Source organism: Aquicella siphonis, assembly GCF_902459485.1.
GTDB classification, from domain to species: Bacteria; Pseudomonadota; Gammaproteobacteria; order DSM-16500; family DSM-16500; genus Aquicella; species Aquicella siphonis.
In genome coordinates this window covers 1,092,926-1,150,596 of sequence record NZ_LR699119.1, presented here as the reverse complement: position 1 = coordinate 1,150,596, position 57,671 = coordinate 1,092,926, and the positions used below count along the sequence as shown (strand labels likewise).

General features: G+C 47.2%; 47 protein-coding genes and 3 tRNA genes (2 of these 50 running past the window's edge). 18 read left to right on the top strand and 32 right to left on the bottom strand.

Annotated elements, in window-relative coordinates; genetic code table 11:
- Positions 1–166 carry the end of a valine--tRNA ligase gene (locus AQULUS_RS05395; RefSeq protein WP_148340286.1) on the top strand. 2,600 nt of this gene lie to the left of the window's left edge, so only the last 166 of its 2,766 coding nucleotides appear in the window; the start codon falls outside the window, past its left edge; the stop codon is at positions 164–166.
- Between the two features lie 45 nt (positions 167–211).
- Here AQULUS_RS05395 and AQULUS_RS05390 read toward each other — a convergent pair whose 3' ends face one another.
- The gene (locus AQULUS_RS05390; RefSeq protein WP_148339068.1) at positions 212–601 is read right to left on the bottom strand and encodes a hypothetical protein; all 390 of its coding nucleotides are present in this window, start codon (positions 599–601) and stop codon (positions 212–214) included.
- A gap of 185 nt (positions 602–786) precedes the next feature.
- Positions 787–1,950, bottom strand: coding sequence for a hypothetical protein (locus AQULUS_RS05385; protein WP_148339067.1), 1,164 nt, complete (start codon positions 1,948–1,950; stop codon positions 787–789).
- Between the two features lie 214 nt (positions 1,951–2,164).
- Here AQULUS_RS05385 and AQULUS_RS05380 point away from each other — a divergent pair, with 214 nt between their 5' ends.
- Positions 2,165–3,364 (top strand): hypothetical protein, encoded by a 1,200-nt coding sequence (locus tag AQULUS_RS05380; RefSeq protein ID WP_148339066.1) that lies wholly within the window; start codon positions 2,165–2,167, stop codon positions 3,362–3,364.
- Positions 3,365–3,430: 66 nt separating this feature from the next.
- Here the strand turns inward: AQULUS_RS05380 and kdsA are convergent, their stop codons facing one another.
- The gene (gene kdsA, locus AQULUS_RS05375) at positions 3,431–4,258 is read right to left on the bottom strand and encodes a 3-deoxy-8-phosphooctulonate synthase (RefSeq protein WP_148339065.1); all 828 of its coding nucleotides are present in this window, start codon (positions 4,256–4,258) and stop codon (positions 3,431–3,433) included.
- Positions 4,255–5,943, bottom strand: coding sequence for a CTP synthase (locus AQULUS_RS05370; RefSeq protein ID WP_148339064.1), 1,689 nt, complete (start codon positions 5,941–5,943; stop codon positions 4,255–4,257). Before AQULUS_RS05370 ends, kdsA begins: the two co-directional genes overlap by 4 nt.
- Before the next feature lie 282 nt (positions 5,944–6,225).
- On the opposite strand from AQULUS_RS05370, the gene AQULUS_RS05365 reads away from it, so the two are divergent.
- Positions 6,226–6,444 carry a hypothetical protein gene (locus tag AQULUS_RS05365; protein WP_148339063.1) on the top strand — a complete coding sequence of 73 codons (219 nt, stop codon included), beginning with the start codon at positions 6,226–6,228 and terminating at the stop codon, positions 6,442–6,444.
- A gap of 73 nt (positions 6,445–6,517) precedes the next feature.
- Here AQULUS_RS05365 and tilS read toward each other — a convergent pair whose 3' ends face one another.
- Positions 6,518–7,837, bottom strand: a complete 1,320-nt coding sequence (gene tilS, locus AQULUS_RS05360; protein WP_148339062.1) for a tRNA lysidine(34) synthetase TilS — start codon at positions 7,835–7,837, stop codon at positions 6,518–6,520.
- On the bottom strand, positions 7,837–8,790 hold the full coding sequence (locus AQULUS_RS05355) for an acetyl-CoA carboxylase carboxyltransferase subunit alpha (protein ID WP_148339061.1): 954 nt from the start codon (positions 8,788–8,790) through the stop codon (positions 7,837–7,839). Before AQULUS_RS05355 ends, tilS begins: the two co-directional genes overlap by 1 nt.
- 723 nt (positions 8,791–9,513) lie before the next feature.
- Between AQULUS_RS05355 and dnaE the strand changes: the two genes are divergently transcribed.
- Genes dnaE through AQULUS_RS05340 form a run of 3 tightly spaced genes read left to right on the top strand, consistent with a single transcriptional unit; the run spans position 9,514 to position 14,253 of the window.
- On the top strand, positions 9,514–12,963 hold the full coding sequence (gene dnaE, locus AQULUS_RS05350) for a DNA polymerase III subunit alpha (protein WP_148339060.1): 3,450 nt from the start codon (positions 9,514–9,516) through the stop codon (positions 12,961–12,963).
- Positions 12,964–12,996: 33 nt separating this feature from the next.
- The gene (locus tag AQULUS_RS05345) at positions 12,997–13,608 is read left to right on the top strand and encodes a hypothetical protein (RefSeq protein WP_148339059.1); all 612 of its coding nucleotides are present in this window, start codon (positions 12,997–12,999) and stop codon (positions 13,606–13,608) included.
- Positions 13,609–13,626: 18 nt separating this feature from the next.
- On the top strand, positions 13,627–14,253 hold the full coding sequence (locus AQULUS_RS05340) for a class I SAM-dependent methyltransferase (RefSeq protein ID WP_148339058.1): 627 nt from the start codon (positions 13,627–13,629) through the stop codon (positions 14,251–14,253).
- Positions 14,254–14,297: 44 nt separating this feature from the next.
- Here AQULUS_RS05340 and AQULUS_RS05335 read toward each other — a convergent pair whose 3' ends face one another.
- The 10 genes from AQULUS_RS05335 to AQULUS_RS05290 all read right to left on the bottom strand — a co-directional run bounded on the left by AQULUS_RS05335 (position 14,298) and on the right by AQULUS_RS05290 (position 24,243).
- Positions 14,298–15,215: an isoaspartyl peptidase/L-asparaginase family protein gene (locus AQULUS_RS05335; RefSeq protein WP_148339057.1), complete on the bottom strand. Its 918-nt coding sequence runs from the start codon at positions 15,213–15,215 to the stop codon at positions 14,298–14,300.
- A gap of 17 nt (positions 15,216–15,232) precedes the next feature.
- Positions 15,233–17,134 (bottom strand): SurA N-terminal domain-containing protein, encoded by a 1,902-nt coding sequence (locus AQULUS_RS05330; protein WP_148339056.1) that lies wholly within the window; start codon positions 17,132–17,134, stop codon positions 15,233–15,235.
- Between the two features lie 235 nt (positions 17,135–17,369).
- A tRNA-Asp gene (locus tag AQULUS_RS05325) sits at positions 17,370–17,443 on the bottom strand.
- A gap of 58 nt (positions 17,444–17,501) precedes the next feature.
- Positions 17,502–17,574: transfer RNA gene (locus tag AQULUS_RS05320), tRNA-Val, on the bottom strand.
- A gap of 17 nt (positions 17,575–17,591) precedes the next feature.
- The gene (locus AQULUS_RS05315; protein ID WP_148339055.1) at positions 17,592–17,867 is read right to left on the bottom strand and encodes an HU family DNA-binding protein; all 276 of its coding nucleotides are present in this window, start codon (positions 17,865–17,867) and stop codon (positions 17,592–17,594) included.
- Positions 17,868–18,193: 326 nt separating this feature from the next.
- Positions 18,194–20,623, bottom strand: a complete 2,430-nt coding sequence (gene lon / locus AQULUS_RS05310) for an endopeptidase La (protein ID WP_148339054.1) — start codon at positions 20,621–20,623, stop codon at positions 18,194–18,196.
- A gap of 62 nt (positions 20,624–20,685) precedes the next feature.
- Positions 20,686–21,972 (bottom strand): ATP-dependent Clp protease ATP-binding subunit ClpX, encoded by a 1,287-nt coding sequence (gene clpX / locus AQULUS_RS05305; protein WP_148339053.1) that lies wholly within the window; start codon positions 21,970–21,972, stop codon positions 20,686–20,688.
- Positions 21,973–22,047: 75 nt separating this feature from the next.
- Complete coding sequence (gene clpP, locus AQULUS_RS05300; RefSeq protein WP_148339052.1) at positions 22,048–22,677, bottom strand: ATP-dependent Clp endopeptidase proteolytic subunit ClpP; 630 nt, start codon at positions 22,675–22,677, stop codon at positions 22,048–22,050.
- 36 nt (positions 22,678–22,713) lie between these two features.
- Positions 22,714–24,012 (bottom strand): trigger factor, encoded by a 1,299-nt coding sequence (gene tig / locus AQULUS_RS05295; RefSeq protein WP_172622748.1) that lies wholly within the window; start codon positions 24,010–24,012, stop codon positions 22,714–22,716.
- Positions 24,013–24,161: 149 nt separating this feature from the next.
- Positions 24,162–24,243 (bottom strand) — tRNA-Leu (locus AQULUS_RS05290).
- A 163-nt stretch (positions 24,244–24,406) separates the two neighbouring features.
- On the opposite strand from AQULUS_RS05290, the gene AQULUS_RS05285 reads away from it, so the two are divergent.
- On the top strand, positions 24,407–25,762 hold the full coding sequence (locus AQULUS_RS05285; protein ID WP_148339050.1) for a PI-PLC domain-containing protein: 1,356 nt from the start codon (positions 24,407–24,409) through the stop codon (positions 25,760–25,762).
- A 61-nt stretch (positions 25,763–25,823) separates the two neighbouring features.
- On the opposite strand, the gene AQULUS_RS05280 is transcribed toward AQULUS_RS05285, so the two are convergent.
- Together AQULUS_RS05280 and AQULUS_RS05275 are read right to left on the bottom strand one after the other, a co-directional pair.
- Positions 25,824–26,387 (bottom strand): peptide deformylase, encoded by a 564-nt coding sequence (locus AQULUS_RS05280; RefSeq protein WP_148339049.1) that lies wholly within the window; start codon positions 26,385–26,387, stop codon positions 25,824–25,826.
- Positions 26,388–26,464: 77 nt separating this feature from the next.
- Complete coding sequence (locus tag AQULUS_RS05275) at positions 26,465–27,409, bottom strand: methyltransferase domain-containing protein (RefSeq protein WP_148339048.1); 945 nt, start codon at positions 27,407–27,409, stop codon at positions 26,465–26,467.
- A 123-nt stretch (positions 27,410–27,532) separates the two neighbouring features.
- Between AQULUS_RS05275 and AQULUS_RS05270 the strand changes: the two genes are divergently transcribed.
- On the top strand, positions 27,533–28,063 hold the full coding sequence (locus tag AQULUS_RS05270; protein ID WP_148339047.1) for a CC0125/CC1285 family lipoprotein: 531 nt from the start codon (positions 27,533–27,535) through the stop codon (positions 28,061–28,063).
- 46 nt (positions 28,064–28,109) lie between these two features.
- Here the strand turns inward: AQULUS_RS05270 and AQULUS_RS05265 are convergent, their stop codons facing one another.
- Positions 28,110–28,478 carry a hypothetical protein gene (locus tag AQULUS_RS05265; protein WP_148339046.1) on the bottom strand — a complete coding sequence of 123 codons (369 nt, stop codon included), beginning with the start codon at positions 28,476–28,478 and terminating at the stop codon, positions 28,110–28,112.
- A gap of 209 nt (positions 28,479–28,687) precedes the next feature.
- On the opposite strand from AQULUS_RS05265, the gene AQULUS_RS05260 reads away from it, so the two are divergent.
- Together AQULUS_RS05260 and AQULUS_RS05255 are read left to right on the top strand one after the other, a co-directional pair.
- The gene (locus tag AQULUS_RS05260) at positions 28,688–29,521 is read left to right on the top strand and encodes an oxidoreductase (protein ID WP_148339045.1); all 834 of its coding nucleotides are present in this window, start codon (positions 28,688–28,690) and stop codon (positions 29,519–29,521) included.
- 140 nt (positions 29,522–29,661) lie between these two features.
- A complete protein-coding gene (locus tag AQULUS_RS05255) occupies positions 29,662–30,231 on the top strand; it encodes an HdeD family acid-resistance protein (protein ID WP_148339044.1) in 570 nt (189 codons plus the stop codon).
- Between the two features lie 75 nt (positions 30,232–30,306).
- Here AQULUS_RS05255 and AQULUS_RS05250 read toward each other — a convergent pair whose 3' ends face one another.
- Positions 30,307–30,744: an FKBP-type peptidyl-prolyl cis-trans isomerase gene (locus AQULUS_RS05250; RefSeq protein WP_408608949.1), complete on the bottom strand. Its 438-nt coding sequence runs from the start codon at positions 30,742–30,744 to the stop codon at positions 30,307–30,309.
- Between the two features lie 351 nt (positions 30,745–31,095).
- Positions 31,096–34,302, bottom strand: a complete 3,207-nt coding sequence (locus AQULUS_RS05245; protein WP_148339042.1) for a pentapeptide repeat-containing protein — start codon at positions 34,300–34,302, stop codon at positions 31,096–31,098.
- A gap of 559 nt (positions 34,303–34,861) precedes the next feature.
- Here AQULUS_RS05245 and AQULUS_RS05240 point away from each other — a divergent pair.
- On the top strand, positions 34,862–35,425 hold the full coding sequence (locus AQULUS_RS05240) for a L,D-transpeptidase (protein WP_148339041.1): 564 nt from the start codon (positions 34,862–34,864) through the stop codon (positions 35,423–35,425).
- A gap of 189 nt (positions 35,426–35,614) precedes the next feature.
- Here the strand turns inward: AQULUS_RS05240 and AQULUS_RS05235 are convergent, their stop codons facing one another.
- The 4 genes from AQULUS_RS05235 to AQULUS_RS05220 all read right to left on the bottom strand — a co-directional run bounded on the left by AQULUS_RS05235 (position 35,615) and on the right by AQULUS_RS05220 (position 41,342).
- Entirely contained in the window at positions 35,615–36,595 is a 981-nt protein-coding gene (locus AQULUS_RS05235; RefSeq protein WP_148339040.1) for a magnesium transporter CorA family protein, read from the bottom strand.
- A gap of 176 nt (positions 36,596–36,771) precedes the next feature.
- Entirely contained in the window at positions 36,772–37,035 is a 264-nt protein-coding gene (locus tag AQULUS_RS05230; RefSeq protein WP_148339039.1) for a hypothetical protein, read from the bottom strand.
- A 17-nt stretch (positions 37,036–37,052) separates the two neighbouring features.
- Positions 37,053–40,178: a hypothetical protein gene (locus AQULUS_RS05225; RefSeq protein ID WP_148339038.1), complete on the bottom strand. Its 3,126-nt coding sequence runs from the start codon at positions 40,176–40,178 to the stop codon at positions 37,053–37,055.
- A gap of 228 nt (positions 40,179–40,406) precedes the next feature.
- Complete coding sequence (locus AQULUS_RS05220; protein WP_197737293.1) at positions 40,407–41,342, bottom strand: M28 family peptidase; 936 nt, start codon at positions 41,340–41,342, stop codon at positions 40,407–40,409.
- 289 nt (positions 41,343–41,631) lie between these two features.
- On the opposite strand from AQULUS_RS05220, the gene AQULUS_RS05215 reads away from it, so the two are divergent.
- Positions 41,632–42,636, top strand: coding sequence for an AI-2E family transporter (locus tag AQULUS_RS05215; RefSeq protein WP_148339036.1), 1,005 nt, complete (start codon positions 41,632–41,634; stop codon positions 42,634–42,636).
- A 147-nt stretch (positions 42,637–42,783) separates the two neighbouring features.
- Here the strand turns inward: AQULUS_RS05215 and AQULUS_RS05210 are convergent, their stop codons facing one another.
- The gene (locus AQULUS_RS05210; RefSeq protein ID WP_148339035.1) at positions 42,784–43,926 is read right to left on the bottom strand and encodes a bactofilin family protein; all 1,143 of its coding nucleotides are present in this window, start codon (positions 43,924–43,926) and stop codon (positions 42,784–42,786) included.
- Between the two features lie 421 nt (positions 43,927–44,347).
- On the opposite strand from AQULUS_RS05210, the gene AQULUS_RS05205 reads away from it, so the two are divergent.
- Genes AQULUS_RS05205 through AQULUS_RS05195 form a run of 3 tightly spaced genes read left to right on the top strand, consistent with a single transcriptional unit; the run spans position 44,348 to position 48,618 of the window.
- The gene (locus AQULUS_RS05205) at positions 44,348–46,153 is read left to right on the top strand and encodes an IucA/IucC family protein (RefSeq protein WP_148339034.1); all 1,806 of its coding nucleotides are present in this window, start codon (positions 44,348–44,350) and stop codon (positions 46,151–46,153) included.
- 3 nt (positions 46,154–46,156) lie between these two features.
- A complete protein-coding gene (locus AQULUS_RS05200; protein WP_148339033.1) occupies positions 46,157–47,404 on the top strand; it encodes an MFS transporter in 1,248 nt (415 codons plus the stop codon).
- On the top strand, positions 47,401–48,618 hold the full coding sequence (locus AQULUS_RS05195) for a multidrug effflux MFS transporter (protein ID WP_148339032.1): 1,218 nt from the start codon (positions 47,401–47,403) through the stop codon (positions 48,616–48,618). The genes AQULUS_RS05200 and AQULUS_RS05195 overlap by 4 nt, the downstream gene beginning before the upstream one ends.
- 18 nt (positions 48,619–48,636) lie before the next feature.
- Here AQULUS_RS05195 and AQULUS_RS05190 read toward each other — a convergent pair whose 3' ends face one another.
- Both AQULUS_RS05190 and AQULUS_RS05185 read right to left on the bottom strand, forming a co-directional pair.
- A complete protein-coding gene (locus AQULUS_RS05190) occupies positions 48,637–49,644 on the bottom strand; it encodes an LbtU family siderophore porin (RefSeq protein WP_232051843.1) in 1,008 nt (335 codons plus the stop codon).
- Between the two features lie 213 nt (positions 49,645–49,857).
- Complete coding sequence (locus AQULUS_RS05185; RefSeq protein WP_148339030.1) at positions 49,858–50,580, bottom strand: GNAT family N-acetyltransferase; 723 nt, start codon at positions 50,578–50,580, stop codon at positions 49,858–49,860.
- Between the two features lie 196 nt (positions 50,581–50,776).
- Here AQULUS_RS05185 and AQULUS_RS05180 point away from each other — a divergent pair, with 196 nt between their 5' ends.
- Complete coding sequence (locus tag AQULUS_RS05180; RefSeq protein WP_148339029.1) at positions 50,777–52,111, top strand: MFS transporter; 1,335 nt, start codon at positions 50,777–50,779, stop codon at positions 52,109–52,111.
- Positions 52,112–52,196: 85 nt separating this feature from the next.
- On the opposite strand, the gene AQULUS_RS05175 is transcribed toward AQULUS_RS05180, so the two are convergent.
- From AQULUS_RS05175 to AQULUS_RS05160, 4 genes are all read right to left on the bottom strand, one after another.
- Positions 52,197–52,532 (bottom strand): DUF805 domain-containing protein, encoded by a 336-nt coding sequence (locus AQULUS_RS05175; protein WP_148339028.1) that lies wholly within the window; start codon positions 52,530–52,532, stop codon positions 52,197–52,199.
- 176 nt (positions 52,533–52,708) lie between these two features.
- Positions 52,709–53,740: an aldo/keto reductase gene (locus AQULUS_RS05170; RefSeq protein WP_148339027.1), complete on the bottom strand. Its 1,032-nt coding sequence runs from the start codon at positions 53,738–53,740 to the stop codon at positions 52,709–52,711.
- A gap of 122 nt (positions 53,741–53,862) precedes the next feature.
- Positions 53,863–55,245 carry an FAD-containing oxidoreductase gene (locus AQULUS_RS05165; RefSeq protein WP_148339026.1) on the bottom strand — a complete coding sequence of 461 codons (1,383 nt, stop codon included), beginning with the start codon at positions 55,243–55,245 and terminating at the stop codon, positions 53,863–53,865.
- 74 nt (positions 55,246–55,319) lie between these two features.
- On the bottom strand, positions 55,320–55,574 hold the full coding sequence (locus tag AQULUS_RS05160; RefSeq protein WP_148339025.1) for a hypothetical protein: 255 nt from the start codon (positions 55,572–55,574) through the stop codon (positions 55,320–55,322).
- 339 nt (positions 55,575–55,913) lie between these two features.
- On the opposite strand from AQULUS_RS05160, the gene AQULUS_RS05155 reads away from it, so the two are divergent.
- Together AQULUS_RS05155 and AQULUS_RS05150 are read left to right on the top strand one after the other, a co-directional pair.
- Positions 55,914–57,176: a cation:proton antiporter gene (locus tag AQULUS_RS05155; protein WP_172622747.1), complete on the top strand. Its 1,263-nt coding sequence runs from the start codon at positions 55,914–55,916 to the stop codon at positions 57,174–57,176.
- Positions 57,177–57,253: 77 nt separating this feature from the next.
- On the top strand, positions 57,254–57,671 hold the start of the coding sequence (locus AQULUS_RS05150) for an FAD-dependent oxidoreductase (RefSeq protein ID WP_148339023.1). The gene runs 1,049 nt beyond the window's last position; the window shows 418 of its 1,467 coding nt (coding positions 1–418); it begins with the start codon at positions 57,254–57,256; the stop codon falls past the right edge of the window.

The following is a 57,671-nucleotide window of genomic DNA, read 5'->3' as shown; positions in this document are numbered from 1 at the left end:
CAGACTGGAAAAAGATTTGTCCCTTATTCAGAATAAACTGCAAAATCCGCAATTTGTAGATAAAGCGCCCGCGGAAGTCGTGACCAAAGAACGAAGCCGTCAGAATGAAATTGAAATAGCGCTGAAAAAACTACGCGGCCAGCTGGAACAAGTCATGGCTTTCTAAACCGCATGCCTGAATCGGGTCATGAGCGGGATGGCGCGGCCAGGCTTATTGCATGCTCATATATTGCGTTAACACCTCATGGATACGCATGCTCAATTCATCGTCCTGCGGCGAGGCAGGCTGCTGCAGAATACCATGAATATGCTCCAGCAAGGCCAGAAACGTGTCTTGCTTCAGGATCTTGCGCGCCTCGGGATCATCGACTACGGGCAGCATCACCACATCGATGGATAACAGGTTATGCTTGGAAATAATACCGTCAACATCCACCGCCACACCCAGATACTGATAAATGTGCTTGCAGATTTTCCTGGCTTTTTCCTGTGAAGTTTCGCTGGCGACGAACGCATCCATATTATCCTTCATATAGGAATTGATGGTGGAAATGACGTGATTTAGCAATCCCTGCTTGAAAGATTCGTGACGGGGATCCATGATACTGCCTCGTCTTGTTGTGGTTATTTTTATTATTATAACACTTCGCTTGAATAATAGATTAACCCTGCCGCCAAATCTTAGTCATAAAATCCAATGGGTTATGCGAGCGACGCCGGCGTCGTGATATCCAGGCCGCAGCAAATCCGCCAGCCAGACGCATCGGCGTATTGCGTTTATTAAGATCAGAAATTTGTCAACTTATGATGAAATGCCTGTTTGGCCAATATGACCTTGGTATACTCAATCGTATCCGTCAGTGCGGCGTCAAAAGCCTTTTCATTTCCATTGTATAAAACAGAAAGCATGTTGATTTGCGCAAACCCATCCATGAATTCAAATGCCTTCTTGACTTCTGGCAGCTGCAGGACAGCGAAGAACTCATTATACACATGACCGCCGCTATTAAATAACAATGCAGAGGTGAGACATTTCAACAATACGATAAACTTGTCCGGCGAACTGAATTGCAACTCACTTTTATCATGCAAGTGTTTCATGAATTGAAATTGACAAAGCAAGGTACCTGAAATCGAACATGAAAAAGGATGCACTAACGCCGCAAAATTTAATTTAGGCCATTCCGCCTCAGGGTTAAAATTATTCTGATCCGAAGGTTTGATGAAAGTAAAACCATTTTGGGTGTATATGATGTCATTACCGGGCACAGGCATATACTGCTTCATCAAGCCAAAATGCCGGGAAGAAAACGGCATCTTCCCAGCGCAAAATGACGACGACAGCTTGCCGCTGTCATCCTTGGGCACGCGCCCTCTATTTATTTCGGCAAAAAATCCTGTCCCGTATATATTGAGGGGCAACTGACGCAACGAGCCATGCAGAATCCCGAGCCAGCAGCATTTCATCAACAAAATCGCCTTGTCTTTTTGTTCGCGTGATAATAACCCATAGGTTTCATTAGTATTGATTTTGGCTATCGCATCAACATACTCAGCCGCGAATTTATCTTCAGAAGGTGAAATGCTGCCAGCAAGATACGCATCGAACTTGTCTCGTTTTTCAGGTATTAGCGAATGATACAAAGAAGCAAAATAGGATTGCAATTCGCTCAGGGGCAAATCATCCAGCGAATGTTTTAATGTTTCAAACGCGAGGTGTGTTTCAAAATATCGTCTGGACACGTCTTCATTTATGATGCGGGGCTCGCAGGAAATTTCATATTGTTCTGACAATCCGCATTGGCTGAATAAGGTATGAATTTCCATGGTATCAGCGGCAGATTGGACCCCCTGCAAATACAATTTCTTCAATTTAGCCGAAAGAACCTTGTCGTCCTTATGGATATCGAATAGCAAAAGTACCGCTTGCCCAAATGACAGAGTACGCATAAAGAGAATCTCGTTTTGTGTTTAGTTATAGTAAATGTTTTTAATTTTACGAATTTTACTCTGATTTGATTAAGTAAAGCTTAAATCACCTCCTGAAACCGCCGCCAGCGGCACGCTCCCTCTTGAATAGCCAGACTAAGCCCCGAATTGATATTTCCATGCAGTCTGTTTAGTATTTATTCTGGTACCTTTACTTGAACATGAGTACAAGTGAATGATTGCTAACAGAAAAGATCCGCTGGAATCCGAGGACCGGAATACCTCGCCTTCCAGCCCCGCTGCACGCTTTGATGCATCCACTTGCTTCATTCACGACTTTTTGCGAAAGAATTCCGTACCGCCGGTTATTACAGCCGCGGCAATTGAAGAGAGCCTGGTCGCCCTCAACAGAAACAATAAACTGTTTGGATCGTTTGGTGAAACACTGGTCATCTTCCATAATGATATGACCCCCTTGGGCGCATTTATTCGCGCCATACAATCCGCCTTGACGGCCTGTTATGGGGTCGCCGTACAAGATTCACAGGCAGGCATATTTCTCGACCAGAGCGGCCGCAAGGCTGGCCCCACCGCATTTGCTCCCATACCCAACCCGCATACCACCATTATCGCCATGCGGGTTATCGATGCCTATGATGAAATCAGTTGGGACAAAAGCCTGATCCAATCGTATTTATATGCCAAGTTTTCCCAATATCAGCCGGGCATTGATGAACAGGATATTGTTTCAGAAGACAAGTCACTGATCCTGAGAGAATTCGAACTGGATACCGTGCTGAACAGGCTGCCTGAGAAACTGGTAAGAAATGTATTGGGAATACCCGATCCCTCAGTGAATCTTCATGAATTCATTTTATTACAAAGCCATCTGCCTCTGATTTATCCCAGGCTGGAAAGCGCCATTATTCATCAGACCCGTGTGGATCATTCAATACAGCTTTCCATAGAGTCCCTCTCCCTGAATGCAAACGGCAGCCTGGGCATCAAATGGAAACGAAATGATGAACTGGTTGCGTTGCGCAAGGCCTTGTCCGGCCTGGGCGGAATAGCAAAACATGGCGATGACATCATTACCACCACCGTTGGATATTTCCCCTATTGCACGGAAACCTGGCGGCTTGAAATCGCGAACACCCTGGAAAGGATTTTGATGGACTTCAAAACCACAAGGAACATGCCGGAAATCAGCTGCACGATCAATCTGCACGAAACGCAACTGGTCAAATTCACCCGTAACGACTTGCATCCGGATTATATCCTTTCACAGCCGTTTATTTCCGGCGAACATTTATCAAATGAAATCAACCGGGTTGATTTTCCTGCTTTACATCCTCATGCGGACACCAGGATGAATACCGCCGCACAGGTTGACAGCGAGCATGATGACACCTCTCTCCGCCCGCTAAAGATATAGAACAAGCCCCTCTCTGTCATTGGATAGACACAGCCGCTTCTATGAGGATGCCGCTTCACGCAACGATCAAATCTCCAGCAACCCAGGTTTTTTGACAATTAAATCCAGCTCTTTAAGGGATGCAAGCAGCGCGCGCATTTTTTGAATAGGCCACATGTTGGGGCCGTCAGAAGGCGCATTATCCGGATCGGGATGGGTTTCCATGAAAATACCGGAGACGCCCGCCGCAACCGCCGCGCGTGCCAGTACAGGTACAAATTGCCGCTGGCCTGTGGTCTTGTTGCCGCCGCCTCCGGGCAATTGAACGGAATGCGTTGCATCAAATACAACAGGGCATCCTGTTTCACGCATCACAGCCACCGACCGCATGTCGGAAACCAGGTTGTTATAGCCAAAAGAAGCTCCGCGCTCACAAACAAGAATTTGCTGATTGCCGGTTTCCAGGGCTTTTTCAACAACATTTTTCATTTCCCATGGCGATAAAAATTGTCCTTTTTTAATATTCACAGGGATACCCTGTTGAGCGACACGCTGAATATAATTGGTTTGCCTGCATAAAAATGCAGGTGTCTGCATGATATCCACCACACTGGCGACTTCACGCACCGGCGTGTCTTCATGCACATCTGTCAATACGGGTACGCCTATCTGTTGCTTGACCGCATCCAGGATACGCAATCCTTCTTCCATACCCGGGCCGCGATAACTATGTACGGACGTTCTGTTTGCCTTGTCAAATGAAGATTTATAAATAAATGGAATCTGAAGGGCATCCGTTACTTCCTTCAATTCACCGGCAGTATCAATGGCAAATTGCTCGCTTTCGATTACACATGGCCCAGCAATCAAAAAAAAGGGTTGATCAAGGCCTGCTTCAAATCCGCATATTTTCATTTACTTTTTACTCCATGCAAATCAGATCCGCTCACAGCGTCTTGCTGCCGCGTGGTCAATTCACTGGGAATTCGCCTTGCGGCCCGTATGAAACCGTCAAACAAGGGGTGACCATCCCTGGGGGTAGAAGTAAATTCCGGATGAAACTGGCAGCCAATAAACCACGGATGATCGGGCAGCTCAATTAATTCCACCAGATTATCCTGTGTGGAGCGGCCGGAAACGATAAGCCCGGCTTTTTCAATTTCCGGTAACAAACGATTATTCACTTCATAACGATGGCGATGGCGCTCCACAATGACATGGCGGCCATAAAGTTTCTGCGCCAGCGAACCTTCAGCCAGCGTGCATGCCTGACCACCCAGCCGCATGGTACCTCCCACATCGGATTTTTCGCTGCGCTGCTCGCGCTCACCCGTCTGAGTGGTCCATTCCGTCACTAGCGCGACAACAGGGTATTCGGTACCGTGATCAAATTCGGTGCTGTTCGCATTTGGCATCTGAGCAACATGCCGCGCATACTCGATGATGGCAATCTGCATCCCAAGGCAGATACCAAGGTAAGGTATGCCTTGTTCTCGCGCATACTGCGCAGCCAGAATCTTGCCTTCCACACCCCGCTTGCCAAAACCGCCTGGTACCAGCACGGCATCTACATTCGAAAGCAGTTTTTTTGCGCCCTTGCGCTCAAGGTCTTCGGAATCAATATATTCGATGTTAACGCGCGTTCGTGTTTGAATCCCTGCATGTTTGAGTGCTTCCGACAGAGACTTATAGGAATCCGCCAGATCAACATACTTTCCTACCATGCCTATGGTAATTTCCGCATCCGGATGGCGATAGGCATCCACCACTTTTTCCCATTCTTGAAGATTGACATTTTTTGCCGTCAAACCCAGTTGCCGCACCACAATCTCATCCAGTCCTTGTTGATGCAATTCAATAGGAAGCTGATAAATGAAATCCACATCCAGCAACGGAATAACTGCCTCTTTTTCCACATTGGTAAAAAGTGCGATCTTTTGCCGCGCGCTGTCGGAAATAGGCCTGTCGCTGCGACACAAGAGAATATCCGGCTGAATACCAATGGAGCGCAATTCCTTGACGGAATGCTGGGTAGGTTTAGTCTTGATTTCACCCGCTGTAGGGATGTATGGCAAAAGTGTCAAATGAATGAATAAGGCATGCTGGCGCCCAAGCTCCATGCGCATTTGCCTTATCGCTTCCAGGAACGGAAGAGATTCGATATCGCCTACCGTACCGCCAATTTCAACCAAGGCCACATCCACCTGTCCTGCGCCATCGACGATACAGTGCTTGATTTCATCGGTGATATGCGGAATGACTTGTACTGTTCCGCCCAGGTATTCACCCTTGCGTTCCTTGCGTATTACATTCGCGTAGACACGCCCTGTAGTGAAGTTATTCGCTTTGGTCATTTTCACGCGTACGAAGCGTTCATAATGACCAAGGTCAAGATCTGTCTCCGCACCGTCTTCTGTTACAAAAACCTCACCGTGCTGGAAAGGATTCATGGTGCCCGGATCAACGTTGATATAAGGATCCAGTTTCATCAGGTTAACTGACAGGCCACGGGCTTCAAGAATTGCTCCCAGAGACGCTGCCGCCACTCCTTTACCCAAAGAAGAAACCACACCACCTGTGATGAAAATATATCGTGTCATAATTATGGATTATATATGGAAAGTTGGATAATGACTTGTTGCGACTTTAGCAAAATCAGCTACTGCCTGCAATGCAAAGTTAGCATAATTACACTCTGATCTAAAGCTTGCGAATTGTACATTCACAACACAGCCATGCCGCCGGGGTTAGAAAAGACCAACCCTTTTTCAGGTACTAACATAATGACTAATTGACAATTTATGCCAATCTTGACTAGCATGATGGTTCCCTTTAGGCTGTATGCTTTTATGGATAGAAGATCCCGAATAGGAGAAGAATAAATGTTTATGAAAATCTTTGTGTCTATTATCGTGCTTGTCGCAATCGGCGTCGGTCTGGGCACACAACTGCCGCGTGATATGCTGATCAAAGTCATTATCTTCCGTGATTTCTTTGACGCAGCCCTCCCTGTGCTTGCTTTTGGCGCGCTCGTTAAATACTTGTGCACCGGTTGTGTTAAGTGTGAGTCATGTCACCCAGCCAAAAGCGAAGACAAGTAACCCGCCAAACCTGTATTAATCATCAATGCGGTTCTTGACCGCGTTGATGATGCTTTGATGAAAAAAGCGATAATCACATCGATGTGCCTTGTCTTTCAAACAACAATTCTCTCCCCGGCTCTCCCGCCCTCGCGGTAAATTCTTCATGCAGGAAATAACCGGCAACAGCCACCAAGTCATTCCCGACATAAATCAGCGGAATGGAATTCCGCTCCCATGGAACCACTTGCCACTCCTGAAACAGATTTTTCAATGCGCGACGCCCGCGCGCGGGCAATTCGATTTTTTCGCCGCCTTGCCGACAGCGTACTGTCACTTGCCTGATGGCTGCGGACAATCCCTGCCCGCATACCGGTTTGGCATGCAGTTTACCGATTCCATGCATGAACAAGGTATCAGACAAATCCCAGGTAAAAATCCGGCTGGCGTCAAATTCGGATGTTGCGGTCAAAAGAAATAAATCATCACGATGTCTGCGCAACGAGACTCGCCCCCAGCGCACACAGGGCGAACGGTCCCATGCCGCATTCAAGACAGAATGTTGAATGGAGTACAGCTTTTTTGTGTCAGGCAGCGGGCAATGATGGAGGTTGATCCAGCTCCTCAGAATCAGGCGCTGTTTTTCAGGACTGAATTGTAGCAACTGAGTAACAGACAAGGTACCCGGCCGGGTACCCTGAACATGACTGACACTATCCAGTAAAAAATCGTCAAGCAGCTTATGCTGTTCTGCGCAATGCGCCGCACTGCGTGCCAGCGACGCGGCGGCCGAGGGCCAGCGGGAAATCAGACGCGGCATGATTTCATGGCGCAGAAAGTTACGCGCGAATTTCCGGTCTTCATTCGACTCATCATTAATCCATTTAAGGCCTAGTTTTTCAGCATATTGACGCATACTAATGCGCGGCACCTGCAGTAACGGCCTGCCATGAAACCCTTTTGCGAACGGCTTGATCACAGGCATGGCGGATAAACCCTTGGGACCCGCTCCACGCAGAAGTTGAAGCAAGACGGTTTCAGCCTGATCATCCTGGTGATGCGCGGTGAGTAATATATCTCCTTCCCGTATGAGTTCCGCAAAAACCGCATAGCGGTGGCGACGCGCGGCATCTTCCGGACTCTCTCCAGGCTGCAAAATCAGATGCAGACTGCGCTCAACCAGGTTTAATCCGTACTGGCGGGCGGCTTCCCGGCAATGATGCGCCCACGAGCCAGCATGAGGGCTGAGGCCGTGATTAACATGAATAACGCGAAGATCCAGTTCTAACTCGTTTCTCAGTGTATTCCACAGTGAAAGCAGAACCAGTGAATCCATACCGCCGCTTAAAGCCACCCAGTAAGTCCCGCCTCGGCCAAACCGGGAGCAGAAATCGCGCGAGACATCCAGCAACATCACGCTTTCGTACCATAAGACATGATGCGCTCGTACCGTGCTTCCAGCAGTGTTGTCAGCGGCAGTGACTGCAGTTCGGCAAGATGTCGCAGTAATTCTTTTTTTATCGACTGCGCAATTGCATCATAATTGCGGTGCGCCCCGCCCAAAGGCTCCGGAATCACATCATCCACCAGTCCCAGCTTAAGGATTCTGTCTGCTGTCAGATTCATGGCATCCGCCGCATCCGGCGCTTTTTCGGCGCTTTTCCACAATATGGATGCACAACCTTCAGGCGAGATCACCGAATAAACGGAATATTGCAACATGAGCACCCGGTCGCCTACGCCCACTGCCAGCGCGCCTCCCGACCCGCCCTCACCTATGACAGTACAAATCACCGGTGTTTTCAGCCTGGACAACACGAAGAGGTTGCGGGCAATCGCTTCGCTCTGGTTTCTCTCTTCCGCCCCTATCCCGGGATAGGCGCCGGGCGTATCGATGAAGGTGAACACGGGCAGCTTGAAGCGTTCCGCCATTTTCATCAAACGCATGGCCTTACGATAATCCTCGGGATTAGGCATGCCAAAGTTGCGCTCTATTTTTTCCTGGGTCTTGCGGCCTTTTTCATGCCCCATGACCATGACGGGTGCGCCCTCCAGCCTGGCAATACCTGCAACAATGGATGGGCCGGCGGATAACATCCTGTCGCCGCTTAATTCATCAAATTCCGTGAAAATGCGATTGATATAATCCAGAGTGTGCGGCCGCTGCGGATGCCGGGCAAGCTGCGTGACCTGCCAAGGACTCAGCTTGCCAAACGTTTCTTTAATCAACTGGTTGCATTTTGTTTCCAACCGCTGAATTTCTTCGCTTAAATTGATATCGGCATCTGTGCCTACCATGCGCAATTCTTGAATCTTAGCCTCAAGCTCTGCAATAGGCTGCTCAAAATCGAGAAAATTGATGTTCATGGATCCCTAACCTTGTTAGCGAAAAGCCGATATGATACCTAAATCTCGCAGATTAACCTACTGGGAACTGAGGGGATCATCATGTCGGAAATTCAATTGCCGCATGATAAAAAAATGCGTAGACGCAGAATGCAGGGCATCAAAGCACGCGGCCTATTGATCGTTAAACTGATAGTATTTGCCGCATGACCAGCAGTTGGAACAGGTATCACCCACACAGCTGCATGCGCCACAGTGATACAAATCCTGTCTGGCCTGCGCCCTAAGATATTGCCGGCAGTTACAATTGTAATATGAGGAATCATAGGGATTGTTGCTGCACCCGCAATTATTGGGCGGCAGATAATCACATTTTCCATCCAGGGCATTACAGGCGGATAACAATCCCATGCAACCTACCAGGAATAAAAATTTTATTTTCACCTAAGCACCTCTCGTATCCATACGTTGTTCCTGCCAAATCAGACATCCGGTGTGCCGAGCACAGCGCGCTAGGGTTACGCGCAATCCATTTGCGAACATGTACAATTATTACATAATTTCCATAACCTTGCGAGTCAGGCATCGCTGCCGGCCCGGAATCTTCCTCAGCACTGGTTTTCTGGCCGCTGACAACGAGTCAACATGCGCTGCAGATACTTGAATGATAGAAAAAAGATGCGGTCACTGTTATGGTATATCTTTTTTAACGGCTTGATTGCCTAGCGCTGGAATGCTTCTCTTATGGAACCCAATTTCATTCATTTACGCATACATACGGAATATTCTTTAAGTGATGGTTTATTGACCATTCCTGCCCTTATGGAAAAAGTTGCGGCTTATGCCATGCCAGCCATCGCTATTACGGATCTCTCTAATCTTTACGGCATGGTAAAATTTTATCAGACAGCGATCAAATCCGGGATCAAGCCATTGATTGGCGTTGATTTGTGGATTGAATCCGCCCATCCTTCAGGCGCCTCCCGCCTTACCCTATTGTGTCAAAACCAGGAGGGTTATAAAAATCTCTTGAAGCTGGTTTCCAAAAGTTATCTTCACGGGCAAACCGATGCCGGCAAACCGGTAGTTCGGAAAGCCTGGCTAACATCGCTGTCAAATGGCTTGATCGCTCTATCCGGCGGCATGGAAGGGGATGCGGGGATGGCCATGCTGTCGCAAGACCGGGAATCGGCCAAAGCTTGTCTTTCCAGCTGGAGCAGCCTTTTTCCTGAACGGTTTTACATTGAAATCAGCCGCATCGGAAAACCACAGGAAAATGAATACATCCAGGAAGCGGTCAGTCTCGCGGAAGCCCTGTCCATCCCGATTGTCGCCACCAATGATGTGCGCTTTCTGGAAAAAGAAGATTACGAGGCTCACGAAGCGCGAGTATGCATACAGGAAGGGATGACACTCAACGATCCGCAGCGGCCTCACTGTTACACTGACCAGCAATATCTGCGCAGCCAGCAGGAAATGCTGGATTTATTTGCTGACTTACCGGAGTCCCTGATCAATTCGGTTGAAATTGCCAAACGCTGCAATGTGACATTTTCCCTGGGAAAGAGCAAACTTCCGCACTTTCCGGTTCCTGAAGGCTATAATGCCGAGACATTTCTAGATGTAAGCGCAAGAAAAGGTCTGGATGAACGCCTGAAAACCCTGGGCGGCAACCGTTCCAAAGACCTGCCCCTGAACCGTGAAGCGTACGACCGCCGACTGGAAAGAGAATTGAAAGTCATCAATGAAATGGGATTCGCGGGATATTTTCTCATTGTCGCTGATTTTACCAAGTGGTCTAAAGAAAATGGCATACCTGTTGGCCCTGGCCGCGGTTCAGGCCCAGGATCGCTGGTGGCGTATGCGCTTAAAATTACAGATCTGGATCCGCTGGCTCTGGAGCTGCTTTTTGAACGTTTTCTTAATCCTGAACGCGTCTCCATGCCGGACTTTGATATTGATTTTTGCATGGAAGGCCGTGACCGTGTCATTGAATACGTCATGAACAAACACGGCCATGACAGCGTATCGCAAATCATCACCTACGGCACCATGGCGGCAAAAGCCGTCGTACGCGACGTCGGGCGTGTACTCGCGCTCGGTTACGGTTATGTGGATAAAATCGCCAAGCTGATTCCGTTTGAAATCGGCATGACACTCGAGAAAGCGCTGGAACAGGAGCCTTTGCTGCGCGAACGGTATGAACAGGAAGAAGAGGTGCGCACACTGATTGATCTCGCACGCAAACTGGAGGGTATTACGCGTAATGTTGGAAAACACGCGGGCGGTATCGTCATTGCTCCAGGCAAGCTGACTGATTTTGTACCGCTATACTGCGAAGCCAATGATGCCGCTCATCCCGTGACGCAGTTTGACAAGGATGATGTTGAATCCATAGGACTAGTCAAATTCGATTTTTTAGGTTTAAAAACACTCACCATTATTGACCGGGCCTTGCGCGTCATCAATCAGTCCCGAAGCAGCCAGAAACAGCCTCCCATCGATATCAGCCTGATTCCGCTGGACGATACCCAGACATTCAAATTATTGAAAGCCTGTAAATCAACCGCCGTGTTTCAACTTGAATCGCATGGCATGCGTGATTTGATCAAACGCCTGCAGCCAGATTGTTTTGAGGATTTGATCGCGCTTGTTGCACTTTTTCGACCCGGCCCTCTGCAATCAGGCATGGTGGATGATTTCATCAACCGTAAACATGGCCGCGCGAAAGTCACGTATCCGCATCCCAGGCTGGAACCGGTTCTGCGTCCTACGTATGGCGTCATCCTGTATCAAGAGCAAGTCATGCAAATCGCCCAGGTCCTCGCCAATTATACCCTGGGTGCCGCGGATATTTTGCGCCGCGCCATGGGGAAGAAAAAGCCAGAAGAAATGGCAAAACAGCGCGAAATTTTCTGCGCCGGCGCTCAAGCTAACGGAATAAGCGCGGAATTGGCCAACCAGATTTTTGATTTGATGGAAAAATTCGCCGGTTATGGATTCAATAAATCTCACTCCGCCTCCTACGCTTTGATCGCCTATCAGACAGCATGGCTGAAAGCCCACCACCCTGCCGCATTCATGGCCGCGGTCTTGTCTTCGGATATGGACAGAACTGAAAAAGTCATTATTCTGCTGGATGAATGCCAAGACATGAAGCTGCATGTCTCGCCGCCCGATATCAATAGCAGTGATTATTTCTTTAATGTCATTGATGATCACCACTTGATGTATGGCCTGGGCGCAATCAAGGGAGTAGGCGCGGCGGCCATCGAAAACCTGATTGCCGCAAGGCGGGAAGCCGGTCCGTTCAGGGATTTATTTGATTTTTGCCAGCGTGTTGACTTGCGAAAAATCAATCGGCGGGTGCTGGAGGCTCTTATCAAGTCTGGCTGCTTTGATGCGTTGGGCACGCATCGCGCTTCCTTGCTCGCCTCACTGAACCAGGCATTGCAGCATGCCGAACAGGCATTACATAATCAAACCTATGGACAACACGATCTGCTTGGAAGCTTATCCAGCGCCAACTCGCCCCAGTATGTTGACACGCCGCCCTGGCCGGATGAAGTCCAGCTACAGGGCGAAAAGGAAACCCTGGGATTCTACCTCACGGGACATCCCCTGCGGCGCTATCTGAATGAACTTTCTCATTTTACGACTTGCCGTATTTCAGAACTGCACCCCGGCGAGCATAAGACTGCCAGGATCGCGGGCATAGTAGCGAACATTCGGACCCGCCAGACCAAGCGCGGTGACCGCATCGGCATTTTCGCGCTGGACGATGGCGCGACGCAAATTGAAGTAATCTGTTTTAGCGAAGCTTATCAGAAATACCGGCCGCTGCTGACAGAAGACCAGATACTGATTGTTGAAGGCGAAGTCAGCATGGACGATTTTAGCAATAGTCCCCGCGTTGTCGCTCGTGACCTTTTCACGCTAGACCAGGCACGAGAGCGCTTTGCCAAACAGTTACGTATCCATCTGCCGCCAGCAAGACAATTGGATGTTCAACACCTGAAGCAACTCTTGTGCAAGTATACTGGCGGAGGATGTTCTGTCATTATTCGCTGTCTGCGCGGTAATATTCAGGCTGATGTACGTTTGGGCAGCGCCTGGCTGGTCAAACCCAATGAAGCACTGCTCGCGGCCATTCGGGATAATCTAACCGTGGAAGATATTGAGTTTATCTATTAGACAATTGCTTAATATTCATAAGAGAAGTTAAACATGAAGAAAAAAATTGCAATCTATCTCGCCGGAAGCATACAGAAAGCACATGAAGAAAATGATTCCCACTGGAGTGAGCAAGATATCGGCAACTTGAAAGAACTGTTAAGCGATTACGAAATTTCCATACTGAACCCTGCCTTACGCTCGGATGACTTATCTGATCAGCGCTCTGTATTTGGGCGCGACATGCTGCAAGTCTATTGTTGCAACTTCGTGTTTGTGGATGCGCGAGGCCGCTGCGGATTGGGCGTAGGCGCGGAAATGATGTGGGCCAAGCTGAATGCTATTCCTGTCATCACTTTATCGCCGAAAAATACCCACTATAACAAATCCGTCACTTCTCTTTTGGGTACGCGTGTTGAAAACTGGATTCATCCATTCATAGAATCACTCAGTGATTGCGTGGCCGAAAACCTGGCTGAAGGCGCCAGCTGGATTAACACAGCAGTCAACAATCGCTCTATGCCCATCAAGAGTATCGAACAAATTCACGAATCCATGCGTTATTATCATGAAAATCAGCTGACGTATGACATTCCCATGCAGGAAGTCTTAATGAGCAACATTGATTTGAGTATCAGGATAAAAAGCATTAATCCCTCATCCTGAAACAAATGGAGTTATTCTATGCAAAATCAGAACTGGGACCATCGCTATCGTGAACATGACACCCCATGGGAGCGCGGCAAGCCGGATATAGAAATGCAGCGTTTATTCACTGCTTATATTCATAAAAATGCGCATGTCCTCGAAATCGGCTGTGGTTACGGAACCAATGCCAGATGGCTGGCGGAAGCAGGGTACCATGTCACCGCCGTGGATATTTCCTCAACTGCCATTGAACAAGCGAAAAAACTGACATCCGCACTGGATTTGACTTTGCAATTCAAAACACTGGACTTCATGCGTGAGTGGCAGTCTCTTCCGCAATTTGATGCTGTATTTGATAGCGCTGTATTCCATTTTATGGAAACATCAGAGGCAAGACACCTCTTTGCTCGCCATATTGCCTCCCTCCTCCATGATAAAGGCTGGTGGATAAACATTGCATGCAGTCAAGATCAGGCAAACGAGATTAGCGCCGAAACCGGAGTCAGACCTCCGCCCAACCTGAAAGCCCGGGACATTGTTGAAGCAGCCGAACCTTATTTTGAAATAATTGACATGCATCGCTGCTTTTTCCAGGTTGACCGAAGAGAGTCGGGAAAAGCGCTTTTTAACGCCTGGGGATCGGCATTCCGAAAACGCGGATAAATGCTAACCGTACGTTGCTAGTAAAGTAAATACGCGGCCGTTGCCTAGTAAATATAGGTATGCGCTTCCTTACCTTGTATCATGCCACGGTACATTCCCTCTGTATTGAAAATCATGGCAGCATGGCCTTGTCTATCCAGGCTAATGATTCCTCCCGTGCCTCCCCATTTCGTAAGACGCTTGATTGCGGCAGTCGAGGCACGTTTCAGGGTATAATGTTTGTATTTCATTTGCGCACAAACATCGTACGCCAGTGACATGCGAATGAAGTATTCGCCCACCCCGGTTACAGATAGGGCACAGGTTTCATTATCCGCGTAAGTACCCGCTCCAATAATGGGAGAATCACCTACTCTGCCTGGCTTCTTGTGCATGATACCTCCCGTCGATGTACCCGCGGCCAGATTGCCAAATTGATCCAAGGCAACGGCGCCCACTGTACCATGTTTTTCATATTCATCGCGTTCGGAATGCGGTTTGGTTTTAAGCTTTTTCCAACGCTGGAATTGCCTGGGTGTAATTAGTGCGTTTTGCGGTATCAGCTTCATTCCTGATGTTCTGGCAAATTGTTCCGCCTGTGGTCCTATCAGCAAGACATGTTCTGATTCCATCAGGATTTTTTCGGCCAGGCATATGGGGTTTTGTATGCGTGACAATCCCGCTGCCGCTCCCGCTTGCAGCGACGAGCCATCCATAATCGCGGCATCGCATTCTATCGTACCTTTCTCAGTCAGGACTGAACCGTATCCCGCATTAAATAAAGACATGTCTTCCAGACAAATGATTGCTTCACGAACCGCTTCGACGCTGGTGCCGTTAGACATGATGACTTCATAGCCGCGCTTTAAAGCCCGGCTTAATCCGGTGTGAAACTGCTTTTCCTTGCGAGGGGACAAATCAGCTTTACGAATTGCCCCGCAACCGCCATGAACCAGAAGCGTTGGTTTGATTCTTTTTTGCATTGAATTATTAATATTTATTAGGCCGCAGGCAAGTTGACATTAATTTTAGCATGATCCATCTGACTGCGTTTATAAAGTTCATATTCAAGCAGCCCTTCGCTATTCTGGATTTGTTCCGTATAAACAGAAAGCTGTTTTTTATCAGCCACGGAACCCGATTTTACTGATTTCAAAGCAACAAGTCCATAACCGTTAGGCAGACGGGCAGCGCCATAAGACACCTTGTTTTGTTGGTCTGCGGGATTTGGCAGCCTGAATGCAAGATCAAGAATAGCTGAATCAACCTTATTGGAATAGCGGCCGATAAATCCAGCCTTGACCCACTTCAACTTATAGGTTTTCGCAATTTGCTCTGGATCGGAACCTGATTGCAGCTTGGCCTGCAAATCTTCAGCAAATTTTGCCGCACGGGCCTCCGCTTCCTGTGACTTCAATTTCTCTTCAATTTGTTTGGATATTTCAGACAACGGCAACAATGAAGAAGCCACATGTGATTTGACCCTGATCACAACCAGTGTTTCAGGATTCAACTGAATTACATCACTGTTGTTTTGCAGGTTCAAAACATCATTGCTAAATGCGGTATCGCGAACTTTTTTGTATTGGGAGATATCCTTGCCTTGCTTGTCTTTAGTGAATAATTCACTGGTATGTATAGGAAGATTCATGGTCTTGGCCGCGAGCTGCAATGATTCGGGATGCTCATAAGTCAAATCAGCCAGCTGATCGCGCAGTTCAGCAAACTTTTCTTCCGCATGTTGATGGATATACGCCTCTTTGACTTTATCCTTCACTGCAGCAAATGAGAGCATTTTGGGTTCCTGGATTTCAACAGCCTTGACTACAACCCAGCCCTTGCTGGTTTTGAATGGTTCGGATACCTCGCCCGCCTTGGTTAATCCCGAGACTGCTTTTTGTTGTTCAGCGGGAACCTGCGACAATGTCATCCAACCTTCATTAGCCAGATTAGCCGAATATTGACTAGCGGAGTTGGCAAGATCCCCGCCTGATTTCAGTGCCTCATATGCCGCGGCCGCATTCTTTGCAGCCAGCTTTGCCTCATCGGCAGAAGCATTTGCAGCAACTGGAAATTCAAGACTGGAAATTTTCCATTGTGTAGGCTGGGTATAAGAATTGATATTTTCATTGTAAAAACTTTTAAGCATGACTTCGGTAGGATTAAATTTTGCCGATATTTCTTTTAATGACAATTGAATATATTCAACATTTACCTGTTCAGGCGTCATGAAATCCGACTTGTTTTGATCATAATAAGACTGAATGCTCTTGGGTGATATGACAATGGGCTGCGAGAGAAAATATTGAATAGGAATGGTGATGTAATCGATGTCACGCTCCTGGTTAACCAGCGATATGGTTTCAGCGCTTTCATCCGGCAAGGCAAATGAGGTAAAGACAAATCCCAGTTTGGGCTGGTCCACCAGAAGACTAGTCCTGATCAATTCAAGAAATTCACTTGTAGAGAGTAATGTGGATGACAGGATTTCCTGGAAACGTTCCAGTGAAAACTGTCCGTTGACTTGAAATTCCGGCATACTTTGCAGGTAATTATCGATTTGACGGTCAGACACGCGGAAGCCCTGATCGGTTGATGCTTGCTTGAGGACTTCTATATCGATCAAAGCCTGCATTGCCCGCTGCTTGAGTGCGGCCTCATCCTGGGATGTAATGGAGCCGCCGCTGCCAAACTGATGTTGTACCTGGCGGCGTAATCGCTCATAGGAAACGGCCAGCTGTTCCTTAGTGATTTCCACTCCGTTGACTTCAGCGACATTGACATTGCCCGCCCCGCCAACGAAATAACTGTGTATCCCCCACAGCGCAAACGAGAGGATGATAATGGTGATAATTGTACCTGCTATCCAACCTTGTGTATGCTCACGAATGGTTTGAAGCATTGCTTTCCGCTCTCTCTCTAATTACAAAAAAGCGCAGTCTGTGCCACCCAGACACGCATTTTTGCAGATCGAATCCCTTTTTCCGTTCAATGCTATCCGTCAGGCTGAGTGTTTGAGCTGATGACATATATCAAACGGGCACATGGCCTAACCGTCCGCCCCGCCCATTGCCTGCGAAACAAGACACCCATATGCAGACCCTGATAGAAGAGGCAAATGATTGAGCAATATTTTTCGGAGTGGACGGGACTCGAACCCGCGACCCCCGGCGTGACAGGCCGGTATTCTAACCAACTGAACTACCACTCCATGGAAACGCTTTTTATAACATTCTTACCGAAAATACAACATCTTGTTACAATTATTTTGGGTGCTGAGGGGATCGAACCCCCGACCTACGCCTTGTAAGGGCGCCGCTCTACCAGCTGAGCTAAGCACCCAGCAGTAATGGATAATCTCAGGCCTTTACCGCCTCTTTCAATGCCTTGCCAGCTTTGAATCCCACTACTTTTGCTGCTTTAATCTTGATTTTTTCACCGGTCGAAGGATTGCGTCCTTCACGAGCCGCACGCTGTTTGACAGTAAACGTACCAAAATTAACTAATACGACTGGATCGCCATTTTGCAGTGATATGGTCACGCCTTCCAGAAGTGCATCAAGTGCACGTGACGCAGACGTCTTGGTTAATTCAGCCTTGTCTGAAATCAGATCGATAAGTTCTGCTCTATTCATACGCTCTTCTCTCTATCCATAGTTAAAAATAATAATGCTAAATGTTCACACTACATGCTCGACAGACATTCCTTGCGTACCGAACAATCACAACGAGATGTGATTTATACCAATAGCATGAAACTTATGTCAAGCAAGTTAACGTTATTTTTAGTGTATTTTTTACTTGTCATTTTAATAAAAATATTATTTGCCATCAGAACAGACTTGCTGTCCGGTTTAAGCAGCCTCACAGCCGTGAGTGTGATATCGAATCATGATGACAGGTGATTCCATTCGACTTGCAAATGAAATCACCCGTCACATCAAAACAATGCTGATGGTTATCAATGAGAACTGATACGATCACTCTTGCGGACTTTCTCTTTCTTTCCAACCCCGACTAACGGCGCTTTAAGTTTTTTATTCTTGCGCGGCAACCGCTGGGGATATCCATTTATAGCCAGCCCCAGCACTTCATCAATCCAGCGCACCGGCTTGATCGATAAATCCTGTTTGATATTGTCAGGAATTTCCTTCAAGTCCTTGACGTTCTCAACCGGGATGATCACATTCTTGATGCCGCTGCGATGAGCAGCAAGTAATTTTTCCTTGACGCCGCCTATAGGCAAGACTTCTCCCCTTAAGGTGATTTCGCCTGTCATCGCATAATCGGCACGCACTGGCAGATTGGTAAGTACTGATACCAGCGCCGTGCACATGCTGATACCTGCACTGGGACCATCCTTGGGTGTCGCGCCTTCAGGCACGTGAATATGAATATCATGTTTATCAAAAAAGTTTTTGGGAACACCCAGCAGCGCAGAGCGGGCTCTGACTACGGATAACGCCGCCTGTATGGATTCTTGCATGACTTCGCCCAGTTGGCCGGTATAAATGGTTTTGCCTTTTCCAGGCAGCACGATGGCTTCTATACTCAACAATTCGCCACCCACTTCCGTCCACGCCAACCCCTTGACTTGTCCGATTTGATCCTGCTGCTCTGCGATATCATAACGGAACCTTCTTACGCCCAGGTAGTGATCAAGGTCATCTGGCTCCACGCGCGCGTTTCTGTCTTTGGTTTTCAGCAAGACTTCTTTTACTACCTTGCGGCAGATTTTGGAAATCTCGCGCTCCAGATTACGCACACCCGCTTCACGGGTATAATAACGAATAATGTTTTGCACAGTTTCAGACGGAATTTCGATTTCATCTTTCTTTAATCCGGCAGCTTCGATCTGCTTGGGTATCAGGTGACGCACTGCGATATTAACTTTTTCATCTTCCGTGTAACCCGGTATGCGAATGACTTCCATGCGGTCTCGCAGTGCGGGTGGAATATCCAGAGTATTTGCGGTCGCCATGAACATGATACTGGAAAGATCATAATCCACTTCCAGGTAATGGTCATTGAATGCGTGATTTTGTTCGGGATCCAGAACCTCCAGTAATGCAGAGGCAGGATCGCCGCGAAAATCCATAGACATCTTGTCTACTTCATCCAAAAGAAAGAGAGGATTGTTCACACCAACCTTAGCAAGTTTCTGGATGATTTTACCCGGCATGGCGCCGATATAGGTACGTCTGTGGCCGCGAATTTCAGCCTCATCGCGTACACCACCCAATGACATGCGTACAAACTTACGTCCGGTTGCATTGGCAATGGATTGACCCAATGAAGTTTTGCCCACGCCGGGCGGCCCCACCAGGCATAAAATCGGACCTTTGAGCTTTTTAACTCGTTTTTGCACCGCGAGATATTCAATGATACGTTCCTTGACTTCTTTCAAACCGTAATGCTCTTCTTCAAGAATTTCTTCCGCGGTTGACAGATCAATACGCGCAGAACTACGCTTGCTCCATGGAAGAGATAACATCGCATCCAGGTAATTGCGCGAAACCGTGGCTTCCGCGGACTGCATGGGCATGGCTTTCAGCTTGTTCAGTTCTGCCTCGCATTTTTCCCGCGCCTCGGGCGACATGCCTGCTTGTTCAATTTTCTTGGCCAGCGCTTCGAACTCGTTGGGTATATTTTCAATTTCATTCAATTCTTTTTGAATAGCCTTGATCTGTTCATTCAGATAATACTCGCGCTGGGTTTTTTCCATTTGCCGCTTGACGCGCCCACGGATTTTTTTCTCCACCTGCAGCAAGTCGATTTCGTTTTCCAGCAACGCCATCAGCTTTTCCAGCCGCTTTGGCAGGCTGGCAATTTCAAGCAGTTTCTGTTTCTCATCCAGCTTGATGCTGAGATGCGCCGCGATTGTGTCACCCAGTCTTCCGCCATCTTCAATAGCCAATATAGATGCCATTATTTCAGCTGGAATTTTACGGTTCAATTTAACATATTGCTCAAACTGGGATTTCAGCGACCGGACAAAAATTTCGACTTCGCGGTCATTAATGTTCTTATCTTCCAGCAGTTCAACATCGGCGAGAAAATATTCCTGATTTTCCACAAACTTGGTGATGGAACCACGTTTGACGCCTTCTACTAATACCTTGACCGTGCCGTCAGGCAGTTTCAGTAATTGCAAGACCGTTGCGAGTGTCCCTACTTGATAAATGGTTTTTTCACTGGGCTGGTCTTCTGTGGCATTCTTTTGTGAAACCAGTAGAATCTGCTTGTCAGCTGCCATAGCCACTTCAAGCGCCTTGATAGAACGCTCTCTGCCGACAAAAAGCGGCACAACCATATAGGGATAAACAACCACATCCCGCAAGGGTAAAACAGGTATACTCAGGTTAGTTGCATCAGTTGGAATGGATGCCATGGGCTGCTCCGTCTGCAAAAGTTATTCTGTTGCTCTTTAATATCTAAAGTATAAGCCGTTATTCACTTTTCTGCTGCTGATTGTTGTTCCGGGCTTTCATAGATGATGATGGGTTTGGTTTCACCATGTATTGCAGCCTCATCAATAATCACTTTGGAGACATGCGTCAAGGAAGGAAGTTCATACATAATATCGAGTAATGCTTTTTCAAGAATGGAGCGCAACCCCCTGGCACCGGTTTTCTTTTCCACACAGCGCTCGGCGATTGCCTGCAGGGCGGCGTCACGAAACTCTAGCGCCACGCCTTCCATTTCAAATAACTTACGATATTGTTTAATCAAAGCATTTTTAGGTTCGGTCAGAATGCTAACCAGCGCATCCTTATCCAGTTCTTCTAACGTCGCCACAACTGGCAACCTGCCTATCAATTCCGGGATCAAGCCATATTTAATCAAGTCTGAAGGCTCTACTTCGCGCAGCACATCACCGATAGTCTTGGCATCTTCTTTACCGTGGATTTCAGCAGAGAATCCGATACCCGACTTTTCAGACCTGTCACGTATCACTTTTTCCAGCCCTGCGAAAGCACCGCCGCAGATAAACAGAATATTTCGCGTATCCACCTGGATGAATTCCTGCTGCGGATGCTTTCTGCCGCCCTGGGGAGGAACAGAGGCAATCGTTCCTTCAATGAGTTTCAATAAAGCCTGCTGCACCCCTTCACCCGACACATCGCGTGTGATGGATGGGTTTTCTGACTTACGGGAAATCTTGTCGATTTCATCGATATAGACAATACCCATTTGTGCCTTGGAAACATCATATTCACAGCGCTGAAGCAGTTTTTGAATAATACTTTCAACGTCTTCACCCACATACCCTGCTTCAGTCAGGGTAGTTGCATCCGCTATGACAAACGGCACGTTCAATAACCGGGCCAGCGTTTCCGCCATCAAGGTTTTGCCGCTGCCTGTGGGACCGATCAGCAAGATATTGCTTTTGTTCAATTCCACTTCGTCTGGAGTGTGGTGAGTACGCAGGCGCTTGTAATGATTGTAAACAGCGACAGAAAGGACTTTTTTAGCCTGAGTCTGCCCGATGACATATTCATCCAGGGTTTTTCTGATTTCGGTTGGTGCCGGAAGTCTTGGCAAGGCATCCGCAGGTGTTACCTGTTTGTCTTCACGGCTCTCTTCATTAATGATGTCGTTACAAAGTGCTACACATTCATCACACACATAAACCGATGGCCCTGCAATGAGTTTCCGCACTTCGTGCTGACTCTTGCCGCAAAATGAACAGTGGAATACTTTATCTTTTCCACTATTGCCACGCTGGTCATTACTCATAAGACAAAGCCTCTTCAGTTATATCCCTATAGGGATGAATTTCGAAATATCAACTGATTGCCCATATTTATATTATTACTTCTTATTTGTGCGGTAATCGAGGATTTTATCTATGATGCCGTATTCCTGAGCCCTATTTGCGCTCATAAAATGATCCCTATCTGTATCTTTAGATATAATATCAACAGGTTGGCCGGTATGCTTAGCCAGAATTTCATTTAATCGGGCACGGATTTTCAGGGTTTCCTCGGCATGTATGGCGATATCCGATGCCTGCCCCTGAACACCGCCCAGCGGCTGATGAATCATGACGCGAGCGTTGGCAAGGCAATATCTTTTTCCAGGTGCGCCTCCGGCGAGCAGCAGCGCTCCCATACTGGCCGCCTGGCCTACACACATGGTACTTACGTCCGGCTTGATAAACTGCATGGTGTCGTAAATTGCCAAGCCAGCGGTAACTACCCCGCCAGGCGAATTGATATAAATAGAAATATCCTTGTCCGGATTTTCTGACTCCAGGAACAGCAGCTGGGCGACGATCAGGTTAGCCACATAATCATCAATCGGGCCGCCCAAGAAAATGACGCGATCCTTAAGCAGTCTTGAGTAAATATCGAATGCACGCTCACCGCGCGCGGTTTGCTCTACCACCATAGGAACCAGATTAGAGGCAAGCGAAAAACGATTCATCATATTCTCAGACATATGCAATCCTTAACTTGATTAAGTGTATGACCCAAATTATGAACGGATACCTTTCAGCTCAGCATAACTGATCGGTTTTTCGGTGACTGTCACCCCATCCATGAGTTTTTCCATCACCTGGTCTTCCATCACCTGTGCTTCTATACCTGGACGGCGTTCATTTGATGATAACCAGTCAATAACTTCCTGGGGACTTTCATATGCAGAGGCAATTTCCCTGATGCGGATATTGACGCGCTCACTATCAGCTGTCAGTTTGTTCTGCTTTGCATATTCAGCAATCAATAAGCCGAGTGCAACACGTTTTTTGGCAATATCATTGAATGCCGTCATTTCATCATCGGAATGCTGATGATGATCATGGTGCTGGTGCTGAGGGTAAATTTCATCATGTATATTCTTGGCCTCACGAGCAATCATCGAGCTGGGAACATCTAGTGGATTTTGCTCCAGCAACTGTCGAAAGATCTGCTCCTTAAGCTTTTCCTTAACCAGCCGGTCACGTTCCTGCTCCAGTGACTGCCTGATTTGTGACTGCAAGTCTTCATCCTTGCCGCTCTTAATTCCCAGATTCTTGATAAACTGTTCGTCCAGCGCCGGTGTTTCCGCTTCCAATACTTTTTTAACCTGGACAACAAAATCCACCGCTTTTCCAGCGCGTTCAGGAACGCCAAAGTCCGCGGGAAAACTCAGATTCAATCTGCGCTCATCGCCTGCTTTCACACCTACCAGCCCGTCTTCAAAACCGGGAAGCATGACGTGACTGCCCAATTCCAGAGGGAAGTTTTGTATTTTGTTTTCCGTATCTTCCTTGCCTTCAAAAATCGCGTAATAGTCAATGACAAGACGGTCTTTAAGGACTGCGGCACGATCCACGGCTTTCCACTTGGTGTACTGTTTGATTAATTGTTCCACCACATGGCTTACATCCTCGGGTGTTACATCCACCTTGAGTTTTTCAACGCCATCCATTGAAAACCGGATGTTTTCAATTTCAGGCAATACTTCAAAAGAAGCGGTAAATTCCAAGGGCTGGTTTGGTGTCATGACCTTGGGTTCCACCCTGGGTGTATTGATAGGTTTGAGATTTTTTTCCGTAATGGCTTCATAAAGCGCACTTTGTATGACATCGCTCAAGGCTTCCTTACGGGCATCATCTCCAAAACGCTGTCTAATATAGGACATGGGAGCTTTGCCTGGACGAAATCCCTTGATATTCGCATTTTTGGCAAAACGATTGATTTGTATTGTATAAGCCTCTTCAACTTTGTCAGCAGGCACGACAATGGTCAGGCGACGTTCGACATTACTTACTTTTTCTACTGATACTTGCATGATATGACCCCAAAGAATCAAAATAAACCGTTCTATTGCCAAAATAATTAAAGGGACTTGCTCCGCGGAAGAGTATCCCATTTTACCGGCGTATTATATTGATAAATTCTATTCCTAACCAGAATTTTTAAAGAATTCAGAAAACCCATTGCGAAAGGAGAGACTCGAACTCTCACGGGTTACCCCACTGGAACCTAAATCCAGCGCGTCTACCAGTTCCGCCACTTTCGCCTGGCTTGGCTAAGCAAGAACTGCCATTTTTACTGTAGTTTTCAATTCCAATCAAGATGATTCTCGTGTTTTTTTACAACAATCAAACGGATAAAGAAGAAATTCTTGCTCGAATGGGTTATGATGGCCGCTACGGTATCCAGCTTTTTACAAGGATTTTAGAATGCCGCCAAGAATGACTCCCGCTGTCTATTTATCTCTCGCAGTTTGCCTGATTTATTCCGCGCCAGTTACGGCCGCACCCGTTCCAGATAACACCCGCCAGGCAAACAGCCCCTCCTGGACCAGCGAAGCCCTGCGGTTGCAGCGCGAAATTGACTTGCATGCGCCGCTGAATGAAGCGACTTTTATCGGCACCCATAATTCATACAATTCCAGGGCTTATGAAATCCCGCTGGTTCGTTATGTTGATCCCAATCATACCCTCTCTATATACGGTCAGCTTGAAGCCGGAATCAGAAGTATCGAGCTGGACGCGCATTGGACACTCACCAAGCGGTTATCAAAAGACATATTATTATGCCATGGGCAAGCGAATCATATTGGCTGCGGGGCGTTTGACAGAAATATCACTGAAGGTCTGGCCGAACTGCGAGATTGGCTAAAAAATAACCCTAACGAAATTGTATTACTTTACATAGAACGTCATCTTGACGGACACGAGCCGCGGCTTGCCGCACGACTCGATCAATTCCTGGGCGACTTCATCTTTAAACCCGCCTCGGTCAGGCCTAAAGACAACGCTGCCAAATCCTGCGTTCCACTGCCTTCCTCTCTGACCAAGGCTGATATTTTGAGCACAGGCAAGCAGCTCATCATCATGGTAAGAGGCTGCGATGGCGACAATCCGCGTTATGAAGAACAGACAACCTATAAACAAATCTGGAACGATCTGGTTTTTGCAGGCGCCGGAACAACGCACGCACATCCATATGATTGGTATGAAAGCAAAATAGGTGATTTCTCCCCCTACCCGGATTGCAGCAAATCAACTCTCTTTGCAACAGATTACAATCACAAGAGTCTGTGGCGCTTTTTTGAAGACAGAACCCGATTATCCAGCGTGCTTGAGCCACAAAAAAAACTGGAAACAAGTGATATGCGTGAACTCATGCGCTGCGGTATCAATTGGCCGACCATGGATATGTTAACAGCCAACGATCCCCGTCTGCGCGCCGCTATTTGGAGCTGGGCACCGGATTATCCTCACGAAGGACAAGGCCAGTGCACGAAATATGAAGCAGGCACAGGCATTAAAAATATCGCTTGCGAAGAACCCCTGCCCGCTTTTGCATGCAGAGACACGACTTCAGGATCATGGACAGTCGTAAACTCAGCCGCAGACTGGTCATCAGGAAATACCTTGTGTCCCTCTCTGGCGGGTAAAACCTGGCGCTTCGCCGCACCGGTAAACGGCAGCCAGATGGAAGCCTTGAAACTTGCCATGAACAACCAGGGAATAACAGAAGTCGGTTTGAACTACAAAGAAGTGAACCCCGGACATTGGATTGCCGGCTGACAAGAAGATTCCGATATTTCGCACTGGAAAAAGTCGAGTGCAGAAAAGCAATCAAAGTCTGTCAGCCTTGTTTGCTTTCGCTCAATCTGATTTTCATCATGTCATCAAAATTGCCGCGGCGACAGTCGGACTGAAATAAATCGACATACAACTCACCATTCAAATGCCCCACTTCATGTTGAATCAGCCTGGCCAAAAAGCCGCGCGCGGTTCCAGTGATAAGCATTCCATCTTCCCGGTAAGCCTGGTACTCTATCTCGGTGTACCGGTACACCTCTCCCATCAGACCCGGCACCGAATAACAACCCTCCCAATCCTTGTTCTTGCTCTCATCCACAGGTGCATAAGATGGATTAATCAATACCGTTGGCGGCAGTGTGTCATAAACATCCTTGCGGATTTGCCTGGCTTCGGGCGGAACCTGAATGATAATAATTCTCAGAGCCTTGCCAACCTGGGTTGCCGCAAGTCCGGCAGGCTTCCCGAACGGGCTCTTCAAATTATCAAAATAATGTTTTAATTCCTGAATGAACTGCATGACATCTGCATTCAGCGGAAAAACAATCTCTCTGGCAGGGTGACGCAACACCTCATGATTCATTTGTTCTATGGTAACAAGCTGCATAACAACTCCTGAAAATCATGGCACAGTTCAATAGACGTTCCTGGCCCTATCACTTTCTGCATTCTTGAAGGAATCGATCAGGATTTATGGGCGATAACCGTGGGAAACAGATGCGCATCATCGTAAATGAATTCAATGCCGCGAAAGCCTGCCGCTTCCAGCTGCGTACGGGTTTGCGCCGAAGAACGATAACAGCGCCATTTAGCCTCAAGAATGTCGACAAAAATAATTTTTTGCAGCAATAAATCCTGTTGATTAATCTGCTCCAGCCGCCATTCACAATCCTCTCCTGACTGCGGGGCAAATGTCAGAAAGCTGGTGACCAGCTTGCCGCCGGGTTTGAGCGCCGTATAAAACTGGCGATATAACTCGGTGACTTTGACTTCATCCTCTTCATAAATATTCAATCCATTACTCGATATCAGATCGAACTCATCCCGCAAATGCAATTGCCATGCATCACCTTGCATCAGCTGCGTAAAATGCGACAGACCCAGTTTCTCCGCCAGTGCATGCGCATCTGAGAGCGCGGCAGCATCATAGTCGATGCCGATTAATTCAATCTGATTAATACCGGCATAATCAAGGTATAAAAGCTCGCCCAGGCTGCCGGAAGGGATGCATGCAAGTCGGGCATGGTTTTTGACCGCTTTCTGATTTTCACTCAAAAAGTGCATGAAACGCTGCTGCGTAGCCAGCATGGTGGGCGCGCGGTCCAGGATAAATTTTTCCAGATCATGCAGCGGCTGGCCGTATTGATTCTTTCCCGTCACCCGGCCGCGCCACGGATGTGTAAGCATATAATGTGTCCAGTATCCATTAATGCCCTGATTCTGGAGCAGAAACTGTCCGAATTCGAATTGGCTGAGCTGTTCCAGCAATTCCAGCTGACGCGCGACACTGACATAGGGCTTGTCACCTTCCCGTCTGATTCTGGCGGCGTGACGTTCGATAGTTTCTGCCAGAGGTTCTGATGAAACTGAATGTGATTTCAATGCGCGTTGGTCAAGACTGCCAGACATGGACTTTCCTCATAGATGACTAATAGGTTGCATATAAATATCGCTAACCCGCATGGCAAGTCAACTATAAAACCCTTCTTTGGTGTTACAATATGTTTATCATCAATGGATAAGGTGATCAGGATGTTAACTTCCAGATTATATGGGCTTTTGTTATTGTCTGCCGTATTGGCTGGATGTGCGACAGGCTATGGGCCGGCGGGAGAAGTAGGCGGGTTTGAGTACGGTGGATACACAGACCAGCGGATTGACGAAAACACTGTTGTCGTCACATTCAGAGGTAACAGCAGCACCAGCGGAAGCACCGCTTACACTTATTTGCTCTATCGCTGCGCACAAGTGACGCTTTCCAATGGATATGATTACTTTATTATCATATCCAGCTCCAATTCTTCCATGAATCTGAATATCAAAACGCGCCCCACCACCTATTCCAGCGGTTTGACCAATCCTCCTAAGTTATACACAACTTACTATTATCCTGAACAATATCAATCCATGTCCATGATGAATACAGCGACACCGGGTTATTACCCCAATCAACACGGAGCCGTAGCCGTGATAAAAATGTTTAGCGGAAAAGCACCAGCCCACAAGCCCAGAGTCTATGTAGCGCGGGATGTCATCGCCCACCTGGGTCCTGCCGCGTTTTAGCAATGGAATAGCGCGCTGACTGGCAACAGCTGCCGCCGGCTGCCAATCAATAATGAAATCCATTACTCATGCGATAATGATTATTGATGATGCCGAGAACCTGGTCGGAATCCTGCTGCGACAGTGAAACACGCACATAACCGTCCAATCCAGTCATGGGCACGTAAACAAAACCTCTGATGGTATTGTCTTGCGGGTTAGCCGCTGCATTTATGGCACGAAAACAGATATGCCAGGTAATCCCCTGTTCCGTTTTAGCACTGTAACGGTTCGCAAGAGGATGCACTTTTTCCGCGCCTGCCAAGGCTGCCTGAAGAGCCTGCGGATATAATGGATTGGCAATGTCCGTAATATCTACCAGCGTCTTGATGTCCAATGAACTCCAGACCGCCGGGTCGTAAAAAAGTCTAAACATGCCTGTACCCCGGTTCATGTTAAGCAGTTATTATCATAGTCATATCTTTTTAGTCATATCTTTTATGCTGATATTTTAATATAAATAAATTATATAAGATTAAGGTTTTATTAATAATTTTTATATTTATAAAGCCAGTTAACCTCATCCCGGCGCCCAGATGCTAAAATTAAAGATATCTGAGAAGAACATCTAAAGGAGGCCGTGTCATGTCCGCTGAAAAAGTCTGGTTTATCACTGGGTGTTCTTCGGGTTTTGGCAGAGAGATTGCCAAGCAGGCGCTTGCAACAGGAGCCAAAGTTGTCATTACAGCCAGGAACATAAACGACATCGCGGGTTTCAGAAATGAATATCCCGACAGAGTATTGCTTTTGAGTCTGGATGTGACCAACCCGGAACAGATCAGGGAAGCGATAGCCGAGACCATTAAAAAATTCAGCCGCATCGATGTTCTCGTGAATAACGCAGGATATGGAATCGTTGGCGCTATCGAAGAAATTCCCGAAGCGGAAGTGCGTAAAATTTTCGACACCAACTTTTATGCCGTTCTCAACCTGACACGCGCCGCCCTGCCTTTCATGCGTAAACAGAAATCCGGGCATATCGTGAATATGTCATGCGCGGGCGGGATCATCTCGACACCGTTTCTGGGAATTTATAACGCGAGTAAATTTGCACTTGAAGGCATGTCGGAAGCGCTGGCACAAGAACTGGACCCGCTGGGAATACATGTCACCCTGATTGAATCAGGCCCATTACGCACCAAATTCCTGGAACATTCCCTGCTGAAATTTGACGGTATTGAAGATTATAATGAACAACGAAACCTGCTGCTCAACGCTCTGGATCATTACAAGGGAAACCAGCCAGGCGATCCTGAGAAAATCGCACAAACCATCATTCAGGTAGTCGCGAATCCAGTGCCGCCATTACATCTGCCGCTGGGCAAGTTCGCCTATGAGCGGATACGGGAAAAAATCTCTACTCTTTCCGATACCATGTCATCATGGGAAGCTGTAGCGATTGACACAGACTACAAATAGACGCCAGCTGCCAGTCTGCTTCGCCTGACAATCAGCCGTAAAGAGACCTGGACTGCCTCACCACAGCCGCGTGAGGAGGATATTTATCATTTAAACGAATATGGTATAGTGTACCAGTACCATTTTAAAAGGATTTAGACATGGGATTATCGTCGCGAATTACTGATCAATACTTGCTGGCGTTTGGCAAAAACTGGGTGTGGTTTTTATTATGGGGCATCGCCATCGCCGTTTTAGGATTGTTTGCTATCAGCGCCACCGCCCTCACGACCCTGATCACCGTTATCACGCTTGGCTTACTGCTAGTACTGGGCGGCGTAGTCGTCATCTTTGACGCTTTCACATTCTGGCGCGGCAAAGGCAGCGGGTTTTATCTACACGTCTTAATGGGCATCCTCTATTTGCTGGCAGGCAGCATACTCATTAAAAATCCGCTGGCCGGCTCCGTTTCGATCACCCTGCTTTTGGGCATAGCCTATATCATTCTGGGCTTGTTTCGCGTTATATATTCTCTGTCCATGCAAATGCTGCGCTGGGGCTGGAGCCTCTTTAACGGCATCATTACCCTGCTGCTAGGTATCTTGATCATGGCAAACTGGCCGGCTTCCAGTTTATTCATTATCGGATTGTTTGTTGGAATCGATCTGGTATTCTGCGGATGGGCTTATATCATGGTCGCAATTGCAGCAAGAAATTTTGTCAGCCGGTAAGCATTATCTGAAATTCAAATCTTCCTGAAAACATGCCCGCCTGGATTGAGCGGGCATTTTATTTCCTGGCTCAGATTATTTTTTCACACTCAGCAATTCAACTTTAAAAATCAGGGTCTCATTCGGTCCAATTACGGGGGGCGCACCGTATTCGCCGTAAGCGAGATTAGCAGGAATATATAACTCCCAGACAGACCCTGTTTTCATTAATTGCAAGGCTTCTGTCCAGCCGGCTATGACACCACTCACCGGAAACGTGGCAGGCTCACCGCGCTTGTAGGAGCTGTCAAATTCAGTTCCGTCAATTAACCTGCCGGCATAGTTAACCGTGACAGTATCGTTGGCGGTAGGTTTGGCGCCTGTGCCTTCCTTGATAATCTTGTATTGCAGGCCGTCCGGAAGTGTCACCACACCTGGCTTGTTTTTATTTTCATTTAGAAATGATGCGCCCGCCGTCGCATTTTTATCAATTGAGGATTGCATTTGCGTTTGACTCCCGTTCGTGGACGGCATGGATTGGCTTTCAGCCGCGTATGAATTCGCACACAGCATAGCAGATGCCGATATTGTCATGGCCAACAGTTTAAATTCGTATCCTTTACTCATGATTCACTCCTGATATGATTCCAGTGTCACAGATCAGCGTTATAAAACAGCCAGCTCAAGACTGATACACCTGCGCCGGCGAAGCAATCATACCTTGAACAGCGCGGATTTCCTAGCTGTTCAAACAGACGCGCTCATGACCTGAGGAATCTCACAACTAACCACAAGAATAAACCGTGTCTGCTGAAAAACGAGACTGTTCATTGAACTGTCTCGAAAAAACACGCCCGGCCTTCTCCTGCCGGACGTGTTTCACACTTATGAAAGCAAGCAAGAACCCGAAGTCCTATCATCAGGGAGGAAAACCGGTTTCGGTCTGCGCGCACCCGGACGGTTTGAGCTTGTCGATCCGCTTTGTTGCGGAGTGCCGGCAAACAGGGTCGGGCCTTGAGTATTTTGCGCTTGAACCGCGGGACGACGGCTTGCTCGCGTTGCTCCCCCCGATTGCTGCGGAGCGGCAGAATTCGCTTGCGCGAATAACCCCTGCCTGCCTTTGGGAGCAGCCAGCATAGCAGAAGCCGGTCTGTTTTCCTTTTCCTTTTCCTTTTCCTTTTCCTTGCCTTTATCGTTTTTCTTTTCTTTATCTACGACTTTCTCCTTCCCTTTTTCACAGGATTGCATTGAATGCTCTTGTTCGTCATCCAGCGGCAAAGCTGAACGTTCCTGTTGCACGCGCTCAGAAAGCACTCTGACTGCGGCAAGAGGAGAAGCCTGACGGCCTTTTTTATTTTTATGAATATCGGCGTAAACATAAGCACAAGCCAGTTCAAGCACTTCTATGGGCAGTGATGCCAAATGACTTTCGCCTTCGTGCGAATGCAATCCCAGCGCGTGCGTAACGGGAATCAATTTTTTAGCGCGATTGATCCTCTCGGAAGCAAACACATGTTCAATTAATTGTTTCTTGAGCGCATAGGCTTCCGCAATACATTTCACATCAGCGGGAGTATATATCCAGCCCGTACAAGTCGCGCTGCCATAATTGACATAAGGATCCAGCGGAACAAATGCTTCAAACGGCGTACTTCCATAACGGCCAAGATCAATATTGCAAACATTTCTACATTCACGCTTTTCGAAATCCAGGATGGCAATTGTGCACGACACACTTCCCTTACCCCCTGGACAATAGGTAATAAACAAATCACCCAGTTTGACTCTCACCTCGGTACGGCCATTACCGTCGAATATCACGAAATCTTCTTCTTCGTATAAATGGCTTTCCAGATCTTGCAATCCGATCTTCTGAAGCTTCCGAATATCAAACATGGCCCCATCAAATACTTCACTGGCATAACGTTTATCTCCATCCGTGTTTTCGGCACCCGCTACCTCAGGAAGGGTATCAACCAGAGAAGGCGGAAATTCCGTAGGAGTAAGCAGAACAGGGCTCAATAGACAGAGCAGATGCCATGTTTCCGCGCTGATGCCTAATGCTTCAGTAATCCTGGCTCTGGAATTTAATGACGGATCCTTATGGATACACTCCAAAAGCAATTTGAATTCTCGCGAAAATTCCCTACCATTGATTCGCGTTTCTTCCGGCCGGGTAACGCGTGCAACTGCATGAGGTCTTCCAGCCTGACGCACCGGCGCTGCTGGTGCCGCGGAGAGGGTCCCATTAAGAATTTTAAAAATACGCTCGAGAATTTCCGCTGCTTCTTTTTTTAATGGATGCTCAATCTTATCTTTCTGATGCGGACTTGGCTGGAGCCGGGACTTCAATTCCTGACATGCGTCATAAAAGGGAAATATCCCGACAATCGCTTTAGCGGGCTTGACAATGGCACATGCGGCCCCTAGTAATGCGATTTTCTCGGATTGATTAAGTTTATCTGATTGTTCAATTTGCGCAGCGATTTCTCGCAGCATTTGTTCCTGCAGTTTTCGCTGGCTGGCAGGCGAATGCTGTGAAATGTTTTTCTGGAATTGACGAAGATAAGCACGCAATGTGCTGACACTGTGCAGCGCCTCAGGATCAAGCAGATTGATTTGATGAATGAATGCCCATTCAAAGTCAGCGCGGCGCAGACTGTTGCCGCAAAGCCTGGAACCGGCAAGATTGGCCCTGCTGAAATTCGCTTCGCCCAGATCCGTAGTAGACAAATCTATTCCGCGCAAGAGAGCGCCGGTCAAATCAGTGTTGGTCAGACAGGCTCCCGACAGGTTCGCGCCCGTCAAATCGGCGTCGCGCAAAATGACACCACCCAGGTTAAGATGAGAAAAATCGATCCCGGCAAGGTTCATATAGCTAAAATCGACTCCCGCCAGCAAATTGACAAACCGCTGTGGATGATGCTCGTTTAGCAGACTGAGAAGACGGTCTTTATTGTCAGCAAACTTGTGCTGGACCATTCCGGAATCGCGATACCGCATGTCAGCCGTCTTGGTTAGAATATAATCAATTTCTTTTGTCGCCAACAAAATCAGTTCCAGATGCTGCCTGGTCGCATCATCCAAATCCAGTGATTCCATGGCCTGGTTTAAATTGTCAGGCAATGCGGCGCAATCCCTGGTCAGCGTGTAGCAAACAGCTTCTTCATTGGTTAACGGTTCTTTCGCCAGAACTTTCCGCTTTAAATCCTGATAACGCCGCGTACGCTGATAGAACGCGGTAAATTGATGGCCGGCAATACCGTCGAGGTGACTCAGATGACGGATGATAAAACCTGGCCGCGTAACAAACTCAATGACAGCATCAACAACACCGGTTTTGGTTTTGGAAATCAGTCTGGAATTCAACAAGTCAGTGAGGGGTAAAGTTTCCAGTATATTCATTAAGACTTCGTCGGGAAGCAGCAAAAATGCGTTTGATTCAGCTGCCGGTTCAGCCATATCATCATCTGTAGCTTCCGTTGCATCGGCCGTTAATGATGCGGCATCACTGTCAGTCTCGCGTGCCTCTTGCTCTACTTCGGGATGCATGCGTTTCATAATGCTGTGAAGTGTCTCTTTGATCAGTCTGATTTCAACGATAATACTTTTATCATGGTATTGTCTTTCCGAATCCCGGTCATTAATGTGATTGACAACATAATCAATTTTTTCCTTGATAAGGCTGATGAGTTTATTCAAATGCGCGAGATCAAACGCCTGGTCAGCATCGGCGGCCACATTGACAATGCCGGCATTTTCCAGCATGCAACGTCCAACGGCATTCAAATCAATATCAGAATCATTTAACTCATCCAGAAAATCTTGCAGCTTAGGCTGCAATTCTATGACCGCATAATGATACCGATCCGCAATCTGGCCGGAAGAAAAAATATCCGTGTTCTTGCCGGTTGGAATAACATGATCTTCAAAAAAATCATTCAAAGCTAAGAGCTGGGCAAACAGTGTTTTGGCTTTTTCCCTCAACCATTGTTCTTTATATTTTCTCTGCTGTTCCATTCTGATCAGTCTTAATTGCTCCTGAGGGTTGAGAGTTGGGGGACTGTTTTCCTGTTGGCTCTTTCTTTGCATGGAGGACCTCGTGTGTTAATTGTAAAGGTTATCAATAACCACCCATGGGGCAGGTTATATAATTAGATATAAGTTACCGCGCAAACGATATTGTGATTATTTTTTGTGCGGCGTAGTGTACTTGTAATAAATTAAGGTAATCTTAAAGCAAATCAGATAATCCTCTTGCCGGAAGAATGGGCGGCAGGCATAGGAATGAGCGCCGTGATGACAGATGTCAAGAATGACAACAGGCTAAAATAGCCTATTATCCAAGCTTTATGCGGATTAATTTTAATTAATTACATTAAATTATCAACCTAATTGCATAATCAATAGAAGATATTTTCAGGCAGGAATATGATAAAACCTTATTATGCGACGTGCCGCAATGATTGCCGCACCCATGATTAACCCTACAGGTCTTCTCACGCTGCGCTTATCTGAATAGATATCTTTCAATTCAATCCTAATTGCCCAGATAAACCATATGCAATATCAATTTAATTACTCCTAATAAACCACACTTCTGATTTTGAGCTACAATGAGAGTGTATAAAAAGAAAAAGGAGTGCTTGATATGCGAAATGCTGGATCCGGTTTTCCGCAATTGGCATTGCTTACCGTCGCAGCTCTCACCCTAAGCGCCTGCTCGTCCATGTCATCCGACATGTCATCAGACGGCGGCTCCATGTATTCATATAATGCACCAGCAGATTATTCATCGCGATTACCCGCTCAAATTGAAACCCGGGAAAAGGTGGTGGTAGTCGATCCACGCGTGCACGCCTGGGGCGCTTATGACAAAGACGGGAGCCTAGTCCGCTCGGGACTCGCCACAGCAGGATCAAGCTGGTGTCCTGACATAGGCCGACCCTGCAAGACCTCCGCCGGCCATTTTCGCGTGAATTCCCTAGGTTCTGCTGATTGCAAGTCCAAGATCTTTCCCATTCCCAAAGGCGGCGCACCCATGCCTTACTGCATGTTCTTTCATGGCGGCCAGGCTTTGCACGGGGTACATGAAGGTGAAGTGGTGGAAGGCAATATAAGCCACGGCTGCGTGCGCTTGCATGTATCTGACGCCGAATGGCTGCGATTCAACTTTGTCAATGTCGGCACCAAGGTAATCGTCAGACCCTATTAGACAGGCGTGTGAAGGCATACTGAAACAGCTGCCTTATCACAATCAGGCGTCCAGCCCGCACCGGACGCCCGGTTTCCGGAATAGCAGAACCGGATACCGACGGATTGATAGTCCGAATTGAAAACATGGATGAAAAACAGATTGCGGATGGAGCATTGATGACCGCAGCCGCAAGACAAGCACGCACGGTCAAAGCCACTTCTTTTTTCTGAAGAGAAAGATCAGGAAGAAACAGCATAAAAACATCAGAAACAACGCCCAGAAATAGCCATATCTCCATTGCAGTTCCGGCATCCAGTGAAAATTCATTCCATATATTCCCGCGATAAGCGTCATGGGCAGAAAAATGGCGGCAAATGCCGTCAACACCTTCATGGATTCATTCATTTGCTGCATCAAGGCGTTATCAATTTGATCCAGCGTGCCATTAAGAATATCGCGAATGGCATCCGCTTCTCCGACAATCATTTGACTGTGGTCAAACAAATTCATGAGTGATACGCGGCATTGCTCGGACACGACCGGAATTTTCCGCCCTGAAATCCGCATTAATATGTCCCTGAGCGCGGTGGAATACCGTTTGATTTTCATTACCTGCTTTTTCATGTACATGACATCATTGTAAGGATTATGCTCTGATTCACGCAGCTTTGTATCCAGCTTTTCTACAAATAATTCAAAATCAAAAAGCACTTCCGAATAATCGTTAATCACATTATCCAGAATCAGAAACAGTATGAAACACGGTGTTTTTGCATATTTCAATGCCTTGGGGTAACTATGGGTGAATTCAGCCATCGCAGGAATAGGCTTGTCTGTTAGCGTCAGGCAATAACGCGAAGTCAGGTGAATGACCAGATTGCCCAGTTGAGCCTGATGCTTCCCATGCGCATTCCATGAAATAAGGGACTGCAGGCGTATAGTCAATGACTCGCCTGAATCCAGTAGCTTAGGCATGACTTCTTCGGTGCCGCATAACTGGATGACATCATCAGGCAAATGCAATTTTTCCGCGATCGACTTGAAATCATTAACTTTGGTCAGATCGCAATGCACCCAGTAAATTTTCGAGGAATCGCGCGACATCTGCTCCAACGAATCCACGCCCACAGGTTGGTATTTGTGGTTAGATATATCAAATTCCACAGCCATGGAATCAAGCAGTGTCATCAGCATCCTCACAACATCGCAGGAATTCCTCTAATCATTATCTTATTATATCACAATAAGACTAGTGCATGATTTTATTATGGATTTTTAATCATGCCGGCTTATTCAGCGCCGCGCATTCACCCGCAACGGCAGAATTGGCATCCACTCTGGCGCTGAAACAGTGATTCATATTTTTAATGACATCTTGCGGCACCAAGCATGGGGATGAACCGCTCTTTTTCGGCATACGCTTCTCGGAATAAATCATAAAACCGCTGGGTAACCGCATCACGCTTTCGCAAACCAAAAAAATCGAAACTATGAGGTTCGCTCGCCGTCAGGCCAATTTCGGCTATGGCATTAAAATGCAAGAGTGTCTGTCCGTCCTGCAATGCACTCGTGCAATGCGTATAAATTTTTGCGACATTGGCAGGCAGATAGACCATTGTCCCCTGCACGTTGACTTCTTCTCCGCCTATCTGACAGCCCAGAATTCTGACTCCGGCTTTCCATCGCGTATTTTTATCAGGGATTTGATATGAATAATAAATTGCCTGGCCACTTCATCGCCAGCCTGGATTCTTGCATCACGTGCGCGTTCATAAACCTCTTTGCGGCAATGAGCTCTCAATTCCTGCTTTGCCGTTTCATATTCAGTTTCCGACTCTCTGATCAACTGATCGTAAATGGGATTGGTTTTTCTGTCCATTCCCTGCGTTTTCGACAAGGCGACCAGTGACAAGCCCTCGTTTCTTTTTGTGGCGAGTTTATAATTGAAATGATCATGCGGAAATTCGGCAAGTCTTTGCTCATACAGCCGTTTTGCCGCATGATCCAAATCGTCATAAATTGTCAGTTTCATCTGACGATAGTGAATTTCATAAGCATGTGTAACCTGGTACTCAAAAAACTCGCGATTGAAACGATTCCTGTCATCTTTGATCGGAATCAATTCTCTTATCCTGGCTGGTATTTCCGCGAGAGGATAGCGGCTTACCAGTGCCGCCATCAATTCCTTCCTGGCCAAGGCCTCAAAATGGTCCACATTTTGCTCGATAAACGTATCGACTTCTTCAGGATTTCTGATTCCTTTCTTATACGCGATACCGGTCAAAATATTTATGCGAGCCTGGTCAATTATCCCTCCCGCTTGTTCGAAATAAAAGCTCAGCCCCATGTAATAACGCGACTTGTCGGCCGAAAGATCTGATTTGTATTCTAAAACCTGGGAAAAGGCACGGAGCTTGTAATACCCAATGATATCGATCTCTGTCGTTTTGAAAAAATTTGAAATCGCAGCACGCATCAGCGATGGCGCAGCATCTTTCAGGCCAAGCCGCCCCAGACTATCAGCCGTTGCGAGAAATCGATTATATTTCGTCTCCAGCACATGCTCATGCTCGGTATCATTCATAGCGTCATCATCATAGGATGATTCAAACAATGCTTGATAAAATCTGGTAAAATTGCGCTGTGCCGGACGCAGCAAGCGCGCGATATGAAATTCACCCACTGTCAGTGTTCTGGCATCTTTTATCCCTTGAGAAAACTCAGAATCCGAATGGTCTGAATGGAATTCTTGCCTGACATATTCAATCAACATTCTGGCAGGGGTAGCAGAAGGATTTCCGCGAATCGCAGACAGCAAATCGACTGGTGTAACATCCGGCGTCAAAAGGTTAAGATCAGGTATCTTGCTGATAACCTCCAGGGGGGCGGCAATATCCAGTAGAGCAGCATCAAATTGCATAGCTGATTTGATGCGAAACAGTCTCTCTATCACCTCATCCACCTGTTGCTCAAGCAATCCATGGTGCACTGATTGCGTATTCAACGATCTCAGCGCCAGCAGGTAATCAACGAAAAGCGCGAGATTTTTAAACAGCAGCCTGGAATACTTCTCCTGGTCTATGCCTGGCAGCCGCATGAGCAAAGGCGCGCAGGAATAAGAATCCACCAGAAATGCGACAGGCTTGTCACATTCAGGAATAAGTTTCGAATCCAGGATTTCGCCCAGATTATCCGCTTGATCGTCAAATACCGACACTTCCAGCTGCGCATCGGAATATCGCGATTTCAATTCCCGAAGTAAATGCGCATACTGGACAACCTTGTTTTTGGGATAGTATTGGTCAGGCGGCGCATGTTGCTGGCTGTCGTCAGACTGGCTTGCCAGCCGCGATTGGATATGTTTGTTATCAGCCTCGATTTCCCTTGTCAATGAAGACAATCCCTGGGGCTGCCGGTCAGGGTGCAGCTTAACTTCCAACCCCATTTCGAATGCCTCTGCCTCGAATGCCTCCATTTGCGCGCCATCGTAATAACACATGGGTTCGCCAAAAAAAGGATCGACAGAGGAAGACACCCCGACAGGATTAATGCCGTGTGCCTGCAAAGCCAATATGACATGACTGGTTGTAATATGCTCGGGCACTGCGGCTTCAGGCGCCAGCATCGCAAGAACAGAATAAATATTCGAGATCTGTAAAAATTTGCTGCGCTGGGTGAACAAGATCACATCGTCATATTCTTTCAGCTTAGCAATCAGATTCAAATTGATACCGCCGGACTTAAGAATCAAGGTTCCATCAATATCCACTAGCGCCACCTTGCGCGCTTTTCGCGGTAACTCCATACCTGATTGATGTATTTCAGGCGTGATTTCAACCTTAATGTCACCGAGCACGTTCCCATCTTGCAGCATATGATTGGCCAGGCGAATAAATGTCTTGTTTTCGCAGCCAACACTTTTACTGATTATTTCCAGCTGCTCAACAATTTCTCCCAGGTCATCCATGCGGCCTTGGCGCTGCCAGCGGCTGACACGCCGTGTGATGGCATCCAGCTGAAGAATCAGCTGCGGATTGTTGAGATTGTTTTTTCTTGCCAGCATCAAGACATTGATCAATCCTGGCAGTACAGCATGGGTATGTTTATAATGGCAGATTATCTCATCAGGGCTGGCTGCCGCCAGCTGCTCCAGCAAGCCAGACAAGTCGCCTCTGAAAATATTGTTCAGGAAAACGATATATTTTTTATTGGCTCCGGTCCCGGATTGCGATAAAGACAACACTTTCGATTGAAGATCAAGCAAATCCTCCATGGCAGGGCGTCCGGATAATTTTATATCGACCAGCCCTGTTTCGATTTTTTCAAGTTCGGCAACAACCCTTGGCTCCTCCCAGCTGTCTGCTTTCGCCGACGCAATAATAGCCAACAGGCCAGCCAGTGTTCCTTGCGCCTGAAAAACATGCAGTGTCTTTTGCTGCAATGCTTGATATAGAACTCTCAACCGCGGGATCACGTCTTGATCTTCCATCTGGTCAGGAGACAAGACTCTGCCAATCAGAAGATGGAGTTTTTGCAGGGTTGCCACATCTTGCTGCGAAACCTCATCTGCAAGGGCAGCTTCAAGATAGCTTTGAAGCAATGTGGAATCTGTGCAGTCCACCGAACAGGCGCCATGAAAATCGTGATTAAATTGCACAAGAAACCGTTGAATTGCCTCATCCAGATTACGCTTGTATGGCTCCAATAAGCTGTCGCGATTTTGCAAATCATAGGTTTCAAACTGTCGTAACAGTATCAGCGATTGTTTCATATCTGACCCTCGTTTGTGTTTTCAGGAGCTAAATCCTTGACACGAATGCCCGTCTTGCCTTATCAGGATTTTTCTTATCTTATCCAATTTAAGCGATCACGGATGAAGAAACAATCATTTTTGATCAGCATTTCGGGGAGGAAGATCAAAGGCGGCCGGCAGGTTTTCATATCAAGTGATTGTTTCTGCAAATCAAGAACAGGGCCAGCACAAAAAAATTGATATTTTTTATTTATCTATCGCACTTCCCGATAATTCTATCATTACATTCGATAATCCGTTGGTCACACGAGCCATGCGCTCGTAATCCAGTGTATCCGGCCTGTCTGTGCCCAGATGATAATGCGGATTTCGGTAAGGTACGGTATCAGTCACCATAACAGCATGGTAGCCATGCTTCCAGAAAGACCAGTGGTCTGACCAGCTGACACCAGGAATAAGACTGAACGCCGCAATGCCTTCAGATGGAAACGATACCTGGCTTCGGAAAATGGAAATGACTTGTTGCACCAATTTGCGTGATGCAAGGTTACCCACAAACCCAATGAAATTTCCTCTGGCCGGATAAACCAATCCCAGCAAAGGAGGATAGGATTGACTATTTTCCTCTTCAGTATAATAGCCTATGCTTTCTATGGAAAACATGGCGACAATGTTTTCATTTTTCTCACGCATCAACCGGGCATAACGCCAGCTTCCCATATCCGAGGTATAAAAAATCGGCGGTTCTTCATTGGCGAAAGCAATGAATCGTATTGTTCGTTCCAAGGTTTTATCTTTCAGCAGCTCAGCCAGCAACATCACTGCCGCCACACCTGAGGCATTGTCATCCGCTCCCGGAGATCCATAAACCGTATCATAATGGGCACCTATGATGATCACTTCTTCCGGCTTTGAATGACCGCGTTTTTCAGCGATGATATTTCTTACCATCACATCATCGGCTATATATTTCTGATCAGTGACATTTAAACCAAAATGGCGAAAAGTATCTTCTATGTACTCCGCCGCGGCTTGATAATTTTTTACATATACGCTATTGCGCTCACCCAGCGTGCCGGCAAGATAAGTGACGTGATTTTTTAATTTCAAGCTTATCGCTTTCTCAGAAGGAGACAAGGGCAAAAACGGCCCGCTATATGAAGTGCCTGGCATGGTTATCATGTACCACCCTCCCGTCAGCATGAGACAGGTGAACAGGATTGCGAATAAGACTTTAACCCGAAATACCCTGGATGATGTGGGCCTCATGATTCCATTTGTCTCTACTGACACGGTTAAACTATAAACGATATCCAGGACGCGTTCAAATTATCAATATAATCAATAAGCAAATCTAATTATTCCGGACAGCTTCCACCCTGACACCGGGCATGCGCCAGCCTGCTTGTCACACGATACAAAAATACATAATAATCATGGTTGACCAATCGCATGCCAGACAAGGAGCAGCATGAAAGCCCTAGCCAATCAATCAACCCTGATTTTTGTCAGTCTAGTGATTATTACACTCCTTTATCTGCTGGCGCCCATTTTGACTCCATTTCTGCTTGGTGCCCTGCTCGCCTATCTGGTTGATCCTTTGGTGAAACGTCTTGAAGCGTGGCATGTCCCGCATCTGCTTAGCGTTGTTCTGATTTTTCTGTCACTCTTTCTTGGTGTGATTCTGCTGATTTCTCTGGCCTTGCCCTTAATCGTCAAGCAGCTGGAAATATTAGCGGCACAAATACCCCACCTGCTGGACTGGGCCCAAAATGTCGGCATGCCGTGGCTGCTGCAATTCGTTAACATTAACACATTGAAAACATCCATTCCCGCAACCTTGTCGAAAACAGGCTGGGTCATCAGCACATTTGTGGAATCCGGTTTTGCCGCCATTCAATCAATCATCAGCATTGTCCTGACGCCAGTAGTGACATTCTATCTCCTGCGCGACTGGAACAAAGTTATTGCCGGCATCAAGAGTCTGCTCCCCAAACAAGTTGCGCCCACTATCATTCAATTGTCGCGCGATTGCGATGAAGTCCTGGGCGCTTTCATACGCGGTCAATTACTTGTCATGCTTTGTCTTGGCGTCATATATGGCGTTGGTTTGTCGCTGGCTGGCTTGAAGCTGGGATTAATGATAGGTTTAATAGGCGGACTGTTAAGCATCGTGCCTTACCTGGGATCCTTGTTCGTCGTCATTGCCGCGATCATTGCAGCCATAGTACAGACAGGAACCAAAGAAGCGGTTATTTCCGTGATTATTGTTTTCATCATAGGCCAATTGATAGAAGGCTATATACTGACACCTTATCTGGTCGGCGGACGCATAGGCTTGCATCCGGTCGCCGTCATATTTTCCATCATGGCAGGCGGCGCGTTATTCGGATTTTTTGGCATCCTTCTGGCTCTTCCGGTCGCAGCTGTCCTGATGGCAATGTTCAGGTTTTTCCGCAAGCGCATGGCTTCGTGACAGCAGACAATCTTACTGCAATCCCATCGGACAAATAAACAAATCAGACGGGGCAGGTTGCAGGAATAAAAAGAGAATGTTCATTACACTGACAGAGTGCAATGAACGCTCTCGATAAAGGCCATCGCGAGATGGCCTTTCAAAAAATCATGACCGGGGATAAAAAATTGGCCAGCCAGATTCCTTGGTCGAAGCCGCAGCCCTGCTGCCGGAATCCGCGCGTTCTTCAGCCGTTCTCGCAGGATGAGCAGCAGCCTCCATGCGTTCCCTATTCTCGACCGTGCCCGATTGATGCTGATCAGTTGCTCTGGAGCCAGTAAAGTTGGCATAGATTTCTTCAATATTTTGCGCTTCCATAATGATACTGCCCATGATCACAGCACCTTTTTCTGTGCTGACGCGTGGTGAATGCAGCTTGCCATTCACATGTCCAGGTTTTTTCAGGATAATTTGGTCGCTGGCGTAAATATCGCCTTTTACTTCTCCATGAGCAACGATAGACTTGACAAAAATATTGGCATGAATCTGGGAGTGAGGCCCCAAACCCAGGCTGTTGTTCTTGAAATAAATCACGCCGTCTATCTGACCTTTTACCACCACGTCTTCTTCCGCTATCAATTCACCTTTGATCATGACTGACTCACCGATGATTGACTGATCAGGATAAAGGTTTTCGGAATCCGACTTGTTATTTACTGATAAAGGAATCAATTCTTCTGATACATTGACGTGCGCATGATCGCCTTGGCCCGCATCATGTTCAGCCTGTTCATGTTCATGTTCCCGTCCCTTTTTAAACAGGAAACCAAAACCCGACGACTTGTTATGGCTTTCATCCTGTATCTCCGGAACAGCATGCTGTTTGAAAACATCTTGTTTTTGCATGTCAATATTGCCTTTGATATGCGCACCGTCTTCTATGCTCACATCAGCAGTATAAATGTCCCCAATCACACTGCCTGTCTTGGTGACGACCACCTGGTCACTGGCGTACACATCACCGAATGCCTTACCGCTGACGACAATGACTTTTGCAAACATATTGGCTTCGATGTGGCCATCAACCCCGATTTCCAGTTTATTGGATTTTAGAGCAATTGACCCTTCAAGCCGGCCATTAATCAAGACATCCTCCCTGGCAGCAATGTCGCCGCGTATGGTAACCGCTTTTCCTATCATTGAGCGCGGAACGGCTCTTTCAACATTTGAATTATCTGTCGGAACCGGATAGTGGCTCTGGCTTGATGGATTCAATCCTTTTGTGTCTTCATTTGTGGACTTGGATGACATAAAATACAACCCTCCATGATCAGTACAAAGTGTGATCCGCTTTCAAACGTTTTATCGACGCAATCTCATGGCTGCCAGCTTAACTTAATGAGATATAAATACGTTTGCATAGAAATTACCCATAGAGCAGTAAACAATATCTTGCAATGTTGAATCCGCGCATTAACCTGAACACTTGGTTACCGCCATTCACTAGCATAGGGCAAGAGTCAACTATTGGTCAAGATTAACAAAATCATTGCAACCGCTGGTGATTTAGCTTCGGTGCGAACTTGATACTGCGGTATTGCCGTATTAATGATTGCGCGTTATTTGAGCAACAGAAAAAGAATCAATTCTATGGTTGCTGTTTTAAATGATAATGATTATCATTTGCGAACCATGATCCCTACACCACAACAATAAAATCGCGGGTACGCATATGACAGCAAACGCAACACCATGGCCTTCACCAAACACGGAAAATCAATTGATCAAGCGCTTGCTGCACGCCTGCGTACGCGAGCAGTTATTGTCGCATGTCTGCAAGGACTCCCTGCTGCTGATTTCTCTGCCTCGCAGCAAGAAAACCATTATTGCCAGTAAAGTCCAGCAATTCCAACTGGGTAAACTCAAAATTGACGGTGAAATTTTCCTGATATCGCAAAGCCAGTTTCAAATCATTACTAGAGTGGATCATCTGCTCAGCCTGATCCGCTTGGAACTCAGCGACATGATCGATCCGTCGCAATGGGACAAGTTTGCAGCAGAAATTAACAACTGCAATATCAATAAAAATCTGGTCGAAGGTTTCAGCCGGAATTTCAACCATCAGCTCGCTAGGGAATTATCGCAATTCAATGCCAACAGCCTCTTCGAATATGTCAATTCACGCCTAACCCCCGCTGAACAGCTGATGTTTTTTGAATCCTGGGCTGCCAAAGGCCATCCTTATCATCCGTGCCATAAAACCAAACTGGGATTCAGCACCAAAGCATACCAGAAATATTCCCCCGAATTTAACCAGGACATTCTTCTGCCGCTCGCGGCCGTGGACAAAAGCATTATCCATCTGGAAAAAGAGACAGAGCAGGATTTTACTGAATGGTTCTCACTTCAGTTTCCGGATGCGTGGAAAGCCTGGACAGAAAAAATGCGGGCGAGCGGTTTAGCCGCAGACGCCTTTTATCCGCTTTTCATTCATCCATGGCAATATGAAAACGTCATCACCAAGTTGTTTCACACCTTCATTGATAACGGCAAGTTGATCTATTTCAGGGATATTTACGTTACCACAAAAGCCAGTCTGTCATTCCGCACACTGATGATCAAAAACGATTCGGGACAGCCGCACATCAAATTGCCAGTTGCCGTGCACAGCACCAGCGCCATGCGCACCATTTCCCCCGCATCCGTGCATAACGGGCCCAGACTGGGCAAGATTCTCAGACAAATACTTGATCAGGAAAAACATTTTGGCGGACGGTTAAAGCTGGCCTATGAATCCTACAGTATGCATGTGCATTTTGCTAATCCAGAAATTGAGAAGCACCTGGGTATTATCTATCGCGACAACCCGGTTAATCTGCTGGATAAAAATGAAACGCCCATCGTGGTAGCCGCCCTGTTTGAAGAATCTCCACTGCATCGTGTGCCGCTATTTATTGAAATGATACACATGGGCGCTGGAAATTCGTTAAACGATGCGATCGCCTATTTTTCGGAATATTGTCGCATCGTCATTCAGGCCTATCTGGATCTGTTTCTGGTCTATGGCATTGCACTGGAAGGCCATCAGCAAAATACCATCGCGGTGTTCCGCCATCATCACCCCGTCCGTATGATTGCACGGGATTTGGGCGGGCTGCGTATTCACGCTCCCACCTTGTATGAGCAGGGCTACATACTCGAAGCGCATCCCCAATCCGCGACCATCACGCAAGACCGGCAGGAAGTCACGAACAAATTTCTTCACACAGTTATTCAATATCATCTTGGTGAAATTATTCTGTTGCTGGCTCAGGAATACCGCGCTCCGGAATCCGTATTTTGGAAATTGGTCAAATCCATCCTGCATGCTCGTTTTCATGAAATAAGAGAAAAAGTGAATCCGCAGCGATGGCAGGAAGAATATCAGGCGGTGATGGAGGATGACTGGCAAATCAAGGGCCTCATGCGCATGCGCCTGAACAACCTTTACAACAAATACATTTATATTCACCTGAAAAATCCGTTAAGAGACTCATGACACATGGAAGCGATTATCAAAACAGGCTGGAAAACCCAGTTAAACATCCTGTGGACCGGGCAGACCCTGTTAATTGCCATGCTGGCGATGAGCCTCCCTTACTGGCCGCTTTATATCTCGCAACTGGGAGATTTTAGTCCCGGCGAGGTTCGCTTCTACAGCGCGGCGATCTATATCGCGCCGTTCTTCTCTTCCACCTTCAGTTCTCCGCTATGGGGACGACTGGGAGACAAATACGGTTATAAACCCATGGTGATACGCGCCTGCCTGGGTTTATTCATTACCCAGACACTCATTCTATGTTTTTCGAATGTATATCTGATTTTCACATTCCGTCTGTTGCAAGGCGTGCTGGCCGGTTTTATCGTCGCAGCCCAGTCCTGGGCACTTGCCATCAGCCCGGAAAACGAACGCGGCGCGACCATGGGGAAACTGCAATCAGCAACCGCCGTGGGTAATCTGCTCGGCCCGCTGCTGGGCGGCGTAATCGCCACCTATGGAGGATATCAATCCATATTCAGTAGCTCTTCCGTTATCTGCGCGCTCGTGACCATCGCATTTTTAACACTGTTGCAAAACACTTATCAAAATACAAATACCGTCGATGCCCGTAATGAAAATCAATTCGGCACAATGCTTTCCTGCATCAAGCGGCATATTCTGAATATTTTACTGGTCATTATTGCTATCCAGTTGGCGCGCGCGATGATTACGCCGGTATTTTCATTATTCGTCACGGAAAAACTGGGCGGAAACGATATCACCGTCGGTGTCTTGTACGCCGCAACCGGTTTGATGATCTTTCTTACCGCGCCATCCTGGGGCCGGTATTTTGACCGGCTTGTCAGCAAAGGTCATTCAGTGCATACCACAATTGCGGGACTATTATTTTTATGCGCCGCACTCCAGTCCGTACAAGCTTACGCCGATTCTGCCATTGCTATTTTCATGTTAAGACTGTTATGGGGCATTTGTCTGGGCGCCCTGCTTCCGGTCTTGCTGAGAGTGCTGGTGGACAATACTCATACCCGCGATCATGGTTTGTTCCTGGGTTTTGGCAACAGCGCAACGAAGTTGGGTAATCTGCTGGGCATTATAGCCGGGGCATTGATAGAAGCACATTTTGGCTATACCACCAGTTTTCTGATGACCGCTCTCTTGTATGTTATGGCGGGCATCGTCATTCTACTTAGCGCCAAATCATTAAAAACGGCACCTGAAGAAAAACTGATTGCGGACCAATCATCATGAAAAACGACAATATGACTTTCGAATTATTATTAATTTCCACGTGGTTTTTAGGCGTCATGGCGGTTAAATTCATTCTGCCATCCCTGCCCGCCCTGGCCGAGCAGATGCACACCAGCTCCACCATGGCCAAATATACCATCAGCATTTTTCTGTTCGGCAAAGCAACCGGCATGCTGGCTTTCGGGCCCTTGTCAGAAAAATACGGCCGCAAGATATTCATGTTGCTGGGATTGGCATTATTTTCATTCGGGAATCTGTTCGCATATTTCACTGCTTCAATCGAAGTCCTGCTCTTCGCGCGACTAATTCAGGGCCTGGGGGTCAGCGCGACCGTCATGGTCGGCCGCGCCATGGTCAATGACACCTACAAGCATAACAAGGCGGCCATTGTTTTCAGCCACGTTTTTCTGGCCGCCTCGGTCATCATCGCGTTTCTGCCCATGCTGGGCAGCCTGATTGCCACGCATTATCCATGGCAGACTGCATTCATGATCATGGCAGTTTACAGCGCGCTGATCTTCATTTTCTGCCTGTTTTTTCTCCGGGAAACCCACACACCCAAGGCAGCAGTTTCGCTCAGCATGATGAAGATTGTTTCCTATTACAAAATGATTGCGAGCCATCCAGTATTTCTCGGTTATGTATTATGCTCGATATTCATGATAGCCGGCGAATCCGCGTTTAATACAGCTTCTTCCTTTCTCTTGATCAAGTCATATGGCGTTTCAAAAAATACTTTTGGAATGCTGATCACCTGTCTTGCTGTCGGGCATCTGATTGGCACGCTGATTTGCGGGCGCCTGGTCAAGAAATATAATCTGGTTAACATGATGGGAACAGGTGTAGTCATACTCGCGGTATCGACATCTATCATGGCCTTGCTGATAGGCATGGGTTATGCAAATGTTGCCGTCATCATTATTCCCATGATCATATTTTATGTTGGCACCGGGTTTATCATGACGATTACCGCCGTCGGAACGGCGATTCCATTTCCCAATTTCGTGGGGATTTCTTCCGCCGCCTCATTGTCACTCAATTTCTCCCTGTCAGCGCTCAGCAGTGTCATCATGAGCCACCTGTCCACCACATCCGCCATCCCTGTCAGCCTGCTTATTGCCGCCTGCGGTACCGCTGCCTTGTTGTCATGGTATCTGCTTATCGTGCCCAACCGCATCAGCAGCCAGAATATGGCCGTTTCCAATGTTCATTGAACGGTGTCATATTTTAGTTTAAAAATTCAAAACCAGCTGCATGGCAACGGTATTGGTAATTTTGGAATTCCCCGATACAGACTGATTCAGGCCTGCGGCATTAACACCGTTTGCGTAATTATAATCTTTGAATACCTGAAACTGCACATCCAGAAAGCGGCTGGGATAAATGTTCAAACCTATCCCAGCCCGTTTTCTTGGCAGTTTCAACGCCAACGCCTGCAGTGAATGATCATAAAATCCTATGAATTTAACCGGAATCTGTCTGACATCAAACTCATAACCGCTTTGCACGCTCAACGCGGCCGGTTTTGCTCCCCGGGCCTGATAACTCATTTCATTCGCGTGAAATGCCCTGACGGCCGTCACATAGGTGAGATTCGTATTAAAATCTTGATATTTCAGGTTCGCATACACCGCAGCGCCAGGCACTTGATTTTCAACAGTATGTCCAAGAAAACCGCCCCAGCCCTTGTTATACTGAAACAATTGGCTGTCCGTTATCGAATAAAGATAACTGGCGCCTATATCAAGAAACTGATTCCGCCGCCCTGCATTCAGATTGTAATAAACCGGAAGAGCAGCGGAACGAATCGTGCTATGAGGCTTGTAAAAACTGAGACTCGCATAATTGACATTATCATATCCCAGCTCAAGCGCTAATTCATTTGTCTGTCCTAATGCTTTCGTCAGCGGTTTATAAATCAAATCATTCTTGTAACTGCCAAAAGGCAGCCATTTCTTGCCAATGGATATGTATTTGTCTGGCATTCGGCCTGATTGAAAATCAAAAAATGCCTGCTCAAAATATAATGCGGGGGTAATAGGAGTAGGAGAGGTATTGTAAATCAGGAGCCCATGCCATTTCACCCAGGACGCCGGCCGCCAATCCGTCGCGAGTTTGATGTTGGACAATTGTTCATTCAGCAGGTATTTTTCTCCTTGCGCGCCAGATTGGGAGACATTAAAAAAAACGTGTCCGTCATAATTGAAATAATCCGATTCGAATAATTTTCGAGGCTGCATAGCTGCAGCTTCCATAAATGAAGAAAACAGACTCGTTTCTATCATCATCAGGATAAAGATACGCCTGGCTGTGCGAGATTTGATCATGCCTGGAAGGTATTGTTATCATTATTGTAATGTAAGAATGTTAATGATAATGATTATCATTAACATTAGCAACTTTTATAATGACAACCTTTTGCCGTCGGGCAGGAAGACTGGCTGCTTCAGCCGCTAGGCGGATTCGCAATAACGGAGCAATAGCTCGTGAAGCCGTCTGATCTGCATGCCATTGGCGTCAAAATTATCAGGATGCAGCCATTTCTGGAAACCAGCCTTCAAGGCAGGCCACTCGCTGTCAATAATGGAAAACCAGGCGGTATCACGGTTGCGGTTTTTATAGACATGGCTTTGCCTGAATATCCCTTCAAACTGAAATCCCAGGCGCTTGGCGGCATTAATGGACGGCTGGTTCAGCGCATTACACTTCCATTCATAGCGCCTGTAGCCCAGCTCATCAAACACATATCGCATCATCAAATACATGGCTTCCGTTGCCGCTGGTGTCTTTTTTAAGTATCTGGAAAAATGCAGATGTCCCACTTCTATAGACCCATGTTCCGGTGAAATCCGCAAATAACCGCTGACACCTACAGGCTGACATAATTGATTATCAACGATAGCGTACAACCTGACCTGGCCATCGCGGGAGGTTTCCTGTATCCACGCTCTGAAAGCATCTGAGTTTTCAAACGGACCATAAGGGAGATATGTCCACGAGTCCCCCGGATTATCGGCCTGCAAGTTATCATACAAGGCTGCGGCATGCTTGTCCGCATCCAGTCGCTGTAAACTGCAATATCTCCCCCTGATTTCAGTAAACTCAGGAGTACGGCGAATCCGCCAGTCTGCCACGCTGTCACCTAATATCTGATGGAAAGCATTTTGCTCAGACATCTTCCCCTATCCTCATTAACTGATGTTTTGCCGCATTATGACAGGCTTGCCTGGCCAATAACAGATCTTTGCTGGTACGGTTACTACGCCAGCGGCGCACTATTCAACACCCCGGACTTCAGTTATATTACGCTGCCATGCGGTCATTGAAAAAAACACCCGGTCACGATCGATTCTAGAGACACAGGAGCAAGCCATGCCAGATACCCGGACAATTACCCCCCGGCAAAGACGAATGCTGATTCTCTCCTCTCTAGGCGGTGTACTTGAGTTTTATGATTTTATCATTTACATCTTTCTTGCACCCGTCATTGAAAAACTGTTTTTTGCCGAGAGTTCGAATTATATGGCTACGCTGAAAACCCTGGCCATTTTTTCTATCGGTTACTTGTTAAGGCCATTGGGCGGCATCATTTTTTCTCATTTTGGCGACCGTTATGGACGCAAAGTCGTATTCCTGATGACCGTGATTTTCATGGCCATCCCGTCTTTTGCGATCGGGCTTCTGCCCACGCCGCGTGAAATCGGCATCGCAGCGCCGCTCTTGCTGTTATTACTCCGTATGATGCAAGGATTAGCTTTGGGCGGGGAAATTCCCGCTGCCATTACTTTTGTATCAGAACATGTGCCTGGCCGGCGGCGCGCATTTGCCTTATCGGTCTTGTTTTTCGGCATTAACATGGGATTGCTCCTCGGTTCACTGGTAACCACGTTGTTGACTTCGCTGCTGACCGAAGCCGAGATCTTTGCCTACGGTTATCGCATTCCCTTTTTATTGGGCGGCTTTTTTGGCATGTTCTCTCTCTTTTTGCGGCGTCATTTACACGAAACAACCGCATTTACCTCACTGCGCCAAATGGACTTGCAACGCGTGCCGCTGCTCACGCTCATGCGGCATTCCTATCCTCAGGTCCTGCAGGGGATGCTGTTGGTAGGCACAGGTTCCGTAACAGTATTTCTCTATTTGTACTGGCCCCAATATCTGCATCAATATATGAATTATGACTTTGCCGGCTTGATGCGTATCAATACCGCCGGCACCCTGGTCTTGAACCTGACTATCTTGCTAGGCGGTGTGCTCGCCGACAAATGGGGCTACAGGAACCTTTACCTTATGGGAACAACATTATTGGTGCTGCTTACCTTTCCATTGTTCATGCTATTCAATCAGCATAACCTGACATGGGTCATCATGAGTTATATGCTGTTTTCCCTATTATTCGGTTTCATACCCGGATCTTATTCCGCGATATTAAGCGGGTTATTCCCTACTTCCGTGCGCTATTCCGGCATTGCCATGAGCTATAATCTGGCTTTCGCTGTGTTTGGCGGCTTAAGCCCTGTCATCTGCACTTTTGCCATTCATACTTTCAATTCGGTTTTGGCACCCGCTTATTATGTCATGCTAATGGCTATGCTTTCCTGGATTGCCTGTTATCTGGGCAAAAAATCTGAAGAACAGCAGCCTAAAATAATCAACAGGCAGAATGAAAGCGCCGCACTGGCAATGGCTGAAGAAACCGGAAGATAATGCGACCATCCGATGAGACGCCGAATCCGCTAGTCGCTTACATGCAAAAAGCCCGGTGAAAGAATTCCCCGGGCTGTTTTCAGGTTTAAACAACAGGATTTCCGTAGTTATTCGGGCCTTTAGTGCCTTCAATAACGTAAAAATAAAGTAAAACCAACGCGCCCACTACCGGGATCAAGCTGAGCAGTATCCACCAGCCTGACATGTTTGTATCATGCAGGCGGCGCACAGAAACGCCCAGAGAAGGGAGAAACAGCGCCAGCGCTAAAATGTAATATACAATTTTGCCGATGAAACATGACAAAACCAAGAGAATGATGCAAAACAGATAAAACCACCAAAATTCGGACCGTGACGCTCTTCCGCTAAAATCCATATACTTTTTGACGAGACATGTTTGAATCGAATCAACAAAATTCATAAAATCTCCTTATAAATAACTGATCCTGGTCACTACGTAATCCATTCGCGCGGCAAGCTTGCTGATGATGCTGCAAGCAATAGTCTACAATGATTGCATGAGGACTGAAACTTAAATTCTCGCCGTCGCGCTTGCATGAAACACTAGCAAACAGGGAGAGTGTTCATTGAGCCGCTTCAGGATCGGTGGCGCCTGGGCTGCAGCATCTCAAACTGGGCCTGATGCCAGTATGGATAAATCGGATGCTGATCACTGACCTTGTCGAGTCTCGCAATTTGATCACTCGTCAGATTCCAGCCCACTGCTTCCAGATTTTGACGCAATTGCGCTTCATTTCGCGCGCCTATAACCAGGTTGCAAACTGTAGGCCGCTGCAAAAGCCAGTTGAGCGCCACCTGGGGAATGCTTTTTCCGGTTTCGTTTGCGATTTCATCCAGTACATCCACGACCTTATACAGATAGTCATCCGCCACCTCCGGTCCACCCGCCGCGCCGCCAGATTTAATACGCCCTTCTGGCAATGCCTGGCCGCGGCGTATCTTGCCCGTCAATCGGCCCCACCCCAGCGGACTCCAGACCATCAGCCCTACACCTTGGTCAAGTCCCAGCGGCATTAATTCCCACTCGTACTCGCGCCCGATCAGCGAATAATATCCCTGGTAAACCACATAACGCGCCAGCCCATATTTTTCCGACACAGCCAGCGATTTCATCACATGCCAGCCTGAAAAATTTGAACAGCCGATATAGCGCACCTTACCGCTTTGCACCAGATGATCCAGCGCGGCCAGTGTTTCTTCCACGGGCGTCAGGGCATCAAACCCATGCATGAAATAAATATCAATATGCTCGCTGCCCAAGCGCTTCAAACTGGCTTCACATGCTTCAATGATGTGATAACGCGAAGAACCTGCATCATTGGCTCCCGCTCCCATGGGGAAGGTAGCCTTGGTCGAGATGAGAGCCTTGCTGCGTTTTCCCGCCAGTGCTTTTCCCAAAATCTCTTCAGAAGCGCCTTGTGAATAGACATTGGCTGTGTCAAACAGGTTAACGCCCGCTTCCAGACAGATATCGACCAATCGGGCAGCTTCTTTTACATCGGTCTCGCCCCATGTTTTGAAAAATTCAGTTGTGCCGCCGAAAGTTGCTGTCCCGAAACTCAACACTGGAATCCTTAATCCTGAATGACCCAATTGACGATATTCCATCTTGACCTCTTAGAAAATTAACTGACATGAAACCTGAATAACACTTCAAAATAGTACTACAAGCTTGTAACCGCTTCCATACGCCTCATCTTGTTGCAAAAATTCCCCCGCCAGCAACTATATCATGATAATGGCTGCCAGGGCCCCTGCATCAGGGTGGGCACAAGTTCTGAAATCGTGGGATGAATATGCATGGCGCGCTCAAGCTGAGTGCCTGGCATGCGCGCATACATCACATCAAGAAGCGAATGGATGATTTCATCTCCTTCCGGGCCCAGCACAGCTGCGCCCAATAACTCTTTCGTCTCAGCGTCAATCATCACCTTCATGAATCCTTGCAGCGCATTCTTGATGACCGCGCGCTTGATCCGGCTCATGGGCAGTTTTGCGATCAATGCCTTGCGGCCTGATTGCCGCACCTCAGCTTCAGTCAAGCCTGCCCGGCCTAATGACGGATCTATGAACAACGCATAAGTCTGTATCCTGTCACTGACAAGCCGGCGGCCGCCGTTTAACAGGTTATCTGCGACAATCTCATAATCATTGTAGGAAGTGTGCGTGAACGCGCCCTTGCGATTTACATCCCCCAAGGCATAGACACCGGGTATGTTTGTCTGCAATTGATCATCCACAATAATATAGCCTTGCGCGTCAACCTGTATTCCTGCCTGCTCCAGACCCAGATCATCTGTATTGGGCCTGCGGCCTATAGCCATCAAGACATGCGAGCCCGTTACCTCTTTTTCATTATTTGCGCAGTTCAGTTGTACGACAATATGGTTCCCTTGCTTTTTGAAGGCAATGCATTCTTCGTTCAGACGAATATTGATACCTTCAGTTTCCAGTATGGATTTGACGGCGTTGGACACATCTTCATCTTCCCGCGCTATCAATCGTCCTGCTTTTTCGATAACAGTTACTTTGCTGCCAAATCTCTGGTAGATTTGCGCGAATTCCAATCCTATATAACTGCCGCCGATAATGACAAGATGCCCGGGAAGAGTTTCCAGATTCATGATGCTGGAATTCGTCAGGTAATTGATCTCATCTACTCCGGGGAGAGGCGGAATGAAGGCGCGGCCGCCCACATTGATGAAAATATATTTCGCTTGCAAAAGAGATTCGTTTACGCGTATCGAATTCGCACTTTCAAAAACAGCCGCGCCTTTATACACAGTCATGTTTTGATGGTCGCGCAGCCAGGGTTCGATGCGAGGCTGATACCGGTTTCTGATCGCGTCAACACGCGCCTTGACTTTTTTCATATCCACCAGAACGGTCCCTTGAACATCAACGCCAAAATCACTGGCATGTCTTGCGTTATAAGCCGCCTGCGCGCTGGCGACCAATGTCTTCGTTGGTATACATCCCGTATTCAGGCAGGTTCCCCCAAATAACGCGCGCTCAACAATGGCCACTTTCATTCCAGCATTCGCCAGGCGGCTGGCGAGACTGGGCCCCGCCTGGCCTGCGCCTATTACAATTGCATCAAATAAATCAGCCATGGATTCCTTCCCCTTATAAGTATACCGAGTTCAGTCCCGGAAATACGCCGTTGCGCATCGCTTTTCGCACATGATCACATTAACTTAAGCGGCGGCATTCTGCCGGTCAGGAGCGCCAGCGCGCAAACCAGCAACAGGATCCCGCCAACAGCATAAATAAATAAAAATAATGTAAACATCAAGGGGTTGTCTTTATATGAGGGCGCATATCGGCCTTTAAAAAAATTTGATCCGGCAGGAATTTCTCCGTTTTTCCATGCTCTCCAGGCAACCAGCAGCAAACCCGCACCAAAAAGGAAAAACAAAACAGACTCCAGGAATCGCAACATCCAAACCTCCTTGTCAATTACCAGGGTACCCGCCCCAAACTGCAAAAACGCCGTCAGTATGACAAAATTGTAATCTTCCCTTCATGAATCTGTCAGCATTTTTTTGTTTAAAATCATGTCATTGTTATTCCTGTTGCGGACGCTGTCCAACCCTGTTCAGCAGGCGGGCCAATAATGTCTTCCCATGCGATATCAGCCATGTGTAATACTTGTTTATTCCAAACCGGAGCTGCATATTAAAAACACACACTTGCAAGAGCGGGTTGATTCTTGGAAGCATCAGTCATATAACTCTCGTTTTGATAATTATCAATGTGTATCATCCAGGAGTTCTGGAAAATGAATCTTTTCGATATTTCCGCCATCGTCTTGACTGCCTCGGCGATAGGCAGTTTTGTCAATCATAAATGGATCAGGCTTCCCTCTTCCATTGGATTATTATTGCTGGCCATGGGTCTTGGCTTCGCCGGCATCTTTTTGCAAAAAATCGGTGTAATCTCGAATGAACACATTGAACTGTTCCTCTCCAGCATCAATTTTAACGAAACTGTTTTTCACGGTATGCTTTCGTTTCTGTTATTCGCGGGTTCTCTGCAAATCAATATTGAAGATTTGAAATCCGCCAAACTGCCTATCGCCATGACGGCAACCATCAGCACCTTGTTATCCACTCTCATGATAGGCCTGGCATTTTTTATGCTGGCAAATCGGCTGGGCTTTGAAAACATCACATTATTATACGCGATGCTGTTTGGCGCCATTCTTTCACCCACTGATCCGATCGCAGCCCTGTCCATCATCAAAAAAATGCGCGCGTCAAAAAAAATTGAAACCATTATTACAGGCGAATCGTTGTTTAACGATGGAGTAGCCATCGTGATCTTTCTTACAATAATCGAAATCCTGCATTCAAACGGCGAAGCCGGTTTTGCACAAGCAGCTGAATTTCTCCTGCTGGAAGCCGGGGGCGGCATCGTGTTCGGAGGAATCATAGGCTGGATTGCCTACAGGATGCTGTTAAAAATTGATGACATGCACGTGGAATTATTCATTATGCTCGCCGTGGTCACCGGCGGTTATACCCTGGCGGAAAAATTGCGATTATCCGCTCCTTTGGCCATGGTGGTCGCAGGAATCATCATTGGCAATCACGGCCGTTCTCACGCCATGTCCGACCATTCACGCATCTATCTCGATGCTTTCTGGGAAGCCATAGATGAAATCCTGAATACTGTCCTGTTTTTCCTGATCGGGCTGGAAATGATGGTGATCAATGCGACTGCCGCATTGGCTTTGCTTGGCGCGGCGTGCATCCTGATCGCCTTGTCTGCCCGCTTCGTCAGCATAGCCATACCCATGCTGTTTCTCAAACCATTTTATAAAGCCAGACGCGGAGCTATCATCATTTTAACATGGGGCGGATTGCGAGGTGCACTTTCAATAGCAATGGTGCTATCCCTGCAGGAACAAAGTATCAAGGCGATATTTCTCCCCTGTATTTATTTTGTTGTCATCTTCTCTATTGCTGTTCAGGGGCTGACATTCAGTAAAATTCTCAGAAAGTACAAGATGGAGCTGCAATCATCATCGAACGGCGCTTGAGAACATTTGCAGCGACAGCATCTCAGACATTGGAACATCACTTGAATCACACCAGGCTATTGAAAGGTAAAGTACATATGGCATTCAGATTTCCCCTTAAAATCATCGCCAGCATTATTCTGATGGCCGTTTATAGTATATCGCTTGCCTATGCACAGGCGGCGCGGCAAAAAATGGCTGAAGAACATCAAAAGGTCATTATCATTGGCGCGGGCATTGCCGGTTTGTCTGCCGCAAAAACATTGACTGACAATCACGTTCCCTTACTGGTCCTGGAGGCAAGAAACCGTATTGGAGGTAGAATCCACACTGTGTACCCCTGGGGCATCGGACTGGATTTGGGCGCATCGTGGATTCATGGAATAAACAATAATCCCATTGCCCAAATAACCCGCGATCAAAACATTGCAACCGTTCCCACCCACTACAGTGATAGCCAAATGGAGAATAAACTCGCTTCATTCACGATATATGATGAAAACAAAAATAAATTGT

Bases quoted from the DNA above. Each gene is read 5' to 3' on its own strand.
- AQULUS_RS05390 (WP_148339068.1), bottom strand. From the start codon at position 601: ATGGATCCCCGTCACGAATCTTTCAAGCAGGGATTGCTAAATCACGTC.
- AQULUS_RS05385 (WP_148339067.1), bottom strand. From the start codon at position 1,950: ATGCGTACTCTGTCATTTGGGCAAGCGGTACTTTTGCTATTCGATATC.
- AQULUS_RS05380 (WP_148339066.1), top strand. From the start codon at position 2,165: ATGATTGCTAACAGAAAAGATCCGCTGGAATCCGAGGACCGGAATACC.
- kdsA (WP_148339065.1), bottom strand. From the start codon at position 4,258: ATGAAAATATGCGGATTTGAAGCAGGCCTTGATCAACCCTTTTTTTTG.
- AQULUS_RS05370 (WP_148339064.1), bottom strand. From the start codon at position 5,943: ATGACACGATATATTTTCATCACAGGTGGTGTGGTTTCTTCTTTGGGT.
- AQULUS_RS05365 (WP_148339063.1), top strand. From the start codon at position 6,226: ATGTTTATGAAAATCTTTGTGTCTATTATCGTGCTTGTCGCAATCGGC.
- tilS (WP_148339062.1), bottom strand. From the start codon at position 7,837: ATGTTGCTGGATGTCTCGCGCGATTTCTGCTCCCGGTTTGGCCGAGGC.
- AQULUS_RS05355 (WP_148339061.1), bottom strand. From the start codon at position 8,790: ATGAACATCAATTTTCTCGATTTTGAGCAGCCTATTGCAGAGCTTGAG.
- dnaE (WP_148339060.1), top strand. From the start codon at position 9,514: ATGGAACCCAATTTCATTCATTTACGCATACATACGGAATATTCTTTA.
- AQULUS_RS05345 (WP_148339059.1), top strand. From the start codon at position 12,997: ATGAAGAAAAAAATTGCAATCTATCTCGCCGGAAGCATACAGAAAGCA.
- AQULUS_RS05340 (WP_148339058.1), top strand. From the start codon at position 13,627: ATGCAAAATCAGAACTGGGACCATCGCTATCGTGAACATGACACCCCA.
- AQULUS_RS05335 (WP_148339057.1), bottom strand. From the start codon at position 15,215: ATGCAAAAAAGAATCAAACCAACGCTTCTGGTTCATGGCGGTTGCGGG.
- AQULUS_RS05330 (WP_148339056.1), bottom strand. From the start codon at position 17,134: ATGCTTCAAACCATTCGTGAGCATACACAAGGTTGGATAGCAGGTACA.
- AQULUS_RS05315 (WP_148339055.1), bottom strand. From the start codon at position 17,867: ATGAATAGAGCAGAACTTATCGATCTGATTTCAGACAAGGCTGAATTA.
- lon (WP_148339054.1), bottom strand. From the start codon at position 20,623: ATGGCATCCATTCCAACTGATGCAACTAACCTGAGTATACCTGTTTTA.
- clpX (WP_148339053.1), bottom strand. From the start codon at position 21,972: ATGAGTAATGACCAGCGTGGCAATAGTGGAAAAGATAAAGTATTCCAC.
- clpP (WP_148339052.1), bottom strand. From the start codon at position 22,677: ATGTCTGAGAATATGATGAATCGTTTTTCGCTTGCCTCTAATCTGGTT.
- tig (WP_172622748.1), bottom strand. From the start codon at position 24,012: ATGCAAGTATCAGTAGAAAAAGTAAGTAATGTCGAACGTCGCCTGACC.
- AQULUS_RS05285 (WP_148339050.1), top strand. From the start codon at position 24,407: ATGCCGCCAAGAATGACTCCCGCTGTCTATTTATCTCTCGCAGTTTGC.
- AQULUS_RS05280 (WP_148339049.1), bottom strand. From the start codon at position 26,387: ATGCAGCTTGTTACCATAGAACAAATGAATCATGAGGTGTTGCGTCAC.
- AQULUS_RS05275 (WP_148339048.1), bottom strand. From the start codon at position 27,409: ATGTCTGGCAGTCTTGACCAACGCGCATTGAAATCACATTCAGTTTCA.
- AQULUS_RS05270 (WP_148339047.1), top strand. From the start codon at position 27,533: ATGTTAACTTCCAGATTATATGGGCTTTTGTTATTGTCTGCCGTATTG.
- AQULUS_RS05265 (WP_148339046.1), bottom strand. From the start codon at position 28,478: ATGTTTAGACTTTTTTACGACCCGGCGGTCTGGAGTTCATTGGACATC.
- AQULUS_RS05260 (WP_148339045.1), top strand. From the start codon at position 28,688: ATGTCCGCTGAAAAAGTCTGGTTTATCACTGGGTGTTCTTCGGGTTTT.
- AQULUS_RS05255 (WP_148339044.1), top strand. From the start codon at position 29,662: ATGGGATTATCGTCGCGAATTACTGATCAATACTTGCTGGCGTTTGGC.
- AQULUS_RS05250 (WP_408608949.1), bottom strand. From the start codon at position 30,744: ATGCCGTCCACGAACGGGAGTCAAACGCAAATGCAATCCTCAATTGAT.
- AQULUS_RS05245 (WP_148339042.1), bottom strand. From the start codon at position 34,302: ATGCAAAGAAAGAGCCAACAGGAAAACAGTCCCCCAACTCTCAACCCT.
- AQULUS_RS05240 (WP_148339041.1), top strand. From the start codon at position 34,862: ATGCGAAATGCTGGATCCGGTTTTCCGCAATTGGCATTGCTTACCGTC.
- AQULUS_RS05235 (WP_148339040.1), bottom strand. From the start codon at position 36,595: ATGACACTGCTTGATTCCATGGCTGTGGAATTTGATATATCTAACCAC.
- AQULUS_RS05225 (WP_148339038.1), bottom strand. From the start codon at position 40,178: ATGAAACAATCGCTGATACTGTTACGACAGTTTGAAACCTATGATTTG.
- AQULUS_RS05220 (WP_197737293.1), bottom strand. From the start codon at position 41,342: ATGATAACCATGCCAGGCACTTCATATAGCGGGCCGTTTTTGCCCTTG.
- AQULUS_RS05215 (WP_148339036.1), top strand. From the start codon at position 41,632: ATGAAAGCCCTAGCCAATCAATCAACCCTGATTTTTGTCAGTCTAGTG.
- AQULUS_RS05210 (WP_148339035.1), bottom strand. From the start codon at position 43,926: ATGTCATCCAAGTCCACAAATGAAGACACAAAAGGATTGAATCCATCA.
- AQULUS_RS05205 (WP_148339034.1), top strand. From the start codon at position 44,348: ATGACAGCAAACGCAACACCATGGCCTTCACCAAACACGGAAAATCAA.
- AQULUS_RS05200 (WP_148339033.1), top strand. From the start codon at position 46,157: ATGGAAGCGATTATCAAAACAGGCTGGAAAACCCAGTTAAACATCCTG.
- AQULUS_RS05195 (WP_148339032.1), top strand. From the start codon at position 47,401: ATGAAAAACGACAATATGACTTTCGAATTATTATTAATTTCCACGTGG.
- AQULUS_RS05190 (WP_232051843.1), bottom strand. From the start codon at position 49,644: ATGCAGCCTCGAAAATTATTCGAATCGGATTATTTCAATTATGACGGA.
- AQULUS_RS05185 (WP_148339030.1), bottom strand. From the start codon at position 50,580: ATGTCTGAGCAAAATGCTTTCCATCAGATATTAGGTGACAGCGTGGCA.
- AQULUS_RS05180 (WP_148339029.1), top strand. From the start codon at position 50,777: ATGCCAGATACCCGGACAATTACCCCCCGGCAAAGACGAATGCTGATT.
- AQULUS_RS05175 (WP_148339028.1), bottom strand. From the start codon at position 52,532: ATGAATTTTGTTGATTCGATTCAAACATGTCTCGTCAAAAAGTATATG.
- AQULUS_RS05170 (WP_148339027.1), bottom strand. From the start codon at position 53,740: ATGGAATATCGTCAATTGGGTCATTCAGGATTAAGGATTCCAGTGTTG.
- AQULUS_RS05165 (WP_148339026.1), bottom strand. From the start codon at position 55,245: ATGGCTGATTTATTTGATGCAATTGTAATAGGCGCAGGCCAGGCGGGG.
- AQULUS_RS05160 (WP_148339025.1), bottom strand. From the start codon at position 55,574: ATGTTGCGATTCCTGGAGTCTGTTTTGTTTTTCCTTTTTGGTGCGGGT.
- AQULUS_RS05155 (WP_172622747.1), top strand. From the start codon at position 55,914: ATGAATCTTTTCGATATTTCCGCCATCGTCTTGACTGCCTCGGCGATA.